This is a genomic window from Cobetia crustatorum (genome assembly GCF_000591415.1).
GTDB lineage: Bacteria > Pseudomonadota > Gammaproteobacteria > Pseudomonadales > Halomonadaceae > Cobetia > Cobetia crustatorum.
Window position 1 is genome coordinate 1 of record NZ_JEMF01000015.1, and the last position, 41241, is coordinate 41241.

General features: G+C 56.1%; 32 protein-coding genes and 3 pseudogenes. 14 read left to right on the forward strand and 21 right to left on the reverse strand.

Going from position 1 to position 41241, the window contains the following annotated elements:
* Positions 1-572: 572 nt before the first annotated feature.
* From BF12_RS0103205 to argC, 5 genes are all read right to left on the reverse strand, one after another.
* A complete protein-coding gene (locus BF12_RS0103205) occupies positions 573-1319 on the reverse strand; it encodes an amino acid ABC transporter ATP-binding protein (protein WP_024951011.1) in 747 nt (248 codons plus the stop codon).
* 79 nt (positions 1320-1398) lie between these two features.
* On the reverse strand, positions 1399-2070 hold the full coding sequence (locus BF12_RS0103210; RefSeq protein ID WP_024951012.1) for an amino acid ABC transporter permease: 672 nt from the start codon (positions 2068-2070) through the stop codon (positions 1399-1401).
* 146 nt (positions 2071-2216) lie between these two features.
* Complete coding sequence (locus tag BF12_RS0103215; RefSeq protein WP_024951013.1) at positions 2217-2978, reverse strand: transporter substrate-binding domain-containing protein; 762 nt, start codon at positions 2976-2978, stop codon at positions 2217-2219.
* A gap of 235 nt (positions 2979-3213) precedes the next feature.
* Positions 3214-3567, reverse strand: coding sequence for an iron-sulfur cluster insertion protein ErpA (erpA, locus tag BF12_RS0103220; protein WP_024951014.1), 354 nt, complete (start codon positions 3565-3567; stop codon positions 3214-3216).
* 181 nt (positions 3568-3748) lie between these two features.
* Positions 3749-4792: an N-acetyl-gamma-glutamyl-phosphate reductase gene (gene argC, locus BF12_RS0103225; RefSeq protein ID WP_024951015.1), complete on the reverse strand. Its 1044-nt coding sequence runs from the start codon at positions 4790-4792 to the stop codon at positions 3749-3751.
* A 229-nt stretch (positions 4793-5021) separates the two neighbouring features.
* Between argC and BF12_RS18470 the strand changes: the two are divergent.
* The 6 genes and pseudogenes from BF12_RS18470 (at position 5022) to BF12_RS0103260 (ending at position 12143) form a co-directional block, all read left to right on the forward strand.
* Positions 5022-6772: pseudogene (locus BF12_RS18470) on the forward strand (chloride channel protein).
* Between the two features lie 151 nt (positions 6773-6923).
* Positions 6924-7355 (forward strand): protoporphyrinogen oxidase HemJ, encoded by a 432-nt coding sequence (gene hemJ / locus BF12_RS0103235; RefSeq protein WP_024951016.1) that lies wholly within the window; start codon positions 6924-6926, stop codon positions 7353-7355.
* A gap of 10 nt (positions 7356-7365) precedes the next feature.
* The gene (gene thiD, locus BF12_RS0103240; RefSeq protein WP_051510702.1) at positions 7366-8250 is read left to right on the forward strand and encodes a bifunctional hydroxymethylpyrimidine kinase/phosphomethylpyrimidine kinase; all 885 of its coding nucleotides are present in this window, start codon (positions 7366-7368) and stop codon (positions 8248-8250) included.
* Positions 8251-8475: 225 nt separating this feature from the next.
* On the forward strand, positions 8476-9768 hold the full coding sequence (gene hemL / locus BF12_RS0103245) for a glutamate-1-semialdehyde 2,1-aminomutase (RefSeq protein WP_024951018.1): 1293 nt from the start codon (positions 8476-8478) through the stop codon (positions 9766-9768).
* Between the two features lie 166 nt (positions 9769-9934).
* Positions 9935-11515 (forward strand): bifunctional aminoglycoside phosphotransferase/ATP-binding protein, encoded by a 1581-nt coding sequence (locus BF12_RS0103250; RefSeq protein WP_246116467.1) that lies wholly within the window; start codon positions 9935-9937, stop codon positions 11513-11515.
* 307 nt (positions 11516-11822) lie between these two features.
* Positions 11823-12143 (forward strand): hypothetical protein, encoded by a 321-nt coding sequence (locus BF12_RS0103260; RefSeq protein ID WP_024951020.1) that lies wholly within the window; start codon positions 11823-11825, stop codon positions 12141-12143.
* A gap of 172 nt (positions 12144-12315) precedes the next feature.
* Here the strand turns inward: BF12_RS0103260 and BF12_RS21010 are convergent, their stop codons facing one another.
* The 7 genes from BF12_RS21010 to BF12_RS0103300 form a co-directional block, all read right to left on the reverse strand.
* Positions 12316-13425, reverse strand: a complete 1110-nt coding sequence (locus BF12_RS21010) for a hypothetical protein (RefSeq protein WP_024951021.1) — start codon at positions 13423-13425, stop codon at positions 12316-12318.
* A gap of 251 nt (positions 13426-13676) precedes the next feature.
* A complete protein-coding gene (locus BF12_RS21525; protein ID WP_084487953.1) occupies positions 13677-14165 on the reverse strand; it encodes a hypothetical protein in 489 nt (162 codons plus the stop codon).
* A 345-nt stretch (positions 14166-14510) separates the two neighbouring features.
* A complete protein-coding gene (locus tag BF12_RS0103280) occupies positions 14511-15347 on the reverse strand; it encodes a CsgG/HfaB family protein (protein WP_024951023.1) in 837 nt (278 codons plus the stop codon).
* Between the two features lie 28 nt (positions 15348-15375).
* A complete protein-coding gene (locus BF12_RS0103285; RefSeq protein WP_024951024.1) occupies positions 15376-15789 on the reverse strand; it encodes a curli assembly protein CsgF in 414 nt (137 codons plus the stop codon).
* Between the two features lie 79 nt (positions 15790-15868).
* Entirely contained in the window at positions 15869-16378 is a 510-nt protein-coding gene (locus tag BF12_RS0103290) for a CsgE family curli-type amyloid fiber assembly protein (protein WP_024951025.1), read from the reverse strand.
* Positions 16378-17061, reverse strand: a complete 684-nt coding sequence (locus BF12_RS0103295; RefSeq protein ID WP_024951026.1) for a LuxR C-terminal-related transcriptional regulator — start codon at positions 17059-17061, stop codon at positions 16378-16380. Before BF12_RS0103295 ends, BF12_RS0103290 begins: the two co-directional genes overlap by 1 nt.
* A gap of 579 nt (positions 17062-17640) precedes the next feature.
* The gene (locus BF12_RS0103300) at positions 17641-18279 is read right to left on the reverse strand and encodes a LuxR C-terminal-related transcriptional regulator (protein WP_024951027.1); all 639 of its coding nucleotides are present in this window, start codon (positions 18277-18279) and stop codon (positions 17641-17643) included.
* Positions 18280-18767: 488 nt separating this feature from the next.
* Here BF12_RS0103300 and rdgB point away from each other — a divergent pair.
* From rdgB to BF12_RS21530, 4 genes and pseudogenes are all read left to right on the forward strand, one after another.
* Positions 18768-19387: pseudogene (gene rdgB / locus BF12_RS18480) on the forward strand (RdgB/HAM1 family non-canonical purine NTP pyrophosphatase).
* Complete coding sequence (gene hemW, locus BF12_RS0103310; RefSeq protein ID WP_024951028.1) at positions 19387-20586, forward strand: radical SAM family heme chaperone HemW; 1200 nt, start codon at positions 19387-19389, stop codon at positions 20584-20586. The pseudogene rdgB and the gene hemW overlap by 1 nt, the downstream one beginning before the upstream one ends.
* 86 nt (positions 20587-20672) lie before the next feature.
* Entirely contained in the window at positions 20673-21335 is a 663-nt protein-coding gene (locus BF12_RS0103315) for a YiaD family glycine zipper/OmpA-like lipoprotein (protein WP_024951029.1), read from the forward strand.
* Between the two features lie 251 nt (positions 21336-21586).
* The gene (locus tag BF12_RS21530; protein ID WP_024951030.1) at positions 21587-23173 is read left to right on the forward strand and encodes a 23S rRNA (adenine(2030)-N(6))-methyltransferase RlmJ; all 1587 of its coding nucleotides are present in this window, start codon (positions 21587-21589) and stop codon (positions 23171-23173) included.
* 155 nt (positions 23174-23328) lie between these two features.
* On the opposite strand, the gene BF12_RS0103325 is transcribed toward BF12_RS21530, so the two are convergent.
* The 6 genes from BF12_RS0103325 to rpmH form a co-directional block, all read right to left on the reverse strand.
* On the reverse strand, positions 23329-25125 hold the full coding sequence (locus BF12_RS0103325; protein ID WP_051510704.1) for an ABC transporter ATP-binding protein: 1797 nt from the start codon (positions 25123-25125) through the stop codon (positions 23329-23331).
* Positions 25122-27002, reverse strand: a complete 1881-nt coding sequence (locus BF12_RS0103330; RefSeq protein WP_024951032.1) for an ABC transporter ATP-binding protein — start codon at positions 27000-27002, stop codon at positions 25122-25124. The genes BF12_RS0103325 and BF12_RS0103330 overlap by 4 nt, the downstream gene beginning before the upstream one ends.
* 108 nt (positions 27003-27110) lie before the next feature.
* Positions 27111-28538, reverse strand: a complete 1428-nt coding sequence (mnmE, locus tag BF12_RS0103335) for a tRNA uridine-5-carboxymethylaminomethyl(34) synthesis GTPase MnmE (RefSeq protein ID WP_024951033.1) — start codon at positions 28536-28538, stop codon at positions 27111-27113.
* A 200-nt stretch (positions 28539-28738) separates the two neighbouring features.
* Positions 28739-30403 (reverse strand): membrane protein insertase YidC, encoded by a 1665-nt coding sequence (gene yidC / locus BF12_RS0103340; RefSeq protein WP_024951034.1) that lies wholly within the window; start codon positions 30401-30403, stop codon positions 28739-28741.
* Positions 30404-30521: 118 nt separating this feature from the next.
* The gene (gene rnpA / locus BF12_RS0103345) at positions 30522-30911 is read right to left on the reverse strand and encodes a ribonuclease P protein component (protein WP_024951035.1); all 390 of its coding nucleotides are present in this window, start codon (positions 30909-30911) and stop codon (positions 30522-30524) included.
* Positions 30912-30922: 11 nt separating this feature from the next.
* On the reverse strand, positions 30923-31057 hold the full coding sequence (gene rpmH, locus BF12_RS0103350) for a 50S ribosomal protein L34 (protein ID WP_024951036.1): 135 nt from the start codon (positions 31055-31057) through the stop codon (positions 30923-30925).
* Between the two features lie 953 nt (positions 31058-32010).
* Between rpmH and dnaA the strand changes: the two genes are divergently transcribed.
* The 4 genes from dnaA (at position 32011) to gyrB (ending at position 38457) form a co-directional block, all read left to right on the forward strand.
* Positions 32011-33510, forward strand: coding sequence for a chromosomal replication initiator protein DnaA (gene dnaA, locus BF12_RS0103355; RefSeq protein WP_024951037.1), 1500 nt, complete (start codon positions 32011-32013; stop codon positions 33508-33510).
* A 151-nt stretch (positions 33511-33661) separates the two neighbouring features.
* Positions 33662-34765, forward strand: coding sequence for a DNA polymerase III subunit beta (gene dnaN / locus BF12_RS0103360; RefSeq protein WP_024951038.1), 1104 nt, complete (start codon positions 33662-33664; stop codon positions 34763-34765).
* Between the two features lie 169 nt (positions 34766-34934).
* Positions 34935-36020 carry a DNA replication/repair protein RecF gene (gene recF / locus BF12_RS0103365; protein ID WP_024951039.1) on the forward strand — a complete coding sequence of 362 codons (1086 nt, stop codon included), beginning with the start codon at positions 34935-34937 and terminating at the stop codon, positions 36018-36020.
* A 19-nt stretch (positions 36021-36039) separates the two neighbouring features.
* Positions 36040-38457 carry a DNA topoisomerase (ATP-hydrolyzing) subunit B gene (gene gyrB, locus BF12_RS0103370; RefSeq protein ID WP_024951040.1) on the forward strand — a complete coding sequence of 806 codons (2418 nt, stop codon included), beginning with the start codon at positions 36040-36042 and terminating at the stop codon, positions 38455-38457.
* Positions 38458-38537: 80 nt separating this feature from the next.
* On the opposite strand, the gene BF12_RS21535 is transcribed toward gyrB, so the two are convergent.
* From BF12_RS21535 to gmhB, 3 genes and pseudogenes are all read right to left on the reverse strand, one after another.
* The gene (locus BF12_RS21535; protein ID WP_084487954.1) at positions 38538-39470 is read right to left on the reverse strand and encodes an alpha/beta hydrolase; all 933 of its coding nucleotides are present in this window, start codon (positions 39468-39470) and stop codon (positions 38538-38540) included.
* A gap of 191 nt (positions 39471-39661) precedes the next feature.
* A pseudogene (gene luxS / locus BF12_RS18495) lies at positions 39662-40173 on the reverse strand (S-ribosylhomocysteine lyase).
* Between the two features lie 132 nt (positions 40174-40305).
* Positions 40306-40935 (reverse strand): D-glycero-beta-D-manno-heptose 1,7-bisphosphate 7-phosphatase, encoded by a 630-nt coding sequence (gene gmhB / locus BF12_RS18500; RefSeq protein WP_084487955.1) that lies wholly within the window; start codon positions 40933-40935, stop codon positions 40306-40308.
* Between the last annotated feature and the right edge of the window lie 306 nt (positions 40936-41241).

The following is a 41241-nucleotide window of genomic DNA, read 5'->3' on the forward strand; positions in this document are numbered from 1 at the left end:
CCCTAGTGCTGCATGGCCTAACGCCAAGATGGTCGCGGATAATGCCGCAAAATGTCCACAGAGGCAAATGACATTCTTTCTTCATGGCAAAGTCTGTAGACAGTTCTGGGATAACCGGTGAGTGGAGTGCTGTAGACCGCTTGAATGGTGCCGATTGAGCGACGACAAGTATTTTGTGGATAGTTTTGGGATGTGATTCGGCAAAGCACTATCGTGGATGCCGTGATTCCAGGATGGGAGCGTAGGAAGGGCGTGTGCTTTACCGTCCTCACACGCTGAATGGCGATCAATGTGGCTCTGCTGCGAAGTGATAAAGCGAGCGTGGAGGCGAGTAAACAGGCGCCCGACATGCGAAGAGCGCCATCTGACACGTGACGATAGACGAGTAAGGCAACGTTTGTTCGTTCGTTTTTATTGGCTGAAAATAAAAAATATATTTAATAGAAGCGAAAATATTCATGCGAATGACGAGGTTTACGCCAAGGGGGAGCCCCGCTAGCGCGCAAAAAAATGCCCCGATCAGGAATCGGGGCATCAGATGGTCCTCATCTGGGATGTTTTCTCGCGGCGACCTAGTGTTTGAGCACTCGCGCAAGGAAGCTCTGAGTTCGAGGATGTTGCGGATGATCGAAGATTTCTTCCGGCCTCCCCTGCTCCACGATAGCGCCCTGGTGGATGAATATGACTCGGTCAGCGACTTCGCGGGCAAAGCTCATCTCGTGCGTCACGATCATCATCGTCATGCCTTCACGGGCCAGCTCACGCATTACGTCGAGGACCTCGCCGATCATCTCGGGGTCGAGTGCTGAGGTGGGCTCATCGAACAGCATCAAGCGGGGTTCCATCGCCAGTGAGCGTGCAATCGCCACCCGCTGCTGCTGTCCACCGGACAGCTGTCCGGGGTACTTGTCAGCCTGCTCAAGGATATTGACCCGCTCCAGGAGTGCATTGGCCTGTTTTTCGGCTGCGGGGCGATCAGTGCCACGTACCTTGATGGGTGCGAGGCTGACGTTGTCGCGTACGTTCATGTGAGGGAACAGATTGAACTGCTGAAAGACCATGCCAACTTCGGTTCGTACTGCCTTGAGGGCATTGTGACTCTTGCCGTGCGCAGCGAGTGCATGGCCATCGACCTCGATACGGCCATCCTGAAAGGCCTCCAAACCATTCACACAGCGAATGAGTGTCGATTTTCCGGAGCCACTAGCCCCGATGATCACGACGACTTCGCCGGCAGCGACATCCAGCTCAACGTCCTTGAGAACATGCAGGTTACCGAAATGCTTGTTGATCTTGTCCATGTGCACGATGGCAGTCATGAGTCACTCCTGGCCGCTAGGCGAGCCGGATGGATGGCTGAAAAGAAGTGATGAAGATGGAGGCAAAGTGAATATTTTTTCATTGCCCCACCAGCCCACGACGCTCAAGCATCCGCAGTGCAAAGGACAGACTCATGGTGATAACCAGATACAGCATGGCGACCATGAAGTAGGTTTCCAGCGCATTGAAGGTGGTGGCAATGTAGATCTGGCCCTGACGGACCAGCTCACCGACACCGATCACCGAGAACAGCGAGGTGTCCTTGATGGACACGATCCCCTGATTGCCGAGCGCCGGGATCATGCGACGCAGTGCCTGCGGCCAGATGATGTAGCGGAAGGTCTGGGGGGTGGAAAGGCCCAGTGACAGTCCGGCCTCGCGTTGCCCGCGCGCGATGGACTGCACGCCACCACGCACGATCTCGGAGATATAGGCCGCGGAATTGAGCGCGATGGCCGCGATACCGGCGGTCAGGGCATCGATGGGACCCCCGATGATCTGCGGCAGACCGTAGAAGATGAACAGCACCTGGACCAGTACGGGAGTGCCGCGGAATATCTCGATATAGGCGGTTGCCACCCAGCGCAACAGGCGACTGGGTGAGAGGCTTAGCAAGCCAAACAGAATGCCGAGTACGAAGCCGATGGCGAGGCCACCGAAGGAAATGGCGAGGGTCCAGGGAATGCCCTCAAGCAGATACGGCAGCGAGGCGAATGCCGCATGCCAGTCAAACTGGAACTGAACGTCCACGTCGGGCTCCTTGACGCGATATCCTCACACTCTGTAACTCACAGAGCGCAAGAGTCATGCAGACAGGCATCGCCGCTGCACTACAGCGACGATGCTTGAATGGCGAGAGAAAAATGCCGCAAGGCAGAGCTTGTCAGGCGTAGGCCTTATTGACTGTCTGCGGGAAGCTCACCGAACCACTTCTGGTAGATCTCGGCGTAGCTGCCGTCAGTCTTCATCTCGGCCAGCGCCTCATTGGCAGCCTCGGTCCATTCGCTACCCTGTCTGAACGCAATACCGTACTGCTGGCCTTCATAGAGAGGGCCGACAGTCTTGACCCGGCCATTGCCTTTGGTCTTGGCAAAATAGCCTACATTGGGTGCGTCATAGAAAACGGCATCGACGCTACCGGACATCAATGCCATGTACATGTCGGAGCTGCCCGGGTATGGCGTGACGGTAGCATCGTCGAGATTGGCTTTCAGATAGTCATAGCTGGTTGAGCCAATCTTGGTGCCAATCTTCTTGCCTTCCAGGTCGTCAAAGTCCTCGATTGCCGTAGTGTTGGAGGAGGTCAGTACGCGTAGCCCGGAATCATAATAAGGCTGAGTGAAGTCGACGATCTTCTCACGGGCATCGGTGATAGTAATGCCAGCAATGGCAACATCTACGCTGCCGGTCTGTACGGCGGGAATGATGCCATTGAAATCCATGGTCTTGAGATCGATATCGAAGCCGGCGCGCTTGCCAATAGCGTTAAGAATATCGATATCGAAGCCGACCATCTCGCCGCTATCCTGGTCGAGCATTTCGAAGGGTACGAAGCTGGGATCAGTCGCAGCTTTCAAGGTAACGGCTTGAGCTGTGCCAGCGAGCAGAGTCGCCGCGGCAAGTCCGGAAAGTGAGGCTAGCAGGTGGGGTCTGCGCATTGACATCGTCCTCTTATATTTAGATTTTAGGATGTTGCGCTTTTAGATTGGCCAGACCAATGGTCCCCCGTCAAGCCTGACGATGAAGACGCACGACCTATGTCGCGCGTCACGGCAAAGGCTAATGTACTGATGGTTAATTGATATTCACGCATTAAGCCAATACAAAAACACCCCTGTCTCGGGGGGGCCGAGGCAGGGGTGTTGAGGGTGGTGCTTGGCGGTGGGGGGCTTCCTACACCATAAAGGAGGAACCACACCCGCAAGTACTCGTGGCGTTGGGATTCTGGATCAGAAAGCGTGCGCCAGCCAAGCCGGTTTCGTAATCGATGGTTGAGCCAACCAGATACTGATAAGACAGTGGGTCAATCACGATGGCAGCCTCACCTAGCTCGACTACGGTATCGTCGTCGCTGAGATCGGTGGCGATGTCGAAACCGTACTGGAAGCCGGAACAGCCGCCACCGGTGACATAGACCCTGAGACGCAGTTTCGGGTTGGCCTCTTCCGCGCGCAGCGCCGCGATCCGGGCACTGGCGGCCTCGGAGAGAAACAACGGCGTGGGGATGAAGCTTTGTGCTTCGCTCATGCGGGCCTCCTGGAAGGAGTCGGTGGCCGGACGCTCATGTGAACGCCCGGCACGGTATAGAGGAGAGAATGTTGCCTATTATCCCTATATCCGAGCAAAAGGGTCAACTTTGTCTGATCCGATGCTTTATCAGCAGAATATGAGCAGGGCATGCGGGCGTAGATAGGCAGCGAAGTCTGCCTCAGGGCATCATCGCCGGAGCATTGATGCCAGCCACCTCGTCCAGGCCAAACATCAGGTTGAGATTCTGGATCGCTTGCCCCGACGCGCCTTTGACCAGGTTGTCGATCACCGATAACACGACGAGAGTATCGCCATTGCCCGGACGATGCAGCGCGAGACGACACATGTTGGTGCCGCGTACGCTGCGCGTCTCAGGATGGCTACCCAGTGGCATCACGTCGACAGCCGGATGATCAGCATAGCGCTGCTCGAATAGCGTTTGCAGATCTTCCAGTGAACCCGAGAAATTCATCAAGCGCGGATAGAGCGTGGAGTGAATACCACGAATCATCGGCGTCAGATGTGGCACGAACGTCAGGCCCACCGCGCTGCCAGCGGCCAGATCCAATCCTTGGGTGATTTCCGGCAGATGGCGATGGCCAGAGGCACCATACGCCTTCATGGACTCACCGGCTTCGCACAGCAGAGAGCCAACCTTGGCACCACGCCCGGCACCTGATACGGCTGACTTGCAGTCGGCGATAATATTGCTGGTGTCGATCAGCCCGGCTTCCAGCAGCGGGATCAGGCCCAGTTGCACAGAGGTCGGATAGCAGCCGGGGACTGCGATCAGGCGCGCTTCCCGGATGGCCTCGCGATTGACTTCCGGCAACCCGTAGACCGCTTCACCCAGCAGCTCGGGCGCACCATGCGGTTGGCCGTACCATTCGGCCCATACGTCAGCGTCCTTGATACGGAAGTCGGCGGAGAGATCAATCACACGAGTACCACGTGCCAGCAGGTCACCCGCCAGCGCATGCGCCACACCATGAGGCGTGGCGAAGAACACGGCGTCACAGGCAGCGAGTGTGTCGGGATCAGGCTCGCTGAAGGCGAGTGTGTCGTAGTGGCCGCGTAGATTGGGGTACATCTCATCGACACGCATCCCCTTCTCGCTGCGTGAGGTGATCACTGTCACCTCGACCTGCGAATGGTTGGCCAGCAGCCTGAGAAGCTCCACTCCGGTGTAACCGGTGCCACCGACTATGCCTACCTTGATCATGCTGCCTCCCCGCCTATGAGCGGTGTCCTGTTGATACGTGATGATGCCGTGTGCCAGCGCCGTCGTGCCGGGGGTTGCGTTATGTTCTCCCCGAGGTGTTGTATTGCGCACGGTCGCGACGAGCCGTAGTCGATATGATACACAAGGTGTCAGGCGGGCAGTAATGCGCTGCCAACACGGATGTCTCGATGCAACTGACTGTGCACCCAAGGAGTCGTGAGTGTCACGCTTGACGCGCCCGCATCTGCCTCGCCCCAGCCTCGATAATTTCCGGCGCAAGCTTGCCGCTGTCGATGCCCTTCCCCAGCTCTGTTTGCTGGGCCTTGTCGCGGGCCTGCTGACCGGCTCATTGATGGTCGGCTTTCGTTTGCTGCTCAGCGCCGGGGCATTGGGGTTCATGCCGAATGACAACCCGGAAAATTTCGAGGGCCTTGCTCCCTGGGTCCGTGCCCTGCTGCCACTGCTGGCAGTGCTGGTGATTGGCATTGTGCTCGGTCGCCAGCCGCTTGCTCAGCGCAAGCTAGGTATTGGGCATGTCATTGAGCGGCTCACCTATCATCAGGCAAGATGCCATTGCGTGGCTGGCTCAATCAGGTCGTGGTGGGAGTCGTGAGCGTGCTTGGCGGATTGTCTGCTGGGCGCGAGGGACCAGCGATCCATCTTGGGGCAGGAGCCTCCAGCTGGATCGGTGAACGGCTGAAGCTGCCCAATAACAGCCTGCGCGTATTGGTTGCCTGCGGCACGGCTGCGGGTATTTCTGCTTCTTTCAATACGCCGATTGCCGGGGTCATCTTTGCCATGGAAGTGGTGATGATGGAGTACACCCTGACTGGTTTCATGCCGGTGATTCTGGCCTCTACCGCCGGTGCCGTAGTCTCCCAGATCTTTTACGGCTCGGCACCGGCCTTCGCGGTGCCATCGCTGCTACTGCACTCACTGCTTGATCTGCCTTGGGTGATAATCACGGCATTGATCATTGGCTTGCTAGCGGGAGGCTTCGTGCATCTTGCGCGCCAGCAGGCGCTAGCGGCTCGCTTGCCATGGTGGATGCGCATGGCGCTGGTGGGCGTCGCGACCGCAGGCGTTGCCTGGTGGTATCCGCAGGTGCAGGGGATCGGTTACGACAGTCTGGCTCAGCTGCTCGACAGCCAGCTGGCGCTGGACGTGCTGCTGGCACTGGTCGTCGGTAAGCTGGTCCTGTCGGCACTGTGCGTGGCTTGCGGTGTACCGATCGGCATCATTGGTCCCGTCGTGGTCGCCGGCGCTGCCGCAGGGGCGTTGATGGGGATGCTCGGTGGTCTTATCTTGCCGGAACAGGCCTCCGATATCGCGCTGTATGCCTTGCTGGGGATGGCCGCCATGATGGGGGCGGTATTGCAGGCCCCATTGGCAGCACTGATGGCACTGTTGGAGCTGACTCACTCACCGACCATCATTCTGCCCGGTATGCTGGCCGTAGTGGTGGCGGGCTTGACCTGTCGCCAGCTGTGTCGCTGTCAGGGGTTCTTCATCTCGACGCTGACAGCGCAGGGCCTGCATCCTTTGCAGCAGCCTCTGATGCAAGCACTATCACGTGTTGCGGTGCCTGCCGTGATGGAGCGCTCGGTGGTCAGCGTGGCACGGCGCATCAGTCGTGAGCGCGCGCGTGCGCTGCTCGACAGCAAGCCGGTGTGGCTGGTGATAATACGTTCGACACCGGAGAAGCCGATGGTCGCGCTGCCGGCTGCGGATCTAGTGCGTGTTCTGATGGATGAACACTGGAGTGAACACGAAGAGCTTGATCTGCTCGAGATTCCCGCCCAACGCCTGGATCTCGCGCCCATCCATCTGCAGGCCACACTATCAGAAGCCTATGAGCGATTGTTGCCGACCAATATTGATGCTCTCTATGTAGAGCACACCACCGCGCCTATGATTCGCAAGATTTCCGGTATCATCACGCGGGATGCCATCGAGAGTTACTACCGCTATACCCCTTGAAGGGGTGTAGTCTCGATGACGCCACGTCCTGTGACTCGATACCGCATGGGCGTCCGGCACCGAACATGGCACCTTGTCGTGCTCGGACGTGACAGCCCTTCATGACAGACCTCATCCCGACCTTTCCGCCCCTGACTGACGGAGTTATCCCATGTACTTGTGGATCAAGGCCTTTCATCTGATCGCCGTAGTGTGCTGGTTTGCGGCCCTATTCTATATGCCGCGTCTGTTCGTCTATCACGTCGAGGCGCGTGACGCCGGTGATAGTCAGGCGATTGCTTACTTCAAGACCATGCAGCGCAAGCTCTACCGCGGCATCATGATACCGTCGATGATCGCGACCCTTGTATTGGGTATCTGGCTGTTGGCACTGGTGCCGAGCTTCATGAGCATGGGCTGGATGCACCTCAAGCTGACCATGGTCGTACTGCTGATCGGCTATCACCACGCCTGTGGCCTCTACATGAAGAAGCTGGCGGCGGATAACTGTCACAAGACGTCGCGCTACTTCCGCTTCTTCAATGAAGTGCCGGTGCTGATGCTGGTCGTGATCGTCATCTGCGTCATCGTCAAACCGTTCTGAGGTAATGTCAGTGCCCAGTCTCGAGTCTGAAAAGACGCCATGCTACGTACTGGTACTGGCAGGCCACGACCCCAGTGGTGGTGCCGGGCTGATCGCCGATAGCGAGGCGATTCGTACTGGCGGTGGCTGGGCATTGACGGTACCCACAGCCTTGACGGTGCAGAATTCCTGCAATGTCAGGGCTGTCATGCCGCAATCCGGCGAGTCGATACTGGGCATGGCGCGTGCGCTAATCGACGACTTTCGCCCGCAGGCGCTCAAGATCGGGCTACTCGCCAGTCATGAGTCATTGGTCGCCGCCGTGGCGTTGATCGATGAGCTTCGAGCGCGTTGGCCGATGCTGCCCGTCGTGTGGGATCCGGTACTGAAGGCTGGCGGTGGCTGTGAGCTATCCAGCGAATCGCTGATCGAGCTGGCGCGCGAGACATTGATGTCCCGCGTGGATGTCGTGACTCCCAATCGTGTGGAGTTGGTGCGCTTGAGTGGCCTGACAGCAGGTACCAGCACTGATGCCAGTACTGATAGAGCTGATGACAGAGCTGATGCTCAGGTCGAACGGCTACTGGCGATGGGAGTGGGCGCGGTGCTGGTGACGGGGACTGACCCGTTGGCCAGTGAGCAGCAGGCGAGCGCAGCGCAAGCCACAGACATCCTGCATTATCTATATCGCCGCAACCTTCCAATACTTTCGCTGGACTGCCCGCGTCTACCTGGCAGTTATCACGGCAGTGGCTGCACCCTGGCTTCACATCTCGCGGTGCGGTTGGCACAGGGTATGTCACTGGAGCCCGCTTGGCATGAAGCACAACAGGCCACCTGGCAGAGCCTTGCGGCAGGCCATGATCGTCAACTGCGCGGTAGCCTGATGAATGCCCAGTACCTACCTTGGCGATAGCCAGCTTCAGCTGCATCATTCCCTCTTCTCGCGTTAAGCTGTCCCCATCATGGGGAAGAGATCTATCCACAAGGGGTGACGTGTCGAGCGTGGCTGCTGCATGGCCTCACATGAGGCAGATGCGGCTCACTGAATTATCCACACCCCCTTTTTACGTACCGCGTCTCTTCCTCCCGTTTCCTGTCTTGCGGCTTCCATGTTGCCGCTGCTTTCAAGAGGTATGTCATGACCACGTCCGCTGCCCAGTTCGAACGCGCCAGCCGCCATATTCCCGGTGGCGTCAATTCCCCGGTTCGCGCCTTCAAGGGACTGCATCGTCCGCCGGTATTCATTGATCATGCCAAGGGCGCCTATCTGTTTGATGTCGAGAACACGCGCTATATCGATTACGTCGGCTCCTGGGGACCGATGATCACCGGTCATGCCGATGAAGATGTGCTGGAAGCCGTGCGCCAGCGTCTCGAGAGCGGTCTGTCCTTCGGTGCGCCAACCGAGATCGAGTCAGAGATGGCTGAGCTGATCTGCGAAATGCTGCCTAGCCTCGACATGGTGCGCATGACCAACTCGGGTACCGAGGCCACCATGTCGGCAATTCGTCTGGCGCGTGGTTTCACGGGGCGAGACAAGATCGTCAAGTTCGAGGGTAATTATCACGGCCATTCTGACTCGCTGCTGGTCAAGGCCGGTTCTGGTGCGCTGACACACGGTGAGCCCAGTTCGCCCGGTGTGCCGGCCTCGCTTGCCGAGCACACCATCACGCTGGACTACAACGACGCCGAAGGTGTGCGCCGTTGCTTCGCCGAGCTGGGTGATCAGATCGCCTGCATCATCGTCGAGCCGGTGGCCGGCAACATGAACTGCATTCCGCCGGTGCCGGGCTTCCTGGAGAGCCTGCGTGAAGTGTGTGATGCCCATGGCAGCGTGCTGATCCTCGATGAGGTGATGACGGGCTTCCGTGTCGCGCTGGGTGGTGCTCAGGCGCATTACGGCATCACGCCGGATCTGACCTGCCTGGGCAAGATCGTCGGGGGCGGCATGCCAGTCGGCGCCTTCGGCGGCAAGCGCGAGATCATGCATCATCTGTCACCGCTGGGGCCGGTCTATCAGGCCGGTACGCTGGCAGGAAACCCGCTGGCGATGGCCGCAGGCGTGGCGTTGCTACGCAAGCTGCGTGTGCCGGGCTTTCATATCGAACTGACTCGCAAGGTTGAGATGCTGTGTGAAGGGCTTGAGCAGCGTGCTAGTGCTGCCGGTATTCGCCTCATCACTCAGCGCGCGGGCGGCATGTTCGGTGTTTTCTTCACTGATGAGTCGGCGGTGAGTAACTTCCAGTCAGCGACTCGCTGCCGTCAGGAAGATTTCGTGACCTTTTTCAACGGTATGCTCGATGAAGGTATTTATCTGGCACCGTCTGCTTACGAGGCGGGTTTCATGTCGGCAGCTCACAGCGATGTGGATATTCAGGCCACGTTAGACGCGGCTGAGCGCGTTTTTGCAAAGATGACTGCCAGCGTCTAATGGGCAGCATCTGAGCGAGTGTTTGGGCCAGCATGTGAGCCAGTACGTGTGTCAGTGCTGGCTCCGGTCTGATCGACGTGCTGCCGGTTGGGCTACCATCCGGTACACTTGCCGCCAACGATAGCGATTGCGCTAATGACCTTATAGCCAGCTTGCCTTAGCGGAGATGACCTTGAGCCAGGCCCTGATTCGAGCCCTTCACACTGCCGGATGCTTCGATCACCCCGTGAAGGATGTCGAGGTGCACGAGACCCATATTTCGTGGATCGTGCTAACCGGCGATTACGCCTACAAGATCAAGAAGCCGGTAGATTTTGGCAGCTTCCTGGATTTCTCCACACTGGAGCGGCGCAAGTATCTTTGCGAGCAGGAAGTGCGTCTTAACCGTCGTCTGGCACCCTCTCTCTATCTGGATACCGTGGCTATTTCCGGTACACCGGAAGCGCCACGGATGGATGATGAGAGTGCGGTATTTGAGTATGCGGTAAAAATGCGCCAGTTCTCCAATCGTCATCTGTTTAGTGCCTTGCAGGCCAGTGGTGAGCTATCGCTTGAGCTACTGGACGATCTAGTCGATCAGCTTGTGGCTTTCCACGAGCAGGCTGAACGTATCCAGGGCGATAGCGACCTGGGCAGCCCACAGATGGTTCGCCGTACCATTGATAATGAATTCGAGCTGATTCGCCCGCGGCTTGCGAATAATGGTGAGGCGGTTAGCCGGCTTGGGCTGCTTCAACAATGGACAGAAGAAACCTTCCAGCGCCTCAATCCGGAGTTCGAGCGGCGTTGGCAGGAAGGTTTCGTGCGTGAAACCCACGGTGACATTCATCTGGGTAATGCGGTGCGTCACGAAGGCCGTGCACTGTTATTTGATGGAATCGAGTTCAACGAAGAGCTTCGTTGGAATGATGTCGGCTGCGATCTGGCTTTTTTGGTGATGGATCTCGAGGCGCGTGATGAACCCGCTTTTGCACATCACGCATTGAATCGTTATCTCGAGTTATCCGGTGACTACTCTTTGGTGCGTTTGCTGCCGTACTACAAGATTTATCGTGCGCTCATTCGTGCCAAGGTAGCGATGATTCGTTATCACCAACCGGAGCTAAGTGACGCCGACCGTGCCGATGTACAGGCGGAGTACGAACGTTATATCGGACTGGCGGAGCGCTATAGCGAGATTCGTTTCCCCTACATGATTATCGGGGTGGGCGTATCAGGCAGTGGCAAGAGTCGTTTCACTGAAGAGATGGTACGTGAGCTGGGAGGAGTGCGGATTCGTAGCGATGTAGAGCGTAAGCGTCTTTACGGATTTTCCGCTGATGATGACACTCGCTCTGACCTGAATGGTGGTATTTATACGCCACACGCGACGCACGCGACTTACGAACGCTTGTCCACTTTATCCGCTACGTTGCTCGAGTCTGGTATTCCGGTCTGCATTGATGCGACCTGCTTGAAGAAAGCGCAGCGTGACCGTTTGCGTCATGAGGCAGAGGCCCGTGGTCTGCCGGTACTGATGATCAGTTTTGAGGCTGATGACGACACGCTACGTCAGCGTATCATCAAGCGTAGTCGGCGTAGCGGTGAGGTTTCTGAGGCTGGCTTGGAAGTACTCGACAAACAGTTGGCTAACCGAGAGCCCTTCGCGGCAGAGGAGCACGGCCAACTGGTTCACATCGATACCACGGCCCCGAATGCCAACGTCACGTTGGTCCGCTTGATTCGCGAGCAGCTTCGTCTGCACTAGCTCTGCTTATGGTTCTGACGCCAGATATGACAGCTGAGCTGGCATATCTGGCGCATGACTTGATGCATGACCTGGTGCATGGTCAGCTCATGTATCAAGTCATGTGTACCTGAGCTTCTTATTTCTCACCCACCCCTCAACAGCAGCCCATCAGCAGGGGTATTCAACATTGCCACTTGTTTTTCAGGTTACTGATTTTTATTGGAATTTTTATATGCGTAAGTTTTTTGCAATGCGTACAGCCGTCGCAGTTTTCGGTATTGTTTTATTCACGGGTTGCTCTAACCAGCCCACAACAGCAGATCTGATGCGCGGCCAAGCTGATGAAGCCAAGGCCGTTGCGAAAGTCCGTGACCAGATGGCCGATAGTTGGGAAAGCGGTAACACGCTGGTGGCGACCGGAGAGAAACAGGTTGTCGGCGGTGAGGATCTGGTCAACGATGGTGAAGCCAATGTGCGCAAGGGCCAGTCATTGATCGACAAGGGCAACAAGCAGATCAAGAAGGGCAAGTCGCGTATCAGCAGTGGTAATGCTCAGATCAACAAGGGGCGCAAGATGGTTGATGAGAGCCTCACAAGCTACCGTCAGTCGTTCCCGAAGCAATCACTGACGCCTGCTACGAAGTGATGGTGAAAGAGTGACGCTCGACTGATTCTCTGAATCACCAAGAAGGCCGCTGGCATGACTGTCAGCGGCCTTCTTGTCGGTATGCATGTCATGTTCCAGTTCGGCTTGCCTGAATCAAAAAACCCCGCGTACGCGGGGTTCTGTCAAAACATGTCAGACGGTGAGTGAATGATCAGTACTGCATCACGTTGGCAATGTTGCCACCACCGGTCTGGGTCACGCTGGACGTGTTGGCTGCGCCAGTCTGAACCACGTGAGCGCGGTTGGCGGCAAAGCTCATGAAGCCACCGGCTTGCTGGAGAATATCGGAGCGCTGGCCGCTACCGGACTGCTGTACGCGAGCATGATCGTTGAGACCCGTCTGGGTAATCAAGGAGTCACTGTTGGTGCCAGTCTGCTCCACGATGGCGAGGTTGAAGTAACCGCTCTGAGTGTTGACGGCCAGATTCTCACTACCAGACTGGCTGATGTCGGAGTATTGCAGCATGTCAGACTGTGTCACGAGGGCGGTGTTGGCTGACCCGCTCTGTGTGACCAATGAGTCATGGGAGCTACCGCCTTGAATGACGCGGGCGCGCTGCTCATTGCCACTCTGGGTGACCGTGGAGTCAATGCGAGAGCCAGTCTGGACGACCAGTGCTTGGCTGTTGGTGCCGGTCTGGGTGACCGTAGAATTGTGGAAGCGACCTTCCTGGCTGACGCTCGCACGATTATTCTCGCCGTCCTGCAGGATATCGGAGTCATGCATGAGGCCGGCCTGCGCCACGCGAGCTCTTTCATAGCTGCCGCTTTGGGTTGCCGTCGATACATTGAAGCCGCCTTCTTGCGTGACACTCAGCACATTGTGCTTACCGCTGGAATTGGGGCCACTGTCACCTTGTGATGAGTTAGAGAGGTTGCGATATCCTGACTGACTGATGCGCGCTGTATTTTTGAAGCTTTTCTGATGCAGGTTCGCTGTGTTCAGTGCACCGACCTGATCGATGAATCCTCTTTCAGTACTGCCATACTGCTCAGCGGTTGTCTTGTTACCACCCCCGAGTTGATTGATCCGGACCGTGCTGGTGACACCGCTCTGATAGACAGAAGTCTTGTTGTAAACACCCGTCTGTTCAACATCACTGCGATGATTACTATTGTTGTTACCACCGTCTCTCGGTGTCTGGGCGATCTCTGCCTGGTTATTGAAGCCGATCTGATCGAGATCAGAGTTATTACCATCAGCCATGGCATGCGAGGAGAAGGCGATAGCGACGGCGAGAAGGCTCATCTGAATTTTCATGTGTGTTCCCTTGTATTAGTCATTATGTCATTTGTGTTTTTATTATTAACTACATTACATCCCCATCACATGGTATCGTGCTTCACCCCTTCGATGATCATGACCACCATGCTTTACTGCAAACTGTTTTTCTTTTAGTGATAATGCTGTTGTTATACTTTCCAATTCCCCATCATGTGATTTTTATAATCACCTCGATGAAAAGGCAACCAGGATCAGAGCGTCGCGTATATAATGGTATGTACTTGGCATTATTTTTGAATAACCTGTACTTGCATGCGGCCACGAGCATGCTGTGTAATGCTGACTGGTATCTGGCTACTGCCTTGCTGGATGAGTGCAGCGCTACCGCCGATGCCCGTCTGTTGAATGGCTGCCGTTTGCGAGATTCCTTGTTGAAGAATCAGCGCATCGTGATACTGACCTTGCTGGAGAATGTTGGCTTCATTCAGCGCCCCGGCCTGTAGGGTCTGAGCAGCATTACTCCTCCCTCGCTGCACTATTTGCGAATGGTTGAGTGAACCTTGCTGGGCTATCAGTGAATAGTTTGCAGCACCTTGCTGATGAACATCGGCAGTATTGTAATAGCCCTGCTGGTTGACCGAGGACACTGAGCGGCCATGTTCAAGTTCAGAGCTGACAGCCAAGTCACTGGCTATCACAGACAGACTGGCGGAAAGCGATAAGGAAAATAGCCCTGCCTGCAACACTCTATGATACTGCTTGTGTCCCTGAATCATGGCGAAGGCCCATCCTGGTCGTATTCTTATTGGTACTAACTATTGACCTTTGCAGAGCAGTACGCCATCAGCCCTTTTCAGGATTGTAAGAGTGAGGAGAAGCTTACTTTAGCGTATTGAAAAAAGTAGTACGTTAATGATGAATAGTGAGGAGTGAGTCAATAATGTTGAGGGAAGGGATAATCATCTTGGTATGCTATATCTAATGCCGTCAATGATTCATTATATTTTATATTAATACATTATTTTTTGTTTATATATAAGAGCGAAGAAAGGCACCTCTGGAAAGGTGCCTTTCTTCGTTATCCTGCGCCCTCATCGTAGACCTATCGATACAACGGGGGGCTACAGCATGGGCGTTGGTGCCTGCAGATAGTCCATCAATTCTGACTGCTGCATCTCGGCAGGATTTGCCAAGGCCCACAGCTGGCGATCTACCCCTTGGGCAATGAGGTGAATGACGGCAGACTCAATGGCAGACATGACGGCCAGTTGTACGGGTTCGTTGTTGGTATAGCCGGTTTCGACTTCCAGCAGGCGCTTGAAGTCGATGAAGCGATAGACGCCGGCACGAAGCTCACGAGAGAAGATCGTTTTGCTTGTATTGACGTTGGCGATCACCTGACCGGTAGTGATATCAACGGCACGTAGATTGATGGTCACCTGGTCGACCTGATACTGCCCCGAAGCTCCAATGCCGAAGTACTCAGCTCCGGAGCCACCAGTTCTCACATTGGAATCAAAAGCGATGATTCCTCCCTCGAAGAGCAGATTAGCAGCCTGGAGTGCCTCTAGGTCATTGCTGCGACCTGTGCGCTCTAGATTGGCACGGATGATCTTGCGTTCGGTCAGCAGATTTTGAAGCCCAACACGCTCCAGCGGAATAAACCATCCAGAGTCTGCCAGCGCGGCACTCAACATGGCGGCGCCGCCTTGAGTGACAGCAGTAGAGAAGGTACTTGCCGGGGCAGGACGATACTGACCTGTTTGATCACGAAAATCGTAGATGGCGACAGGGATACGCCCTGCCGGTTTCGGCAGGTTGATCAAGTCACTATAGGTGGAAGTTCTTGGCATCAAGGTGCTGGGTACACCCGCCAAGCCATCAGTGTTGGCTACCATTGGGGCGCAGCCGGAGAGCGCCAGGCCAGCAACAGCCAGCAGGGAAGAAAGCAGCTTCATTCGCGATACCCTTCATCAGAAGTCGAGGTCAGAAAGTGTTACCTGACGTACCAAGGTTGATGACGGTGGTTTCTCCGGTTGCGCGGTCAAGGACCTGCATCGAGAAGCCTCCATTGCCGTTACTGACGACCTCTATGCGCAATTGAGCACTGTCTATTACGCTTGAGCGTCCGGGTTCAGCAGCATCGACGGCATCGGTGATGGCATCGGAGACCAGGCTATTGCGAAGGTCATTGATGAAGAGCTGTGTATCGGAAAGGCTATCGAAGGCAAATGCATCAGGATCGTCATGAGTATCCTGAACCTGAGCCTTATTGAGGAGGTAGCTGCCATTTAGCGGATTACCGCCAAAGCTTGGATTGATAGGCTGGTAGATGAGCTCACCGGCATATAGCGGCATCGCCGAGAGCAGCAACGACACGGCAAGTGTCTGATGCTTCATGATGTTCCCCTGTTCCCTTGCGTATTGTTAGGGTCTCCGTCACCGGAGCCCATTTATTATTGATTCGGTCTGCAGTACATCAAAATTCGTCGCCGGCCATATCAGGATCGTTGCGCAGTGCATCAAGTACCTTGCGCCGCAGGAATTGGTCGGAAACGGTTGCTACCGCTGAACTCGCATAGAGATCGACATCGTTCAGTCTTGGAGGCAACGTCGCTTCATACAGCACGGTATTGCCTTCCGTTATCCAGATAAGACTTCCCCAGCGTGCCGAAGGACGCTCGTGAATACTCAGCGACGTGTTTCGTAGCACGGGGCTATCGAGACGCTGCTGACTGAATTGACGGAAGAAGGTTTTGCCTATCATGGTCATGGTGCGGTCAATCATTACCCCGCTCAGGCCATCGCTAAGTGTGGGGTGTGTCTGCGTGATCGCAACGCCGTCCTCGCCTTGAGTATCTGATCCTTGATGCTCGCTGGCGACCGAGACCTTCGGTCGTACCACCTCCGGCGCGGTTTGCGCGGAGGCGGTCGACATATAGCAGAGCGTCAATCCCCAGGCGAGTGCATGGCGGCTGACCATGCCCATCACGACATCTGAGCTCGACGTGCAATGCGCGGTGTACGTGAAACCGGCATGGCCAGATTCTGACGCGCCCAGTTCATCGCCTGAATGCGGTTATGAACCTTGATCTTGCGGAAGATATTATAGAGATGCGACTTGACCGTGTGTTCACTGACGAACAGCTGATCGGCGATCTCGGTATTGGATGCACCGGTACCCAGCAGGCCGATGATTTCTACCTCGCGCTGGGTCAATCCACAGACCGGGCGGTAGGCATTGAGCTGCTGACGGCGATAGAAATCCAGCAGGCGCGTCATCAACGGGCGAGACATCCACATATCGCCTTCCAGCAACTTGGCGATGCCTTTGCTGATCAGCGATAGGCTATCCTGGCGGTAGAACACACCTTGGAGATGAGTACTGACCAGTAAGCTGGCAGCTTCTTCTTCATCACTGATATTGATGGCGGCCAGTTCGGCACTGGCATCCTGGCTTGCATCTGCATCCCAGCGCTGCATCGTGCCTTCATCGACATGATCGGTGTCTAGCAGCACGATTGTTCTATCTGCCTGCCCAGGTGTGTAGTCTTCGTCGGGGCTTGCGGAAGCCACCTGACACTCAAGCTGCTGGCGAATGTAATCCATAAACAGCGCCGACTGCGGATTGCAGTCAGTCACCAGCAGCACCATTGCATTCCCTGTAATCATGGTGCGAGACCTCTGAGTTGTCGTACCTATTTTCTTGGTGGAGCCATATCTAAAGCGTGATCGGATTGAACCTGTAAGGCGGTACTCATTCACGTCGGGCATTACGCGCTGAGCACCTATATAGGATTACTCGATAGTGGAGATAAGGCAACCTCTAATCAGTTCTTGCTAAATTAATCAATTTATCCATTCTCGTCTACTTTATACCTGGCTTGGAAAAAGAGCAGGAAAAACAGTGCGTAAACTTTGAAAGATAAAAGGAAGTCTTGGTAGTCGTTCTCTGGAGTGCAAGAAAACCAGACCATTGCGCTTTTTTAATCAGGGCTTCGTGTAGGTCAAAGGTACCACACATCTAGTACTAGAATGCATCAATTCAATGTCATCCTGTAAGCCAGGTTGTCTTTTTGTATCTAGGGTGATTGCCTGTGTCGAAAATGCGACGCACATGGAGAATGTGAGGAGTTAATTCCTGCTAAGTGAAGTACTTACTACGCGTGTGATGCATGAAATTAAGACAGTGATCTCATCATGTGTGCCAATGTCTCGTGCGATAGACTCAGCCCGAATAACTCACTGGCCTCATGTTTCTGGATGAGAGGATCGCTGGGGGATGTAAAAATTAAGGTGCTCGTGAGCCCACTCGATGGCCTGATGACGATTGTGGACTCTGATTTTTCGGAAGATGTTGTATAGGTGTGACTTGACAGTGTGCTGGCTAAGCATCAATCGTTGAGCAATATCTGAATTGCTTTGTTGCGAGGAAATGAGGGACAGTATTTCCAATTCACGCTGCGTAAGCCCCATGACCGGATGAAAGGCAATTTGTTGTTGTTGGCGATAATGCCGAATCAGTGTCTGCATCATGCTACGAGTAAGCCAGATTTCGTTATTGAGTATCTTTTCTATTCCCTGACTAATCTGTGAAAGGCTGTCATGACGATAAAATATTCCAATAAAAGGAATATTTAACAATAAAGATACAGCGTCATCGATATGCTCAACATTGAATGCAGCGATCTTGTCGATCCCTCCCCAGCGTATCATTTGAGTAAGGTTGCACTGGGCACTATCGATCAAGGCTAGACAGGGCGCGGAAGGGAGCAGCGCCTCGTGATCGCATGCTTCCACGTCGCACTGCAGTTTCTCACGAAGGTAATCGACGAAAAGTTCGGTTTGTGGCGAGGGAGCCGTCACGAACAGGATTCTGGTTGAGGACATGGGGCTCTCCTGCCGTGCAATTGTGGGGCCGTCTCATCATTAATATGCTGATAAGCAGAGTGATCAAAAAGTTGGCCAGTGGCCATCTATAGTCTAGCCAAGCATCACCCTCGGGTTGCAGATCTCTATAGTGTTAGATGGCATAAAGCAGATAGATTCTTAGATAATGAATAATCTTATGTTTAATCAATGGGTTATGCGTGATTCTTAAGGTCGAGAGGCTACTCGTTAGCCATCAGACACAGAAAAACCCTGTTCAGGCATGAGCTATTACTGAGGTTAATCGGGAGTATCGGTCGGCATGAGGCCAAGACTGGAAGCATGAGTTTCATAAGTCCTCGGGGGTAGGTGCCTCATCTGCCATGGTCACAGTCTCTCGCGTGTACGCATCGGACTCACGCGGTAGAATGTGGCATTACCTCCTGCATCGTCGCGTACTGATGTCATTAATAGCGCTACCTTCCCCAGTGATAACTTCGGAGATATTCATGCCCGCTTCCTCTCTCGTGCTGGCCAGTGGCAATGCTGGCAAGCTGCGCGAATTTTCCCATCTGCTCGCCCCGCTGAGCATTGATCTGATTCCTCAGGGGCAGTTGGGAGTGAGCGACGCTGACGAGACGGGGCTGACCTTTGTCGAGAACGCTTGATCAAGGCGCGCCATGCTGCCCATACCACGGGGCTGCCGGCGTTGGCTGACGATTCGGGAATTGAAGTAGATGCATTGAGTGGAGAGCCGGGTATCTATTCCGCGCGTTTTGCGGCACGTCGTCAGCAAGGACAAGGGGATGATGATAATAATGCCGCACTGCTAGCCGCTTTGGAGGGTGTGCCCGAAGCAGAGCGCACGGCACGTTACTGGTGTGTGCTGGTATATTTACGTCATGCCGAGGATCCGGTGCCGATCATCGTGCAGGCCAGTTGGGAGGGGCGTGTATTGAATGCCCCTGCTGGCGAAGGCGGCTTTGGCTACGACCCGTTGTTCTGGCTACCTGATCAGGGCATGACCGCCGCGGCACTCGATGCTGCGACCAAGAATCGCCTAAGCCATCGCGGCCGCGCTATGCACCAGCTACTTGATGCGCTCTCCGAGCTGCGTGAGCGTACGTGATGTCTGCCGAAATGCTGCCCCCCTTATCGCTCTATATTCATGTGCCTTGGTGTGTGCGCAAATGTCCGTATTGCGACTTCAACTCCCACGGTGTGGGGCGTGACGCGGGTTTGCCGGAAGAGGAGTACATCACTGCTCTACTGATGGACCTCGATCAAGACCTGCAGTTGCTTGAAGATCAGCCTGAGCGTGAACTGCATAGCGTATTCATTGGCGGCGGCACGCCCAGCTTGTTGAGCGGTAAGGCCTATCAGCGGCTGTTTGATGGCATCCGCGAGCGCATGACGCTATCTGCTGATTGTGAAATCACGCTAGAGGCTAATCCTGGTACGCTTGAACAGGGACGCTTTGCCGCTTACCGTGCCGCTGGAATCAATCGGTTATCGCTGGGCGTGCAAACTTTCCAGCCGGAGCAGCTCAGCGTGCTGGGGCGTATCCACTCGGCCGAGGAAGCAGAGCGTGCGGTTGCCAGTGCGCAAGCGGCAGGGTTCAATAACTTCAACATCGATCTGATGCATGGATTGCCGGGACAGACACTGGAAACGGCGTTGGATGATATTCGGCGTGCCTTGGCGTTGGGGCCTAGCCATCTCTCCTGGTATCAGCTGACGCTGGAGCCCAATACCGAGTTCTATTCACGTCCGCCGGTACTGCCGGAGGATGATCTGCTGTGGGATATTCAGGATCACGGCCATGCCGAGTTAGAAGCAGCGGGATTTCAACGCTATGAAATTTCAGCCTACGCGCTTGAGAGTCGTAGATCTCGCCACAACCTGAACTACTGGCAGTTTGGTGACTATCTTGGCATCGGTGCTGGCGCACATGGCAAGCTCACTCTATTGGAAGCAGATGGCAATGGAGAACTGGTGGCCCTGCCACGGCTTCAGCGTCGTTGGAAGAGTCGTCAGCCTGACGCCTATTTACGTAGGATGCAGGATCCGCGCGGATTCCTTGCCGGCCAGCAGGATATTGCTCGTGACGATTTAGCGCTGGAATTCATGATGAATGCCCTGCGACTCACTGACGGTGTCAGTTTAGCGACGCTGCAGCGCACTACTGGGCTGGGTCCTGAGGTGCTTGAACCGACACTAGGTCAGGCACGTGAACGTGGCCTTATCCGAGAGGATGCCTCGCGATTATGCGCTACGCCTCAAGGGTTACTGTTTTTGAATGACCTGCTGGCCATGTTCGACGCCTGAACGATCAGGCATGATCAACACCTTGATAACCGCAGTAGGCGGTTGTCGTTTTGCCTTTCATGAGAGTGAAGATAGGGAGCGTTACCATGAAGAAGTCCGTACTCCTGGCACTGCCGCTGGCAGCTGCCGTTGCGATGGCGGGTTGCAGCACGACCAATCCGTATACCAATGAGCAGCAGACTTCCAGCGCAGCCAAAGGCGCCGGTATTGGCGCTGTGGTTGGCGCGATTGCCGGTGCTACCAAGAGCGGCAACCACCGTCTCGACAAGGCGCTGATCGGCGCTGCCGCCGGTGCTGCCGCCGGTGGTGGTATTGGCTATTACATGGATGTACAGGAATCCAAGCTGCGTCAGCAGCTCCAGGGCACTGGCGTCAGCGTCACGCGTGTCGGCGATCAGATCATTCTCAATCTGCCGTCCAATGTCACCTTCGGCTCCGATTCCAGCACTTTGTCCGGCCAGATCCAGCCGGTCATGGATGGCGTGATCACCGTCCTCAAGGAATATGATGAGACTCGCGTGAACATTGCCGGCTACACCGATTCCACGGGCGCCAGCAACTACAACCAGAACCTTTCCGAGCTCCGCGCTCAATCGGTAGGCAACTATCTGGCTAGTGGTGGTATCGCCTTCAATCGTCTGAACATGCGCGGTTATGGCGAAGCCAGCCCGGTAGCATCCAACGATACGACGTCAGGTCGCGCCCAGAATCGTCGTGTCGAAATCACGCTGACCCCGCTGGAGAGCTAAACGCTACCAGTACTGCGCCATGCCATCAGGTGCAGTGATGTGAAAGTGATGCATCGAAGTCAAAAGATATGACAACAAGGCTCGCGCTCCGGCGCGGGCCTTGTTGTCTATGAAGCATGGCTTTTCCGGTGATGGTGAGCCATCTCTGCTATCCTTCAGCCCCCTCGGTGGCCTTCCCTTAACGCCGCCCCCAGATTTCCGTTTGCCGACCTGCAAGGCGTCGCAGACATTGCCGTATCAAGGAGGCGCTCTTGCTCGCCTATCAGCACGCCTATCACGCAGGTAACTTTGCCGACCTGCACAAGCATCTGCTAGCCAATACACTGGCAGAACAGCTATTACGTAAAGAGTCTCCCGTTACGTTCATAGACACTCACGCAGGTCGTGGCTGGTATCCCTTGGCGGCACGCGAGACAGAACAACTGCGTGAGTACGAGCAGGGTGTTCTGCCGTTGTGGCAGACACGCAGCCGATGGTTGAGTGAGAGCGGTGACATGTTGCAGCGAGCGACGGATAAGCCAATTGCTCGCTGGTTGGCCCGTCTGGCCGACATGCAGCCGGATGCCGGGAAGAACAATGCCAGTGAGCTAAGTGTCTATCCTGGCTCGCCGTGGTGGCTGAGCCAGTCGCTGCGTCGCGGTGACAGATTGTTGGCTTATGAACTGCACCCGGGTGAGATCTACCACTTTGATCAGGCGCCGGTTCAGCGTGACAGCCTTGGCAAGGTCATGCGTCGCCAGCAGGACGGTCTTTCTGGTCTGTTGGCGGCGGTACCGGTCACCACGCCGCGTGTGGCGGTGTTGATCGACCCCAGCTATGAGCTCAAGAATGAATATCGTGATGTGGCAGAAGTCGTGGTAGAGACGCTGCGCAAGTCGCGCCACGCGACCATCATGATCTGGTATCCCATGCTGCCGGCAGGACGTCAGCATGATCTTCTCGAGCGGCTCAAGAAGCAGTCGCCCGCGCCGATGTGGCGCAGTGAGCTGCTCATCGATACGCCGGAAGGCGAGCACGGCATGTATGGGTCTGGCATGCTGGTGATCAACCCGCCGTGGCAGTTTGATCGTCTCTTTACCACCGCCATGCAGGAAGTGGTCGAGGTACTCAAGGGCGCCTTGCCGGCACCACAATCGGTCGCTGTCGAGCACAAGAGCCTTTGGTGGCTGACGGAAGAAGTCGCGCGTGCGCGTAGCGAGCCCAAAGCCATGCCGCGCGAGCGCCTTCTGACGCTGCGCAAGCTTAATCAGAAGGTCAAGCGCGACACTGAAGTTGAGGTGACCCAAGCCAAGCCCAAGCGCGAGAAGCTCAAGCGTGGGGAAGGCTGGGCCAAGCCGCGTGTGCGTACCGACAGCGCGACACCGAAATCCAAGGGTAAGCGCCATTCGGCGACTGCCAAGCCGAAGACAAGCATCAAGGCGCAGGTTAAGGACCAGGTACATGGTCACTCGGCACCGAGCGAAAAGCGTGTCAGTGACAAGCCTTCTGAACGTTCGTCCTCTCATGCTGAGCCGGCCCGTCCGCGTGGCAAGGGCGAAGCGGGCGGCAAGGACAAGTCAGGCTGGAGCGATTGGTCTTCCAGCATGCCGGGGAGCGACCGCAGAGAGGGGGCGACGCGCGTCAATATGCGCAGCACGCCTGCGATTGGTCGTGATGGTCAGGTGAACCCGAGCAGCACCACGAAGCTGCCGAAAAAATACGCGGCGAAGAAGCGTCCTGAAGGCACTTCCGAGGTTGGTAAGCCGCTGGACGCGCGCGAAGCTCGTGCGCTGCGTGAGCAGGCCGAGCATAATGCTGGCAAGGGACGTGGCAAGCCGCGTGGACCGCGCAAGCCCTGATGGCTTGATCCAGGAGCCATGCACATGACTCCCCAGTGATGTGTGATGTTCAATGCATCATCAAGCCAGAACAAAACGCCCCCACAGGCCAAGCCTGCGGGGGCGTTTTGCATTCACAAGAAAAAGCAGTGGGTCCACGAGAGGATATGGTGCGATCAGTGAGGAATATCCTCTTGCCATAGGCGGCGATAAAGCCCTGGCGTCGCCATCAGTGCGTTATGCGTTCCCAGCTGGGTGACGCGCCCTTGTTCCAGCACCAGCAGGCGATCAGCATCGCGTACGGTAGCGAGACGATGCGCCACCACAATCAAGGTGACCTCGCCACGTAGCTCATGCAGCGCCTGCTGCAGAAGTGCTTCGGTGTGGCTATCGATGCTGGCGGTCGCCTCGTCCAGCAGCAGTACTCTCGGGGTGGTTATCAGCGCTCTTCCTAGTGCGAGTAGCTGTCTCTCACCGGTTGAGAGGCTCAGCCCACGCTCTCCCAGCAGAGTCTCGAGACCGAGGGGGAGGCTGGCCACCAGCGGCGCCAGGTGTGCCTTCTCCAGCACACCATTCAGCCGCTCAGCGTCTATTTCACGCCCCAGTAGCAGATTGTCACGCAAGCTGGTGGCGCGGATGAAGGGCTCTTGAGGAACGATGGCAATCGCATGTGCTCGCTGGCTCGCTGGCCAATCGCTGAGCGGGCGTCCATCCAGCATCAGTTGCTCACCCTGCACTGGACGCTGTCCGCTCAACAGGTCGAGGAGGGTGGACTTGCCACTGCCGGTAGGGCCGACCACGCCGATGAACTCGCCGCTGTCGATCGTCAGAGTAATATCGTTGAGTGTGATGCTGTCAGTGCCTATATGCCTGAATTCAAGGTGATCAAGGCGATAGTGACCACTTGCTATCGATTCACTGGCATCTGAGGTCTTCAGCGTCATCGGAGACACTTCGCGCGGTTGGTCGAGCACTTCCTCAAGGCGTCCTGCCGCGACCAGTGCCGATTGAAAGACCTGCAGCCGCTGGGTGATCTCGATCAAGGGTTCGCTGATGCGACCCAGCCAAGCGATGAAGGCATAGAGCACACCCAGCTCTGCGCCACCACCCAGCTCTCGTAGCCCAAAAACTGCGACGAGAGTAAGGGTGATCAGCATGGCCATCAGGTCGATCGCCGAGCGCAGCAGCAGGCCAGAGACGCGTACCGTGCGCATACGCGCCCGGTATTGCGCGACATTGAGTAGATGGTAGCGCTGATTGAAGCGCTCGGTCTGGTGGCTGGCCTGCAGAACGCTCATACCGCCGATGGCTTCGGCGATACGCGCGTTCTGCAGTGCACGTAGCTGACGCACTTCGCGGGCTGCGCGTCCCGAAAAACGCTGGTAGAGCCAGATCATGCCGATGGCCAGTGGAATGAGCGCCATGGCGATCAGCGCGAGCGTCCCGTCCATCAGTGCCATCGCCGACAGAATCCCGATCAACAACACTACATTGCCGACAAGCGTCGCCAGCACGCCGACATACAACTCCTTGAGCGATTCGGTATCGTTGGTGACGCGTGCGACCAGCTCGCCAGCCGCAATGGTATCGAGCTTTGCCAGCGGCAGATGAAGCAGGTGAGTGAAGACTCGCTCACGTAGATCGCGAACACTGGCCAGCGCCAGACGCGCAAAACGCAGTTGTTGAAGGTAGCGTCCGGCTGCTGCGCCAAGCTGCGTGATGACATAGAGGCCCAGCAGCGCCATGAGCGCTTCCGGCGCCAGATTGCCGGCAATCAAATGGTCATCGAGATAGCGCTGTGTCAGCCAGGGGCCCAGAACATCCAGCGCGGTGGCCGCGACAAGTATCAGCATGGCGCGCATGACGGCACCGCGACGTGCCGCCAGCGGCTGCCACAATAGCTTGAGGCGTCGACGACTGATCAGCCGTAATGAGCCATGGGTGTGCGTCTGTGAGGCGTCAGAGGGGCTCATGAGTGCTCTCCCGGAGGACGATCGGTGTCACGGCGCGATTGCTGGACTTGCCACAGGTGCCAGTAAGCCCCGCGCGCGGCCAGCAGCGTGGCGTGATCACCTTGTTCAAGAATGCTCCCTTCCTTCAAGACCACTATGTTGTGGCAAGCCTGTACCGCGGATAGGCGATGACTATTGATGATCAAGGTACGCCGCCGACCGTTGGCGTCTGGCTGTTGCAGACGAGCGAGGGTTGTCAGCAAGGTGCGCTCAGTCACCTGGTCCACTGCTGACAATGTGTCATCGAGCAGCAGGATTGGCGCTTCGGTGAGCAAGCTGCGGGCGAGTGCCAGGCGCTGGCGCTGTCCTCCTGATAGCGTGATGCCACGTTCACCTATCAACGTATCGAGGCCGTCAGGTAGGCGACGCAGGTCATCATCGAAGGCGGCAGCTGTCAGGGCGTGACGAATCTCGGCGTGGCTGGCTTCGGGGCGTGCGAGGGCGACGTTGTCGGCGACCGAGAGTGCGAACAGGAAGGGGTCCTGTGGCACTAGTGAGAACTGCGGGCGCCAGGAAGATAGTGAGTACTCGCTTGCTTCATGGCCGCCTAGCTCTAGTCGCCCCTGTGATGCCGTCATCGGCCAACTACGTGACAGCAGGCGCAGCAACGTCGATTTACCGCTGCCGGTTGCGCCTACGATGCCCAGGCTCTCACCCGCATCAATCTTCAGTGACAGTGGCCCCAGTGCACACTGTTGGCTGCCGGGATAGCTGAAACTGCTCACTTCAAGGCGAAGTGAGTGATCGCATACTTCATGGCGAGTCCCGGTGTCTTGAAGTGCTTCTGGCGCAGAATGGAACACGGCCAGCCGGCGTGCGGCGGCCGCACCGCGCTGCAGAATGTTGAGGCACCAGCCGAGTGCGAACATTGGCCAGATCAGCTGGGCCAGATAGAGGCTGAAGCTGGTGAGTTGGCCGAGCGTGATGGCATCGTCGAGGTAGCGCCAGCTTCCCACACCAAGCGTGAGTAGCGTTGCCACTGACAGTGAGATGAATACCACCGGATCAAAGGTGGCTTCGAGCTTCTGGACGCGGTAGTCGATGGCCTCAGCGGCGGCAGCTCGCTGAGAAAAGGCCGCTGTCTCGTCATCGAGCAGTGCGTGACTTCTGAGCATGCGAATGCCCGCAAAGGCTTCTTGTGTCTGGTCATTAAGATCAGAGAAGCGCTCGAGTGACTCGCGAAATCGTTCACCGATACGGGCGGAGATACGGGCAAAGGCCCATGCCATGAACGGAAAGGGCAACAGCGCGAGTAGCGTCAGAGGAATGTCGATACCGATCAGCATGATGCCGAGCACCAGCACGAAGGTCATCGCCCCATCGACACTGGATAGCACGCCTTCGGCGGCCGCCATCTCCACGGCATCGATATCCTGGCTGGCATGTGCCATCAGGTCACCCGTCCGATGTTTCTGATAGAAGCCGGGATCGAGGCGCGTCAGCTTGGCGTGAAAGGCATCACGCTGCTCGGTACCCAGCTGATAGGCGGTCCCGAACAAGGTGACGCGCCAGGCATAACGCAGCATGTAGAGCCCGACTCCCGCGCCGACTAGCCACAGTAGACGTGACATTAATGCTTCGCGATCCAGCGTGCCAGCGCGCAAGGCGTCGATAGTGGCGCCAATGGCCCACGGCAAGAGTAGATTCAGTCCTGCCACGCCAACCAGAAACACGATGGCCAGCAGATAGCGTGGCCAATGGCGCTTGAAGAAGGCAATCAGCAGGCTGCGGAGCGGGGTGGCAGAGGGAGCATTGGAGAGAGAGGTTTGCGATGTATCGACGTCATCGCCGTTCTGTGTGGCATCTTGCACCGCTGCTGGTGCCTCGCGTCCCGCCATATTACCTCCTGTCCCTGCCTTCGCCCCCGCCTGTCGGAGGTGATCGGCAGGGGCAGTATAGCGAGGTAGCGACGAGGTAAGGCAAGAAGGCGTGAGGTATTGACGGGGCTACTTGCCGATACAGAAGCTGCCGAAGATCTCACCGAGCAGGTCGTCAGCGGAGAACTCGCCGGTGATCTCTGACAGCGCCATCTGGGCAGCGCGAAGGTCTTCAGCCAATAGCTCGCCGGCGCTGGCACCCAGTAATTGGGCTTCACCGTTGTCGAGAGATTCGCCAGCGCGCTCAAGGGCATCCAGGTGACGACGGCGAGCGCTGAAGCGGCCTTCGGCCGTGCCAGTGAAGCCCATGATGTCCTTCAGGTGATTGCGCAGGGCGTCGAGGCCTTGATTATCACGTGCAGAGATACGCACGACGCTGGCCTGATGGCGGGCCAGCTCGAGACTGCCCGCTTGATCGTCCGTGACAGCATGCGCATCTGTCAGCCCTGGCGTTTCACCACTGGTGTCGATCTTGTTGCGCACCAGCGTCAGCCGGGTAGGGTCCGGTAGACGAGCCACGAATTCCGGCCAGATTTCCATAGGGTCAGTCGCTGTTGTTGTCGCAGCGTCCACGAGTAACAGGACACGGTCGGCCTTCTCTATCTCACTCCAGGCGCGTTGCACGCCGATACGCTCAACGGCATCAGGCGTATCACGCAGCCCAGCGGTGTCGATGATATGCAGCGGCATGCCGTCGAGATGAATGTGTTCACGCAGTACGTCGCGCGTGGTGCCTTCGATATCCGTGACAATGGCGGTGTCCTGCTCGGTCAGTGCGTTGAGCAGGCTAGACTTGCCGGCATTCGGACGCCCGGCGATCACCACCGTCATGCCCTCACGCATCAGCGCACCTTGATTGGCAGCGGCACGTACGCCGGCTAGCTCGGCTTTGACGTCAGTGAGGCGAGCAGCGACATGGCCATCGGCGAGAAAATCGATCTCTTCTTCCGGAAAATCGATCGCCGCTTCGACGTAGATACGCAGCTCGATCAGACGCTGTACCAGCGCGCTGACACGGGTCGAGAACTCGCCCTTGAGCGAACGCAGCGCATTCTCGGCGGCCGCACGTGAGCTGGCGTCGATCAGGTCGGCAATCGCCTCAGCCTGGGCAAGGTCCAGCTTGTCATTCAGGAAGGCACGCTCGGAGAACTCGCCGGGACGTGCCAGGCGTGCGCCAAGCTGGACGCAGCGCTCCAGCAGCAGGTCCATGATCACTGGGCCACCGTGACCCTGTAGCTCCAGTACATCCTCGCCGGTGAAGGAGTTCGGGCCCTTGAAGTAGAGCGCAATTCCCTCATCGAGGGCGGTGGGGCTGCCATCCATTCCCCGGCCCATGAAGGGGCCGTAGTGAGCGTGGCGTGGCGCAGGACACAGGCCAAGCATTTCCTGAGCAATGGCCTGGCAGGCGGGGCCGGAGACGCGGATGATACCGACGCCACCACGACCAGGGGGAGTGGCCAGCGCAGCGATGGAGTCGGGCTGATAGACGGAAGACATGCGAAGACCTCGGGCAAGGAGCCAGAAAGTGAAGAGGAGATGGCACATATTGTCGCGGTTGGTGCCCCGTGACAGCAAGTGAGGAGGATGGCGTGAGGAGAGCCAAGCCTGAAAGACACTCCCTGAAACGACACGACCCCCGGCAGAGGCGAGGGTCGTGTCAGTCATGCATCGATCATGTCGAGGCGGAGTAAAGCACGTTAGATGCTTTTCTTGACCGGCTCGGCTTTTTCGATCTGGCGCGTGATGAAGTACTGCTGGGTGATCGACAGCGTGTTGTTGACGATCCAGTACAGGACCAGACCCGCCGGGAACCACAGGAAGAAGAAGGTGAAGACGATAGGCAGCATCTTCATGATCTTCGCCTGGGTGGGGTCCGGAGGTGTCGGATTCAGCTGCTGCTGAATGAACATCGTGGCGCCCATGATGATCGGCAGGATAAACAGCGGATCTTTCATCGAGAGATCCTGAATCCATAGCATGAACGGCGCGTGGCGCAGCTCCACGGATTCCATCAGCATCCAGTACAGCGCGATGAAGACTGGCATCTGAATGACGATAGGCAGACAGCCGCCCAGCGGATTGATCTTCTCCGTCTGGTAGAACTTCATCATCTCCTGGGAGACTTTCTGACGGTCGCCGCCATGCTTCTCCTTGATGCGCTGCATCTCGGGGCCCATCTTGCGCATCTTGGCCATCGAGCGGTAGGCAGTCGCAGACAGCGGGAATAGCACAACCTTGACTAGAACGGTCAGCAGGATGATGGAAGCACCCCAGTTACCGACCAGTGCATGGATGTGCTCCAGCAGCCAGAACAGCGGGTTGGCGAGGAACCACAGCCAGCCGAAGTCGACAACCAGCTCCAGGTACGGTGCGGTGGCTTCCAGCTGGTCTTGATCTTTCGGGCCCACGTACAAGGTGGCGCCTAGTTCAGCTTGCTGACCGGCAGCGATCTGCGTGGACGGGCTGGCAAAGGCCGCCACGTTACGTTGCTGTTTGTCGACGCTGGTGTAGTACAGGTTCTTCTGGCCTTCGGCCGGGACCCAGGCAGAGACGAAGTAATGTTGGATCATGGAGACCCAGCCACCCTGGATGTCGGCATTCTTGAAGCTGCCATCCTGAATGTCGTCGAAGTCGATCTTCTGGTAGTGGTTCTCTTCGGAAGAGAAGGCCGCACCCAGGTAAGACTTCATGCCCATGCCGCCGCCAGTAGACGGATCTGCGCTGTTATCGCGCGCTAGCTGTCCAATGAAACGAGCGTTGGTCGGCTGCTGGGACTGGTTGTCCAACAGGTAGTCGACCTTGAGCTGGTAGCTATTCTTGCTGACGGTGAAGCGCTTGATGACAGCGACGCCATTGACGTCGGCCTTCAGATCAATCTGCAGATTGTCGTCGTTCTCGCCCAGTGTGTAGCTGTTGCTGTCGGCGGAGAAGGCGATGCGTCCCTTGTGTCCCTCTAGCTGCAGGCCAGACTTGGCAACGTAGCTGCGCGACTGATTATCAGACAGCAGGACGAAGGGAGACTCGGAGGCGTTATTCTGTTTGTGCTCAAGTAGCGCGGCGTAGACCACGTCGCCACCCTGCGGATCGATACGCAGGTCAAGCACATCAGTCTTGATTTCAATCAGATTACTGCTCGGGGTGCTGGCAGCGGTGTCCGGTGTGGAGAGACCTGCAGCAGTGTTAGCAGTCGTGCTACTGCTTGGGGCTTCTAAGCCTTGGGCAGTCGCTTTGGCAGCCTGAGCGGCGACCTGAGGAGCCTGTGTTTCCGCAGCCGGCTGATCGTAATCCTTGTTCCACTGGATCACCATGAGATAGGCGACAACCGCAAGCGGAATCACGAGGAGTAATCGTTTGACGTCCATTGTGTATGCCCGTTGGAGGGTGAATCAATCTGGCGGGAGTCAGATGAGACCGGTCACGAACGGATGGGCGTATAACGAAAAAAACGCCACATGCCGGACGCACCGGGTAGGTGTCGCGTCAGGCAGGTGGCGTTGACTTGGCCGCTTTCAGACGTCTGGCATCCTTCTCCAGACGAGACCACATGCCGTCAAGCTGGCGATGAAGGGTCTCGTTATCCAGCTCATTTACGCCTCGTTTGGCCAGAACGACAATGTCGATGGCCGGAAGGCGTTGCTGGCGGAGGCGAATGGATTCTCGCGTCAGACGTTTGAGGCGGTTGCGATCTACGGCACGGCGCACGTTCTTCTTGCTGAACACCAACCCCAGGCGGGCATGCCCTAGGTCATTCGGACAGGCCAGGGCCAAAAGCCCCTTGCCGTGTACCTTGAGGATGGTGTGATCGAAGACGTGCCGGTAATCCCCGGCAGTCAGCAAGCGAAGCTGCCGGGGAAATCCCTGACGGGACATCCGGGCCTCGATCAGGCGCTCAGACGCTTACGGCCTTTCGCACGACGGCGCTGGATGACCGCACGGCCACCTTTGGTCGCCATACGAGCACGGAAACCGTGTGTGCGCTTGCGCTTAAGGACGCTCGGCTGAAATGTGCGTTTCATAGCTGCTTCTTCCCACGTGGTTGTTTGGAAAAGGTCAACGAATGTTGCCCTGTATCCACATGAGGACAGGGCAGATTGGTCAGGGGCAGGGATTCTAGTGAATCTGCAAGTGGCTTGCAATGTCGAGTCGAAAAGTTGTCCACAGCTGGTTCGTGGCATTTCAGGGTGACGATGCCTCGCGCCGCCCGTCAGATGGCGTTTCCTGTCTACCGGTGACGGGGCGGAATTTGGACGTTGGCAGGCAAAAAAAATCAGTTTTTCTGACAGGCACTGCCTGGGGAGCTGAGGTGTGGCCAGAGAGACTTGCATTCCAAGCGAGGAATACACGAAACCCAAAGTGGCGAGACTTGAAAGACAAGACCGAAAAACTGAAGTGGTTTCTCATGCTAAACCAGCAGATATTTTTGCTGCGCTGCGGTTTCGTAAGGTGCTGACTTCGCCCATCCGGCATGAGGCAGAGATGCTCGTACGACCCCACGATTTGTGTAGCAGGCCAGTCAGCGATGTATGCATCATCGAGCATCAAAGGCCCAGTGGATAACCTTGAGTCGACCTGATCAGGAGTGCAGCGCTGAGCTTGATCCGAGACGCATTTTTAGCATTGCCCCTATCATTACTATAAAGAGGTAATTCTGAGTAACTAATAACTATAGAGGGAGGGAGATTCTGTGGATAACCTATTTTTCTAGAGTTAGCTCAATCTTCTGTCATCAGGATATCTCTGACGATAAGCAGTGGAAAACCTGATATTACCCTGTGCATGGCTGTGTGCATAAGTGTTGACTTGTCCCCAGCGTCTGAGTCGTCTCATATTGCTCCCCAACCTTTCCCAAAGTAAGAGGGTCCTCAATACCCATGTTGTCCACAACAGCTCATGACGCAGATGTCGTGTGGATAACTCAGGGCTTGAGCTATACAATGGCCGCCCCTTCGACAACTGGATGTGAGGTCGCGTGTCGCTCGCACTTTGGCAACAATGTCTTGACGCACTGCAAGACGAGCTGAATTCACAGCAGTTCAACACTTGGGTTCGTCCTCTGCAGGCTGAAGAAGGTGACAGCGGAGAGCTGTGCCTACTCGCTCCCAACCGCTTCGTGCGTGATTGGGTCAATGACAAGTACCTCAAACGTATCCACGAACTACTGCGTGAGTTGGCACCGGGCAAGCCGCCCAAGGTCGAACTCAGTGTGGGTAGTCGACGTACGGTGTCCAATCCGCGACCGGAAGGAAGCCCCGCGTCTTCTTCATCCACTTCTTCATCTGCTCAGGCACAAGCGCCTGGCCAGATGCCGAGCCCGCGTTCGCCACATGTGCATACGCCACCGCGCGGTAATCTCGGCGAAGAGCGCGAGATGGCTGGTGATGGCTTGCGCGATAGAGCCCCGCGTCGTAATGCACGCCAAGTGCAGGTCGAAGGCAGTCTCAAGCACTCCAATGGTTTGAACCCGAACTTCACCTTCGAAACCTTTGTCGAAGGCAAGTCGAACCAGCTGGCGCGTGCAGCATCACGCCAGGTATCCGAAAATCCTGGTGGCGCTTACAACCCGCTATTCCTTTATGGCGGCGTGGGCTTGGGTAAAACCCACTTGATGCACGCAGTGGGCAATCATCTCGCCAAGCAAGGAGGCGAGAATGCCAAGGTGGTCTACCTGCATTCAGAGCGCTTCGTGGCCGACATGGTCAAGGCGTTGCAGCTCAATGCCATCAATGATTTCAAGCGCTTCTATCGTTCAGTCGATGCGCTGCTGATTGATGACATTCAGTTCTTTGCGGGTAAGGAGCGCTCTCAGGAGGAGTTCTTCCACACCTTCAATGCGTTGCTTGAAGGCGGCCAGCAGATGATTTTGACATCGGATCGCTATCCGAAAGAGATCAATGGCGTCGAAGAGCGACTCAAGTCCCGCTTTGGCTGGGGGCTGACTGTCGCCATCGAGCCACCTGAGCTAGAGACGCGCGTCGCGATCCTGATGAAGAAGGCTGACCAGGCCAAGGTTGATCTACCGCACGATGCCGCTTTCTTCATTGCCCAGAAGATCCGCTCCAATGTGCGTGAGTTGGAGGGGGCCCTGAAGAAGGTCATCGCGGACTCCCACTTCATGGGGCGTGTGATCACCCAGGACTTCATTCGTGAGTCGCTGAAAGATCTGCTGGCACTGCAAGACAAGCAGGTAGGTGTGGATAATATTCAGCGCACCGTCGCTGAGTACTACAAGATCAAGATTTCTGATCTCCACTCCAAACGGCGCTCGCGCTCGGTCGCCCGACCACGTCAGGTGGCTATGGCGCTGGCCAAGGAGCTCACCAACCATAGCTTGCCGGAAATCGGTGATGCCTTCGGTGGTCGTGATCATACGACCGTGCTGCACGCGTGTCGCAAGGTGGCCTCGCTGCGTGAAGAGAACGCTGACATTCGTGAGGACTACAAGAATCTACTGCGTCTATTGACCAGTTGATCGCATTGCAGCGGCGGGTAGGGTTGGCGACAATTGTCGATTTGACTCGCTGTGCGCATTGGGCCTTGTATCCCGTTGGCCCTGAATCTTTTTTGAGTGCGCGCTGCTGTGGCAGCGAGCACTTGCCCCGTTTCCAGAGAGTGGAGTCTCCATGAAATTTTCCATTTCGCGTGAAGCCCTGCTGCGCCCACTGTCCCTGGTGGCGGGTGTGGTTGAGCGTCGTCAGACGCTGCCGGTGCTATCCAATGTATTGCTTGAAGTTTCCGACCAGCAGTTGTCGCTGACAGGCACCGATCTTGAGGTCGAGCTGATCGGTCGTGTCGAGCCGAGCCGTGTCGATGAGCCGGGCTCGGCTACCGTGCCTGCACGCAAGCTGATGGATATCTGCAAGTCACTTCCGGATGGCAGTGAAATCACGCTGGCGCTGGAAGAAGGGCGTGCCATTCTGCGTAGTGGCCGCTCCCGTTTTACCTTGTCGACACTACCGGTCGCTGAGTTCCCGAATATCGATGATGGTCAGGGCGATGTCACCATCAGCTTGCCGCGCGGTACGCTCAAGCATCTTATCGATGCGACATCTTTCGCGATGGCGCAGCAGGATGTGCGCTACTACCTCAATGGCATGCTGCTCGAGCTGACCAGCAATATTGTGCGTACCGTGGCAACGGATGGCCACCGCTTGGCAGTCTGCGAGCAGGCGGCTGATATCAGTGTCAGCGAATCCCAGAAGCTGATCATTCCGCGCAAGGGTATTCTGGAGCTGGCACGTTTGTTGGATGGTAGCAATGAGCCGATGACTCTGACCGTGAGTGGCACGCATGTGCGCGCTCAGACTGGTGATTTCACCTTCACTTCCAAGCTGGTTGACGGCAAGTTCCCGGATTACGAGCGTGTTGTGCCGCGTGGTGGCGATAAGGTCATCATTGCTGAGCGTGCCGAGCTGCGTCAGGTACTGTCGCGTACGGCGATTCTCTCCAATGAGAAGTATCGCGGGGTACGCCTGCACCTTGAGGCCGGTAACTTGCGTGTGCTGGCTAATAACCCGGAGCAGGAAGAGGCCGAGGAAAACATCAGCCTCGACTACCAGGGGGCGGGTCTGGAAATCGGATTCAATGTTGGTTACCTGATTGACGTGCTAGGCGTGTTGGACTCGGATCGTGTGCAATTGACGCTCTCTGATGGCAATAGCTCGGCACTTCTGGAAGAGCCAGGTGGTGGTGATGCGCGTTACGTAGTTATGCCAATGCGCCTGTAATTATAAAATAAACTATATAAAACAGTATCTTGAATCATAATAATGCTGTTCCCATCAGTGATGTAGCGCAACAGTTAACGACAACACCCATGATCCTCTTGGCCGACGATCATGGGTGTTGTCATATTAGTGCCGCGAGTTTTTCTTTTCAGTCCACGCCGAGGCCGCCATGGCGCTTGAACGTCTGCAATTCCAGAACCTGCGTAATCTGGCGCCTGTCGACATGGTGCCAGAGCGAGGAATCAATCTGGTGAGTGGTGCTAATGGCAGTGGCAAATCGAGCCTGCTAGAAGGCATCCATGTACTTGGATTGGCGCGCTCTTTCCGCACCCATAAGCTCAAGCATGCTATCGCCCATGATACGGCAGGTATGACATTGTTCGGGCGTCTGTCGGGAGAGCCATCGCGGCCCTTAGGTGTGCGACGAGATCAGGCGGCTGATGGTCTTGAGATGCGGTTGGATGGCGAAAAAGTCGAGCGTGTCGCACAGCTTGCCCAGGCGTTACCCCTGCAATTGATTAACCCGGATGCTTTCCGATTGCTGGAAGGCTCACCCTCCGCACGGCGTGAGTTTCTCGACTGGGGTGTGTTTCACGTGAAACATGACTTTTTCGATGTCTGGCGCCGCGTGCGGCGCGCCCTCAAACATCGGAACGCGCTGCTCAGGCATGGTAAGATGGACGCTCAGGCACTGAACGTCTGGGATCGTGAGTTTGCTCACTGGAGTGAATGTCTCGATGCCCTGCGCATGGAATACATGCAAGCGCTGGCACCGTTGTTTCAGGCCACGCTTGCCGAGTTGATTGAATTACCCGAGCTCACCCTGCGCTATCAGCGCGGCTGGGACGCCAAGCGCTCACTAGGTGAAGTGCTTGCCGCCGGCCGTGATAGCGACAGCCATATGGGATTTACCCAGACGGGGCCGCAGCGCGCTGACCTACGTATTCGTCTAGGGCGCCGGCCTGCGGTCGAGGTGCTGTCACGCGGCCAGCAGAAGCTGGTTGTCAGTGCTCTCAAGCTGGCTCAGGGGCGATTGCTCGAAGAAATGAACGGACGTACCTGTGTCTATCTGATTGACGATCTGCCAGCGGAATTGGATGGCGAACATCGCCGTCTATTCTGCCAGCTATTGGCTAGCCTCGATTGTCAGGTCTTCGTGACCTGCGTCGAACCCGAAGCATTGGATCGGGTATGGCTGCCAAACACGAATGTCAGAATGTTTCACGTGGAACACGGGCGACTGCACACGGAATGATTTCACGACGGAGAAGCCAATGAGCGAACAGGCTTACGACTCATCGAGCATCAAGGTCCTCAAGGGACTAGATGCCGTACGCAAGCGCCCCGGTATGTATATCGGTGATACCGATGATGGCACGGGGCTGCATCACATGGTGTTCGAGCTGGTGGATAACTCCATCGACGAGGCACTGGCAGGGCACTGTAGCGAAGTCCGGGTGGTCATCCACGCAGACGAGTCGGTTTCCGTTAGTGATAACGGCCGTGGAGTACCGACCGAGATTCACGAGGAAGAAGGCGTCAGTGCTGCCGAAGTTATCATGACGGTACTACACGCTGGCGGTAAGTTTGACGACAACTCCTATAAGGTTTCCGGTGGGTTGCACGGCGTGGGTGTCTCGGTCGTTAATGCACTGTCTGAAGAGCTCAAGCTGACCATCTGGCGTCAGGGTAATGTTCACGAACAGATCTATCGTTACGGCGAGCCGCAAGCTCCGCTGGGTGTTGTGGGCAAGACGGAAAAGACCGGCACTCTGGTCCGCTTCAAGCCTTCCGACCGGACCTTTGCCAATATCGAGTTCCATTACGATATTCTGGCCAAGCGCCTGCGCGAGCTGTCCTTCCTGAATTCCGGTGTGGCGATTCGTTTGATCGATGAGCGCAGCGGCAAGGAAGAGCTGTTCCACTATGAAGGCGGCCTGAAGGCATTCGTCAATCACATCAATACCAATAAGACGCCACTGAATCCTGTATTCCATTTCGAAATGGAGCGCGAGGACGGCATCGTCGTTGAAGTGGCGATGCAGTGGAATGATGGCTTCTCCGAAAATATCTTCTGTTACACCAACAATATTCCGCAGCGTGATGGTGGGGCTCACCTGGCAGGTTTCCGTGCTGCGTTGACGCGTACCCTCAATAGCTATATTGAGGCGGAAGGTTTGCTCAAGAAGTCCAAGGTTGGCACCACTGGCGATGATGCCCGCGAAGGTCTGACCGCGATCATCTCGGTCAAGGTGCCGGACCCGAAGTTCTCCTCGCAGACTAAAGATAAGCTGGTCTCTTCTGAGGTCAAGACTGCGGTCGAGCAGGAAATGGGCCGGTTGTTCTCCGAGTACCTGATCGAGAAGCCCAACGAAGCCAAGGGCATCGTCAACAAGATGCTGGATGCAGCGCGCGCGCGTGAAGCCGCCCGTAAGGCGCGTGATATGACGCGTCGCAAGGGTGCGCTGGATATCGCGGGCCTGCCGGGTAAATTGGCAGACTGTCAGGAAAAAGATCCCAGCCTCTCTGAACTGTACCTGGTCGAGGGTGATTCAGCTGGTGGTTCAGCCAAGCAAGGGCGAGATCGTCGTACTCAGGCGATCCTGCCGTTGAAGGGCAAGATCCTCAACGTCGAGAAAGCACGTTTCGACAAGATGCTGTCTTCTGTCGAGGTTGGCACGCTGATCACTGCTCTGGGCTGTGGTATTGGGCGTGAAGAGTTCAATCCGGACAAGCTGCGTTATCACTCTGTCATCATCATGACGGATGCCGACGTTGATGGTTCGCACATTCGTACCCTGTTGCTGACTTTCTTCTTCCGTCAGATGCCGGAGCTGATTGAGCGTGGCCATATCTTCATTGCTCAGCCGCCGCTTTATAAGATCAAGCGTGGCAAACATGAGCAATACTTGAAGGACGAGCAGGCGCTGCAGGATTATCTGACCGCCACCGCGCTCGACGGCGGCAAGCTGCACGTGAATAGCGAAGCGCCGGGTATTGGTGGTACTCAGCTGGAGACGCTCGTCAGCCAATATCGCGGCGTGATGAAGCGTATTGATCGTTTGGCGCGTGTATATCCTTCTGCTGTGCTGCGCAAGATTGTGCATGCACCGCATATTGATGAAGTGGCCTTGGCCGACGAAGCACAGGTACGGAGTTGGATTAATGGCCTTCAGCATGAGATGGATGAGCTGATTGCCTATGAAGGCGGCCCTCATTACGACTTCAGCATCAGCCACGATACTGAGCGTAATCTCTACCTGCCGGCAGTGACATTAATGGCACACGGTGTCACCAGTGATTATCTGTGGGATATCGACTTCTTCAAGTCTGCCGATTATCGCGAGCTGAGTGAGCTTGGTTCGATGCTTAACGGATTACTGGAAGAAGGTAGCTTTGTCTCGCGTGGCGAGCGCAGGAAAGAAGTCGTTACTTTCTACGAAGCACTCGACTGGCTAATGAAGGAAGCAGCGCGTGGTTTCAGCATTCAGCGCTACAAAGGGTTGGGCGAGATGAATCCGGGCCAGCTGTGGGAAACCACGATGGATCCAGAACATCGCCGCATGCTACGCGTCACCATCGAAGATGCGGTGAGCGCTGACATGATGTTCAATACCCTGATGGGTGATGAAGTTGAACCGCGTCGTGACTTTATTGAGCGCTTCGCGCTGGTCGCCAATCTTGATGTCTGATGGCATGAAGATGTGCGGTAATTAAAAAACGGCCCCTGGTCATTGATCAGGGGCCGTTTTTATAGGACTCCATCAGATAGTCAGCTTGTCAGCCACTTATCGATACACTTTCCAGTCATCTCTGAGGTTGCGATACCAAGGTGATCGACATTATCCATTACTTCCAGTTGCGTTTTTTCATGGAATGGCAGCAGGCTGTTCCCTAGTCGTTCGGCATGAAAGGCTTCATCATGCTCTCCAATCATCGCTAGTAGCGGTACTCCATGTTGAGCCAGCATCGCGAGATCACGCTGATAATGCTGTGGATTGATGCCTTGCATCATTCGCCAGGAATAGGCAGAAGTGGTATTTGAATCACGATATTGTTTCGGGATGTTGAAAGTCAGTACTTCTAAATGATCGCACGCATGAATGCCGAGTCCTGCAAGCAGGCTACAAAGCAGCATTCTCGGTATGTTAGGAGTCGCCCATGTGGAGTCGTGGCGCGTATTGGGAGCGCGATAATGAAGATAGGGTGCCAGCAATATAACTCCGGCAAGGGATATATCTAACGGTTGCCGTCGTAAAATATCAGCAGCAAAGCGCAGTGCCAATCCGCCGCCTGCGGAGTGACCAGCGATGAGTAGAGTGGCTTTTTTCGATAGTGCCAAGGATGTGATGAGATCTTCAATATCCTCTTCCAGCTGCTGACTGTGATCAATATCCCCCCGTCGAGCAGGTGCAGGACCGTGGCCACGTAGATCCGGTGTATGAATGTGATATCCAACCGTTGCGAGCTGTGTCGCTAAGGTGGCGAGATAGCGGCTATCGCTACTGGATCCGTGGATAAGGATGATATGTCTCTCGTCACATAGTTGACTTGCTTCAGATACTTTCATTGCAGAGTAGTGTCGGCACCCCAATGAGCTACCATCACGGCAGGTATAAGGCTCTAGTGAGGCAGGGATTGACCATGTAGCTTTGTCTGCTAGAAAAGTAGTGAAATCAAAAGCATGATCGCTTTTCTCTGGCATTGGTGGTTACCCAGGCAAGTACGGCAAGAAAGAGGTGACTATCTGAATGTTTTAACAGCATAGCGATATTGTCAGGCATGGATCTTTTTTGTAACGAAAAAAAAACCGATCTCTGTATGGGCAGAGACCGGTTTTCAAGCATGAAGCGTTCTATTAATACTCAAGTCAATTAATAACGCTTACATACTGACTTAATGCGCTTGATTCAGGAAGCCTTCGTCAAGCTTCAGCTCTTCATTCAGGTTCACACCAATATTGCGTGACAGGATATTGGTGGCAATCTGCTTGGCTTCTTCCAGAGAGTGCATCTGGGCGGTGCCGCACTGATAGATGTTGAGCTCAGGAATCTCTTCCTGGCGTGCCACGTTCAGCACATCCTGCATGGCAGCAGACCAGGCAGTTGCTACGCGGGCTTCTTCCGGCTCGCCAATCAGGCTCATGTAAAAGCCGGTACGGCATCCCATTGGTGAGAGGTCGATAATTTCGACGTCGTGACCATTGAGGTGATCGCGCATGAAGCCGGCGAACAAGTGCTCAAGAGTGTGAATGCCTTTCTCGGAAAGAATCTCTTCGTTAGGCACACAGAAACGCAGATCGAAAACGGTGATGTTGTCACCCTTCGGCGTTCCCATCTTCTTGGCCACACGTACGGCGGGAGCTTCATGATGGTGTGGTCGACGGTAAAGCTATCCAGTAATGGCATGTGAAGCCTCCAAGCATGAGGGGAAGGAGAGAGCAGGTATTACCTACGCTGTTTCATGCTTGAAGGGTAGCATATCGCTGCCTGTCATTAGAGTGATATGCGACAGTGCGAGCGGCTCGATAGTGCCAGCAGTCAGAGATAGCTCTCGGCCGCCGCTTCACAGCCATTGCAGCTACGCTGGGACTTTCCCGGCTCGCCCTCGGATGGCTCATGATTGAGCTCGCCATCCAGTAGACGATTGGTGAAGTCGGCCAGATTGGCGACTACCAGCACATCCTTCAAGCCTTCACCGTCCGCAAGCGTCTTCTGTCCCTTGCCCGTCATGACCAGCGCCGCACGACAACCTGCCTTCTGACCCGCCACGAGATCACGCAGGCTGTCTCCCAGCATCCACGCACCATCAAAATCAGGGATCTGGAGTGCGTCTTGAATCTGGTGTAGCAGGCCTGGCTCGGGTTTACGGCAGTCACAGCCATCATCCGGACCATGCGGGCAGTAAGCGATGTGTGCGATGTCACCGCCTGCGGCTTTCACCAGTTGAATCATCTTGGTGTGCATGGCCTCAAGCTCGCGGTGACCAAAATGGCCACGGGCGATACCGGACTGATTGGTCGCGACGGCCACGGTATAGCCAGCGCGGGTCAGGCGTGCGATGGCCTTGATGGAGGTAGGATATTCGATCCACTCTTCAGCGTTCTTGACGAAGGCGTCGGAGTCTTCGTTGATGACTCCGTCACGGTCGAGCACGATCAGTTTACGCATGGTCAACTCTTCACATCAGGGCAGTCAGGGGCGTCAGCCAGGCTGCTTGTCAGGGGGTCGCCGCTTGCCTTGAGGAAAAGTCGTGACCATGGTCACGACATGACGCTCACACGGGTAAACAGGCAAATGGCGCCGAGTGCTTGGAGACATGAACCTTGCAGTAACATGCTGCTGAATTTCTCGAACACTGTTTCTATACTGGGATTCTAGTGCGACCTAGGTAGGGTATCAAGGCGGAATTTGTGACTTTCACCGCTGTTTGCGTGAAATCCTGTCACGCAACGCCATATTCCATGATGCTCAACA

Coding starts and splice junctions, on each gene's coding strand:
- BF12_RS0103205 (WP_024951011.1), bottom strand. CDS start 1,319: ATGACTGCCATCGTGCACATGGACAAGATCAACAAGCATTTCGGTAAC.
- BF12_RS0103215 (WP_024951013.1), bottom strand. CDS start 2,978: ATGCGCAGACCCCACCTGCTAGCCTCACTTTCCGGACTTGCCGCGGCG.
- erpA (WP_024951014.1), bottom strand. CDS start 3,567: ATGAGCGAAGCACAAAGCTTCATCCCCACGCCGTTGTTTCTCTCCGAG.
- argC (WP_024951015.1), bottom strand. CDS start 4,792: ATGATCAAGGTAGGCATAGTCGGTGGCACCGGTTACACCGGAGTGGAG.
- hemJ (WP_024951016.1), top strand. CDS start 6,924: ATGTACTTGTGGATCAAGGCCTTTCATCTGATCGCCGTAGTGTGCTGG.
- hemL (WP_024951018.1), top strand. CDS start 8,476: ATGACCACGTCCGCTGCCCAGTTCGAACGCGCCAGCCGCCATATTCCC.
- BF12_RS0103250 (WP_246116467.1), top strand. CDS start 9,935: ATGACCTTGAGCCAGGCCCTGATTCGAGCCCTTCACACTGCCGGATGC.
- BF12_RS0103260 (WP_024951020.1), top strand. CDS start 11,823: ATGCGCGGCCAAGCTGATGAAGCCAAGGCCGTTGCGAAAGTCCGTGAC.
- BF12_RS21010 (WP_024951021.1), bottom strand. CDS start 13,425: ATGAAAATTCAGATGAGCCTTCTCGCCGTCGCTATCGCCTTCTCCTCG.
- BF12_RS21525 (WP_084487953.1), bottom strand. CDS start 14,165: ATGATTCAGGGACACAAGCAGTATCATAGAGTGTTGCAGGCAGGGCTA.
- BF12_RS0103280 (WP_024951023.1), bottom strand. CDS start 15,347: ATGAAGCTGCTTTCTTCCCTGCTGGCTGTTGCTGGCCTGGCGCTCTCC.
- BF12_RS0103285 (WP_024951024.1), bottom strand. CDS start 15,789: ATGAAGCATCAGACACTTGCCGTGTCGTTGCTGCTCTCGGCGATGCCG.
- BF12_RS0103290 (WP_024951025.1), bottom strand. CDS start 16,378: ATGGGCATGGTCAGCCGCCATGCACTCGCCTGGGGATTGACGCTCTGC.
- BF12_RS0103295 (WP_024951026.1), bottom strand. CDS start 17,061: ATGATTACAGGGAATGCAATGGTGCTGCTGGTGACTGACTGCAATCCG.
- BF12_RS0103300 (WP_024951027.1), bottom strand. CDS start 18,279: ATGTCCTCAACCAGAATCCTGTTCGTGACGGCTCCCTCGCCACAAACC.
- hemW (WP_024951028.1), top strand. CDS start 19,387: ATGTCTGCCGAAATGCTGCCCCCCTTATCGCTCTATATTCATGTGCCT.
- BF12_RS0103315 (WP_024951029.1), top strand. CDS start 20,673: ATGAAGAAGTCCGTACTCCTGGCACTGCCGCTGGCAGCTGCCGTTGCG.
- BF12_RS0103325 (WP_051510704.1), bottom strand. CDS start 25,125: ATGAGCCCCTCTGACGCCTCACAGACGCACACCCATGGCTCATTACGG.
- BF12_RS0103330 (WP_024951032.1), bottom strand. CDS start 27,002: ATGGCGGGACGCGAGGCACCAGCAGCGGTGCAAGATGCCACACAGAAC.
- mnmE (WP_024951033.1), bottom strand. CDS start 28,538: ATGTCTTCCGTCTATCAGCCCGACTCCATCGCTGCGCTGGCCACTCCC.
- yidC (WP_024951034.1), bottom strand. CDS start 30,403: ATGGACGTCAAACGATTACTCCTCGTGATTCCGCTTGCGGTTGTCGCC.
- rnpA (WP_024951035.1), bottom strand. CDS start 30,911: ATGTCCCGTCAGGGATTTCCCCGGCAGCTTCGCTTGCTGACTGCCGGG.
- rpmH (WP_024951036.1), bottom strand. CDS start 31,057: ATGAAACGCACATTTCAGCCGAGCGTCCTTAAGCGCAAGCGCACACAC.
- dnaN (WP_024951038.1), top strand. CDS start 33,662: ATGAAATTTTCCATTTCGCGTGAAGCCCTGCTGCGCCCACTGTCCCTG.
- recF (WP_024951039.1), top strand. CDS start 34,935: ATGGCGCTTGAACGTCTGCAATTCCAGAACCTGCGTAATCTGGCGCCT.
- gyrB (WP_024951040.1), top strand. CDS start 36,040: ATGAGCGAACAGGCTTACGACTCATCGAGCATCAAGGTCCTCAAGGGA.
- BF12_RS21535 (WP_084487954.1), bottom strand. CDS start 39,470: ATGCCAGAGAAAAGCGATCATGCTTTTGATTTCACTACTTTTCTAGCA.
- gmhB (WP_084487955.1), bottom strand. CDS start 40,935: ATGCGTAAACTGATCGTGCTCGACCGTGACGGAGTCATCAACGAAGAC.